Annotated in this window: 57 protein-coding genes, 3 tRNA genes and 1 other RNA gene (1 of these 61 cut by a window edge); 30 read left to right on the top strand and 31 right to left on the bottom strand. The window is 63.3% G+C overall.

Annotation, left to right across the window (positions count from 1 at the left end; all coding sequences use genetic code 11):
* The 7 genes from hemA to cydC all read left to right on the top strand — a co-directional run.
* Window positions 1-250, top strand: partial view of a glutamyl-tRNA reductase gene (gene hemA, locus G4Y73_RS06215; protein WP_164230513.1) — the 3' end only. The gene continues 1028 nt to the left of window position 1, outside the view; 250 of the gene's 1278 nt are visible here — the last part of the coding sequence; its start codon lies off the left edge, out of view; the stop codon is at window positions 248-250.
* Entirely contained in the window at window positions 247-1332 is a 1086-nt protein-coding gene (gene prfA / locus G4Y73_RS06210; RefSeq protein WP_164230511.1) for a peptide chain release factor 1, read from the top strand. The genes hemA and prfA overlap by 4 nt, the downstream gene beginning before the upstream one ends.
* Before the next feature lie 5 nt (window positions 1333-1337).
* Window positions 1338-1745 (top strand): secondary thiamine-phosphate synthase enzyme YjbQ, encoded by a 408-nt coding sequence (locus G4Y73_RS06205; RefSeq protein ID WP_164230509.1) that lies wholly within the window; start codon window positions 1338-1340, stop codon window positions 1743-1745.
* Window positions 1746-1852: 107 nt separating this feature from the next.
* Entirely contained in the window at window positions 1853-3262 is a 1410-nt protein-coding gene (locus G4Y73_RS06200; protein WP_164230507.1) for a cytochrome ubiquinol oxidase subunit I, read from the top strand.
* A 10-nt stretch (window positions 3263-3272) separates the two neighbouring features.
* Complete coding sequence (gene cydB, locus G4Y73_RS06195; RefSeq protein ID WP_240451225.1) at window positions 3273-4271, top strand: cytochrome d ubiquinol oxidase subunit II; 999 nt, start codon at window positions 3273-3275, stop codon at window positions 4269-4271.
* Window positions 4272-4337: 66 nt separating this feature from the next.
* Window positions 4338-5981, top strand: a complete 1644-nt coding sequence (gene cydD, locus G4Y73_RS06190) for a thiol reductant ABC exporter subunit CydD (RefSeq protein ID WP_164230503.1) — start codon at window positions 4338-4340, stop codon at window positions 5979-5981.
* The gene (cydC, locus tag G4Y73_RS06185; RefSeq protein ID WP_164230501.1) at window positions 5978-7621 is read left to right on the top strand and encodes a thiol reductant ABC exporter subunit CydC; all 1644 of its coding nucleotides are present in this window, start codon (window positions 5978-5980) and stop codon (window positions 7619-7621) included. The genes cydD and cydC overlap by 4 nt, the downstream gene beginning before the upstream one ends.
* Window positions 7622-7649: 28 nt before the next feature.
* Here the strand turns inward: cydC and G4Y73_RS06180 are convergent, their stop codons facing one another.
* From G4Y73_RS06180 to rpsF, 11 genes are all read right to left on the bottom strand, one after another.
* Window positions 7650-8039 (bottom strand): hypothetical protein, encoded by a 390-nt coding sequence (locus tag G4Y73_RS06180; protein WP_164230499.1) that lies wholly within the window; start codon window positions 8037-8039, stop codon window positions 7650-7652.
* A 77-nt stretch (window positions 8040-8116) separates the two neighbouring features.
* Window positions 8117-9328 (bottom strand): DUF4105 domain-containing protein, encoded by a 1212-nt coding sequence (locus tag G4Y73_RS06175; protein WP_164230497.1) that lies wholly within the window; start codon window positions 9326-9328, stop codon window positions 8117-8119.
* A gap of 63 nt (window positions 9329-9391) precedes the next feature.
* Window positions 9392-10240 (bottom strand): transporter associated domain-containing protein, encoded by an 849-nt coding sequence (locus G4Y73_RS06170; protein ID WP_164230495.1) that lies wholly within the window; start codon window positions 10238-10240, stop codon window positions 9392-9394.
* Window positions 10241-10288: 48 nt separating this feature from the next.
* Window positions 10289-10771: an rRNA maturation RNase YbeY gene (gene ybeY / locus G4Y73_RS06165; RefSeq protein ID WP_164230493.1), complete on the bottom strand. Its 483-nt coding sequence runs from the start codon at window positions 10769-10771 to the stop codon at window positions 10289-10291.
* Entirely contained in the window at window positions 10755-11720 is a 966-nt protein-coding gene (locus G4Y73_RS06160) for a PhoH family protein (protein WP_164230491.1), read from the bottom strand. The genes ybeY and G4Y73_RS06160 overlap by 17 nt, the downstream gene beginning before the upstream one ends.
* Window positions 11721-13061 carry a tRNA (N6-isopentenyl adenosine(37)-C2)-methylthiotransferase MiaB gene (gene miaB / locus G4Y73_RS06155; RefSeq protein ID WP_164230489.1) on the bottom strand — a complete coding sequence of 447 codons (1341 nt, stop codon included), beginning with the start codon at window positions 13059-13061 and terminating at the stop codon, window positions 11721-11723.
* Between the two features lie 27 nt (window positions 13062-13088).
* Window positions 13089-14198: an alanine racemase gene (alr, locus tag G4Y73_RS06150; protein ID WP_164230487.1), complete on the bottom strand. Its 1110-nt coding sequence runs from the start codon at window positions 14196-14198 to the stop codon at window positions 13089-13091.
* Window positions 14199-14213: 15 nt separating this feature from the next.
* Window positions 14214-15587, bottom strand: a complete 1374-nt coding sequence (gene dnaB, locus G4Y73_RS06145) for a replicative DNA helicase (protein WP_346426829.1) — start codon at window positions 15585-15587, stop codon at window positions 14214-14216.
* A 175-nt stretch (window positions 15588-15762) separates the two neighbouring features.
* Window positions 15763-16218: a 50S ribosomal protein L9 gene (gene rplI / locus G4Y73_RS06140; protein ID WP_164230485.1), complete on the bottom strand. Its 456-nt coding sequence runs from the start codon at window positions 16216-16218 to the stop codon at window positions 15763-15765.
* Window positions 16219-16235: 17 nt separating this feature from the next.
* Window positions 16236-16460 carry a 30S ribosomal protein S18 gene (gene rpsR, locus G4Y73_RS06135; RefSeq protein ID WP_164230483.1) on the bottom strand — a complete coding sequence of 75 codons (225 nt, stop codon included), beginning with the start codon at window positions 16458-16460 and terminating at the stop codon, window positions 16236-16238.
* Window positions 16461-16463: 3 nt separating this feature from the next.
* Entirely contained in the window at window positions 16464-16964 is a 501-nt protein-coding gene (gene rpsF, locus G4Y73_RS06130; RefSeq protein WP_164230481.1) for a 30S ribosomal protein S6, read from the bottom strand.
* Window positions 16965-17336: 372 nt separating this feature from the next.
* Here rpsF and G4Y73_RS06125 point away from each other — a divergent pair, with 372 nt between their 5' ends.
* Window positions 17337-18110, top strand: a complete 774-nt coding sequence (locus G4Y73_RS06125; protein WP_205596498.1) for a MauE/DoxX family redox-associated membrane protein — start codon at window positions 17337-17339, stop codon at window positions 18108-18110.
* 48 nt (window positions 18111-18158) lie between these two features.
* On the opposite strand, the gene G4Y73_RS06120 is transcribed toward G4Y73_RS06125, so the two are convergent.
* On the bottom strand, window positions 18159-18758 hold the full coding sequence (locus tag G4Y73_RS06120) for a methyltransferase type 12 (protein ID WP_164230479.1): 600 nt from the start codon (window positions 18756-18758) through the stop codon (window positions 18159-18161).
* 528 nt (window positions 18759-19286) lie between these two features.
* On the opposite strand from G4Y73_RS06120, the gene G4Y73_RS06115 reads away from it, so the two are divergent.
* Window positions 19287-19379, top strand: a tRNA-Ser gene (locus G4Y73_RS06115).
* 169 nt (window positions 19380-19548) lie between these two features.
* Here the strand turns inward: G4Y73_RS06115 and G4Y73_RS06110 are convergent.
* The 4 genes from G4Y73_RS06110 to G4Y73_RS06095 form a co-directional block, all read right to left on the bottom strand.
* A complete protein-coding gene (locus tag G4Y73_RS06110; protein ID WP_164230477.1) occupies window positions 19549-20754 on the bottom strand; it encodes an EAL domain-containing protein in 1206 nt (401 codons plus the stop codon).
* 241 nt (window positions 20755-20995) lie between these two features.
* Window positions 20996-22000, bottom strand: a complete 1005-nt coding sequence (lipA, locus tag G4Y73_RS06105; protein WP_346426828.1) for a lipoyl synthase — start codon at window positions 21998-22000, stop codon at window positions 20996-20998.
* A 286-nt stretch (window positions 22001-22286) separates the two neighbouring features.
* On the bottom strand, window positions 22287-22859 hold the full coding sequence (locus G4Y73_RS06100) for a sortase (protein ID WP_164230473.1): 573 nt from the start codon (window positions 22857-22859) through the stop codon (window positions 22287-22289).
* On the bottom strand, window positions 22859-24802 hold the full coding sequence (locus tag G4Y73_RS06095; protein WP_164230471.1) for a marine proteobacterial sortase target protein: 1944 nt from the start codon (window positions 24800-24802) through the stop codon (window positions 22859-22861). Before G4Y73_RS06095 ends, G4Y73_RS06100 begins: the two co-directional genes overlap by 1 nt.
* Before the next feature lie 149 nt (window positions 24803-24951).
* Here G4Y73_RS06095 and pdsR point away from each other — a divergent pair, with 149 nt between their 5' ends.
* Window positions 24952-25653 carry a proteobacterial dedicated sortase system response regulator gene (gene pdsR / locus G4Y73_RS06090; protein WP_164230469.1) on the top strand — a complete coding sequence of 234 codons (702 nt, stop codon included), beginning with the start codon at window positions 24952-24954 and terminating at the stop codon, window positions 25651-25653.
* Entirely contained in the window at window positions 25650-27656 is a 2007-nt protein-coding gene (locus G4Y73_RS06085; RefSeq protein WP_164230467.1) for an ATP-binding protein, read from the top strand. The genes pdsR and G4Y73_RS06085 overlap by 4 nt, the downstream gene beginning before the upstream one ends.
* Here G4Y73_RS06085 and G4Y73_RS06080 read toward each other — a convergent pair.
* From G4Y73_RS06080 to msrA, 4 genes are read right to left on the bottom strand one after another with little or no spacing between them, the layout of a single operon-like run.
* Window positions 27641-28240, bottom strand: coding sequence for a lytic transglycosylase domain-containing protein (locus G4Y73_RS06080; protein ID WP_164230465.1), 600 nt, complete (start codon window positions 28238-28240; stop codon window positions 27641-27643). The two genes, G4Y73_RS06085 and G4Y73_RS06080, sit on opposite strands and share 16 nt — an antisense overlap.
* Before the next feature lie 8 nt (window positions 28241-28248).
* Window positions 28249-29007 (bottom strand): SDR family oxidoreductase, encoded by a 759-nt coding sequence (locus G4Y73_RS06075; RefSeq protein WP_164230463.1) that lies wholly within the window; start codon window positions 29005-29007, stop codon window positions 28249-28251.
* 21 nt (window positions 29008-29028) lie between these two features.
* Window positions 29029-29787 (bottom strand): histidine phosphatase family protein, encoded by a 759-nt coding sequence (locus G4Y73_RS06070; protein WP_164230461.1) that lies wholly within the window; start codon window positions 29785-29787, stop codon window positions 29029-29031.
* On the bottom strand, window positions 29784-30290 hold the full coding sequence (gene msrA, locus G4Y73_RS06065; protein WP_205596497.1) for a peptide-methionine (S)-S-oxide reductase MsrA: 507 nt from the start codon (window positions 30288-30290) through the stop codon (window positions 29784-29786). Before msrA ends, G4Y73_RS06070 begins: the two co-directional genes overlap by 4 nt.
* A 93-nt stretch (window positions 30291-30383) precedes the next feature.
* On the opposite strand from msrA, the gene sbcB reads away from it, so the two are divergent.
* The gene (gene sbcB, locus G4Y73_RS06060) at window positions 30384-31811 is read left to right on the top strand and encodes an exodeoxyribonuclease I (protein WP_205596496.1); all 1428 of its coding nucleotides are present in this window, start codon (window positions 30384-30386) and stop codon (window positions 31809-31811) included.
* Between the two features lie 316 nt (window positions 31812-32127).
* Here the strand turns inward: sbcB and G4Y73_RS06055 are convergent, their stop codons facing one another.
* Window positions 32128-32373 carry a hypothetical protein gene (locus tag G4Y73_RS06055; RefSeq protein ID WP_164230456.1) on the bottom strand — a complete coding sequence of 82 codons (246 nt, stop codon included), beginning with the start codon at window positions 32371-32373 and terminating at the stop codon, window positions 32128-32130.
* Window positions 32374-32604: 231 nt separating this feature from the next.
* Between G4Y73_RS06055 and G4Y73_RS06050 the strand changes: the two genes are divergently transcribed.
* On the top strand, window positions 32605-32892 hold the full coding sequence (locus tag G4Y73_RS06050; RefSeq protein ID WP_164230455.1) for a ComEA family DNA-binding protein: 288 nt from the start codon (window positions 32605-32607) through the stop codon (window positions 32890-32892).
* Between the two features lie 64 nt (window positions 32893-32956).
* Here G4Y73_RS06050 and recR read toward each other — a convergent pair whose 3' ends face one another.
* From recR to dnaX, 3 genes are read right to left on the bottom strand one after another with little or no spacing between them, the layout of a single operon-like run.
* The gene (recR, locus tag G4Y73_RS06045) at window positions 32957-33553 is read right to left on the bottom strand and encodes a recombination mediator RecR (RefSeq protein WP_164230453.1); all 597 of its coding nucleotides are present in this window, start codon (window positions 33551-33553) and stop codon (window positions 32957-32959) included.
* Window positions 33554-33566: 13 nt separating this feature from the next.
* A complete protein-coding gene (locus G4Y73_RS06040) occupies window positions 33567-33884 on the bottom strand; it encodes a YbaB/EbfC family nucleoid-associated protein (RefSeq protein WP_164231224.1) in 318 nt (105 codons plus the stop codon).
* Window positions 33884-35524, bottom strand: a complete 1641-nt coding sequence (gene dnaX / locus G4Y73_RS06035; protein WP_164230451.1) for a DNA polymerase III subunit gamma/tau — start codon at window positions 35522-35524, stop codon at window positions 33884-33886. The genes G4Y73_RS06040 and dnaX overlap by 1 nt, the downstream gene beginning before the upstream one ends.
* Before the next feature lie 182 nt (window positions 35525-35706).
* Here dnaX and ffs point away from each other — a divergent pair.
* Together ffs and G4Y73_RS06025 are read left to right on the top strand one after the other, a co-directional pair.
* Window positions 35707-35804: signal recognition particle sRNA small type (gene ffs / locus G4Y73_RS06030), an RNA gene on the top strand.
* A gap of 92 nt (window positions 35805-35896) precedes the next feature.
* Window positions 35897-35986 (top strand) — tRNA-Ser (locus tag G4Y73_RS06025).
* A gap of 67 nt (window positions 35987-36053) precedes the next feature.
* Here the strand turns inward: G4Y73_RS06025 and G4Y73_RS06020 are convergent.
* Window positions 36054-36144, bottom strand: a tRNA-Ser gene (locus G4Y73_RS06020).
* Between the two features lie 1047 nt (window positions 36145-37191).
* On the opposite strand from G4Y73_RS06020, the gene pilM reads away from it, so the two are divergent.
* The 13 genes from pilM (at window position 37192) to G4Y73_RS05955 (ending at window position 49419) form a co-directional block, all read left to right on the top strand.
* Entirely contained in the window at window positions 37192-38115 is a 924-nt protein-coding gene (pilM, locus tag G4Y73_RS06015; RefSeq protein WP_164230449.1) for a pilus assembly protein PilM, read from the top strand.
* Window positions 38112-38714: a PilN domain-containing protein gene (locus G4Y73_RS14175; RefSeq protein WP_164230447.1), complete on the top strand. Its 603-nt coding sequence runs from the start codon at window positions 38112-38114 to the stop codon at window positions 38712-38714. The genes pilM and G4Y73_RS14175 overlap by 4 nt, the downstream gene beginning before the upstream one ends.
* Window positions 38711-39364 carry a type II secretion system protein M gene (locus G4Y73_RS06005; RefSeq protein WP_164230445.1) on the top strand — a complete coding sequence of 218 codons (654 nt, stop codon included), beginning with the start codon at window positions 38711-38713 and terminating at the stop codon, window positions 39362-39364. Before G4Y73_RS14175 ends, G4Y73_RS06005 begins: the two co-directional genes overlap by 4 nt.
* Before the next feature lies 1 nt (window position 39365).
* The gene (locus G4Y73_RS06000; RefSeq protein ID WP_164230443.1) at window positions 39366-39701 is read left to right on the top strand and encodes a hypothetical protein; all 336 of its coding nucleotides are present in this window, start codon (window positions 39366-39368) and stop codon (window positions 39699-39701) included.
* Between the two features lie 10 nt (window positions 39702-39711).
* Entirely contained in the window at window positions 39712-41469 is a 1758-nt protein-coding gene (gene mshL / locus G4Y73_RS05995) for a pilus (MSHA type) biogenesis protein MshL (protein WP_164230441.1), read from the top strand.
* 21 nt (window positions 41470-41490) lie between these two features.
* A complete protein-coding gene (locus G4Y73_RS05990) occupies window positions 41491-42405 on the top strand; it encodes an AAA family ATPase (RefSeq protein WP_164230439.1) in 915 nt (304 codons plus the stop codon).
* Window positions 42402-43514, top strand: coding sequence for a tetratricopeptide repeat protein (locus tag G4Y73_RS05985; protein ID WP_164230437.1), 1113 nt, complete (start codon window positions 42402-42404; stop codon window positions 43512-43514). Before G4Y73_RS05990 ends, G4Y73_RS05985 begins: the two co-directional genes overlap by 4 nt.
* A 20-nt stretch (window positions 43515-43534) precedes the next feature.
* Complete coding sequence (locus G4Y73_RS05980) at window positions 43535-45301, top strand: GspE/PulE family protein (RefSeq protein ID WP_164230434.1); 1767 nt, start codon at window positions 43535-43537, stop codon at window positions 45299-45301.
* Complete coding sequence (locus G4Y73_RS05975) at window positions 45301-46524, top strand: type II secretion system F family protein (RefSeq protein ID WP_164230432.1); 1224 nt, start codon at window positions 45301-45303, stop codon at window positions 46522-46524. Before G4Y73_RS05980 ends, G4Y73_RS05975 begins: the two co-directional genes overlap by 1 nt.
* Window positions 46499-47104: a prepilin-type N-terminal cleavage/methylation domain-containing protein gene (locus tag G4Y73_RS05970; protein WP_276207522.1), complete on the top strand. Its 606-nt coding sequence runs from the start codon at window positions 46499-46501 to the stop codon at window positions 47102-47104. Before G4Y73_RS05975 ends, G4Y73_RS05970 begins: the two co-directional genes overlap by 26 nt.
* A gap of 53 nt (window positions 47105-47157) precedes the next feature.
* Window positions 47158-48234: a GGDEF domain-containing protein gene (locus tag G4Y73_RS05965; protein WP_164230428.1), complete on the top strand. Its 1077-nt coding sequence runs from the start codon at window positions 47158-47160 to the stop codon at window positions 48232-48234.
* Window positions 48231-48767 carry a hypothetical protein gene (locus G4Y73_RS05960; protein WP_164230426.1) on the top strand — a complete coding sequence of 179 codons (537 nt, stop codon included), beginning with the start codon at window positions 48231-48233 and terminating at the stop codon, window positions 48765-48767. Before G4Y73_RS05965 ends, G4Y73_RS05960 begins: the two co-directional genes overlap by 4 nt.
* A gap of 277 nt (window positions 48768-49044) precedes the next feature.
* Window positions 49045-49419 (top strand): type II secretion system protein, encoded by a 375-nt coding sequence (locus G4Y73_RS05955; protein WP_205596493.1) that lies wholly within the window; start codon window positions 49045-49047, stop codon window positions 49417-49419.
* A gap of 85 nt (window positions 49420-49504) precedes the next feature.
* Here G4Y73_RS05955 and G4Y73_RS05950 read toward each other — a convergent pair whose 3' ends face one another.
* The 4 genes from G4Y73_RS05950 to G4Y73_RS05935 are packed head-to-tail and all read right to left on the bottom strand — an operon-like array spanning window position 49505 to window position 51759.
* Entirely contained in the window at window positions 49505-50416 is a 912-nt protein-coding gene (locus tag G4Y73_RS05950; protein WP_164230424.1) for a hypothetical protein, read from the bottom strand.
* Between the two features lie 29 nt (window positions 50417-50445).
* Window positions 50446-50895, bottom strand: coding sequence for a type II secretion system protein (locus G4Y73_RS05945; protein ID WP_164230422.1), 450 nt, complete (start codon window positions 50893-50895; stop codon window positions 50446-50448).
* A gap of 2 nt (window positions 50896-50897) precedes the next feature.
* Window positions 50898-51332 carry a type II secretion system protein gene (locus tag G4Y73_RS05940; RefSeq protein ID WP_164230420.1) on the bottom strand — a complete coding sequence of 145 codons (435 nt, stop codon included), beginning with the start codon at window positions 51330-51332 and terminating at the stop codon, window positions 50898-50900.
* A complete protein-coding gene (locus G4Y73_RS05935; RefSeq protein ID WP_164230418.1) occupies window positions 51313-51759 on the bottom strand; it encodes a prepilin-type N-terminal cleavage/methylation domain-containing protein in 447 nt (148 codons plus the stop codon). The genes G4Y73_RS05940 and G4Y73_RS05935 overlap by 20 nt, the downstream gene beginning before the upstream one ends.
* A gap of 261 nt (window positions 51760-52020) precedes the next feature.
* Here G4Y73_RS05935 and G4Y73_RS05930 point away from each other — a divergent pair, with 261 nt between their 5' ends.
* The gene (locus tag G4Y73_RS05930) at window positions 52021-52962 is read left to right on the top strand and encodes an FHA domain-containing protein (protein WP_164230416.1); all 942 of its coding nucleotides are present in this window, start codon (window positions 52021-52023) and stop codon (window positions 52960-52962) included.
* A 7-nt stretch (window positions 52963-52969) separates the two neighbouring features.
* Here the strand turns inward: G4Y73_RS05930 and G4Y73_RS05925 are convergent, their stop codons facing one another.
* Both G4Y73_RS05925 and G4Y73_RS05920 read right to left on the bottom strand, forming a co-directional pair.
* A complete protein-coding gene (locus tag G4Y73_RS05925; RefSeq protein WP_164230414.1) occupies window positions 52970-53689 on the bottom strand; it encodes a hypothetical protein in 720 nt (239 codons plus the stop codon).
* Window positions 53686-54135 (bottom strand): peroxiredoxin, encoded by a 450-nt coding sequence (locus G4Y73_RS05920; protein WP_164230412.1) that lies wholly within the window; start codon window positions 54133-54135, stop codon window positions 53686-53688. Before G4Y73_RS05920 ends, G4Y73_RS05925 begins: the two co-directional genes overlap by 4 nt.
* Before the next feature lie 22 nt (window positions 54136-54157).
* Here G4Y73_RS05920 and G4Y73_RS05915 point away from each other — a divergent pair, with 22 nt between their 5' ends.
* Window positions 54158-55381: a patatin-like phospholipase family protein gene (locus tag G4Y73_RS05915; RefSeq protein ID WP_164230409.1), complete on the top strand. Its 1224-nt coding sequence runs from the start codon at window positions 54158-54160 to the stop codon at window positions 55379-55381.
* The last annotated feature ends 37 nt before the right edge of the window (window positions 55382-55418 follow it).

Genomic DNA, 55418 nt, shown 5'->3' with positions numbered 1-55418 from the left:
GCAAGCCACCTCCGGCACGCTCAAGTTGCTGCGCCAGCGCGCCCAGGCCGAACGCGATGAGTTGCTCGCACAGGCGCGGCAGGAATTGTCGCGCGGCGCCGACCCGGAGGAGGTCATGAAACGATTCAGCCATCGCCTGGTCAACCGCCTGCTGCACGGTCCCAGCATTCGCCTTCGCCAGGCCGCTGAAAGCGGCGACGAAGAACTGTTGGCCGCTGCCCGCTTCTACTTCCTGGATGACCAGTCATGAATGAAGGCATGCGGCAACGCCTGGCCGAAGCCGACGAGCGATTCGAGGAGCTCGAACACCTGCTCTCCAGCCCCGACATCATCGCCGATCGTCAACAGTTCGAGCGGCTCTCGCGCGAGTACGCTGAACTCGAACCCGTCGTCCAGGTCTGGCAGAAATTTCGCGACAACGAGACGGCCACGGGCGAGGCACGTGAAATGTTCGAGGGGAGCGACGGCGAGATGCGTCAGCTGGCGCGTGACGAGCTCGAAGCGCTGGAGGCCGAAACCGAAACGCTGGAGGAACGGCTGCAGAAGCTGTTGCTGCCGCGCGACCCCAACGACGAGCGCAACATCTTTCTCGAGATTCGCGCCGGCACGGGTGGACAGGAAGCCGGCCTGTTCGCCGGCGACCTGTTGCGGATGTACACCCGCTATGCCGAGCGACGCAACTGGAAGGTGGAAATCATGTCGGCCCAGGAAAACGAGGCCGGCGGCTATCGGGAAGTCATCGCACGCGTCATCGGCAAGGGCGCGTGGTCACGGCTGAAATTCGAGTCGGGCGTACACCGCGTCCAGCGAGTACCCGAAACCGAATCCCAGGGCCGCATCCACACCTCGGCGTGCACCGTGGCGATCCTGCCCGAGGCCGATGATGTCGAAGCGGTCGACGTGGATGCCAACGACCTGCGCGTCGACACCTATCGCTCGTCCGGCGCCGGTGGTCAGCACGTCAACACGACCGACTCGGCCATCCGTATCACCCACCTGCCCACCGGCATCGTGGTCGAGTGCCAGGACGAGCGCTCGCAGCACAAAAACCGAGCCCGCGCCATGAGCCTGCTCAGCGCCCGGCTGCTGGAAGCTCAGGTACGGCAGCAAAAGGACGAGCGCGCGGCCGAGCGCAAGCTCCAGGTGGGCTCGGGCGACCGCTCCGAACGTATCCGCACCTACAACTTTCCGCAGGGCCGGGTCACGGACCACCGAATCAACCTGACCTTGTATGATCTGGACAAAATCATCGACGGGGAGATCGACGCGATCGTCGACCCGCTGATAGAAACCCACCAGGCTGAACTTCTGGCCGAACTGACGGCACACTGAAACGGATGCACCAGACCGAACTGACGATCGAAACGGCCGGGCGCGACACCCTCGACATCACTGAGCAGATCGCCCGAGAAGTCGTCGCCAGCGGCATCGAAACCGGCCTGTGCCATGTCTTCCTAAAGCACACTTCGGCCTCGCTTCTGATCAACGAGAACGCCGACCCGGACGTGCAGCGCGACCTGGAAACCTTCTTCGCCGACCTGGTGCCCGACGGCGACCCGCGCTTTCGGCACGATGCTGAAGGGGCCGACGACATGGCCGCGCACGTGCGCCTGGCGCTGACGCACTCGGACCTGACCATCCCGGTCACGGCCGGCCGGCTGGCCCTCGGTACCTGGCAGGGCATTTTCCTTTGGGAGCACCGCTACCGGCCCCACAGCCGCCACATCGTGGTCACGATCCGATGAAGGTGATCAATCCAGCCTGGCGACGCCGACCGACGCCGGCACGCCACCCCCCTCGCTACATTAGCTATTTATAATGCGCAGGCACCCTTAACGAGGAGCGAACGATCATGGAACTTGACCCCCTGCTGCTGTCGAGAATCCAGTTCGCCTTCGTGGTGTCCTTCCACGCCATCTTTCCGGTTTTCACGATCGGTCTGGCCACCTACATCGCGGTTCTCGAAAGCCTTCACTACCGCACCGGTCACCCGGACTACCTGCGCCTATCAATATTCTGGACAAGGGTGTTCGCCCTGGTGTTCGGCATGGGCGTGGTCTCGGGGATCGTCATGTCGTTCCAGTTCGGCACCAACTGGAGCACCTTCTCCTACCAGGCCGCAAATTTCATCGGCCCGGTACTCAGTTACGAGGTCGTCACCGCTTTTTTCCTGGAAGCCACCTTCCTCGGAGTGCTGCTCTTTGGCCGCAACAAGGTGCCACCGGGAGTCCACCTATTCGCGGCCTGCATGGTTGCGATCGGCACCTTCATCTCGAGTTTCTGGATCCTGGCGGCCAACAGCTGGATGCAAACGCCGGCTGGCGTCGAACTCGTCGACGGCACCGTAAAGATCACTTCCTGGGGTGAGGCCATTTTCAACGCCTCTCTCCCTTACCGGTTCGCCCATATGGGTCTGGCTTCGTTCATTACCGGCGGTTTCGTGGTCGCCGGCGTCAGCGCCTGGTACCTGCTTCGGAATCGCCACCGTAGTACCGCCATGACGGCGTTGAAGATGAGCCTGCCGATGCTGGCCGTGATTACTCCCCTGCAACTTCTGGTCGGCGACCTGCATGGACTCAATACCCTGGAAAACCAGCCCGTGAAGGTTGCCGCCATGGAAGGCCACTGGGAAACCCAACAGGGCGCGCCGCTGATTCTTTTCGCCATTCCCGATTCATCGGCCGAGGAGAACCACCTTGAGGTTGCCATTCCCTACCTGGGCAGCCTGATCCTGACCCACAGTCTCGACGGCGAGGTCCTGGGCCTCAAGTCGGTGCCAGCCGAAGATCGACCCCCGGTGGGCATCGTCTTCTGGAGCTTCCGGGTCATGGTCGGCCTGGGTATGATCTTCATCGGCGTCTCGCTACTTGGCGCCATGCAACTCCTGCGCGGGAGGCTGGAGCACTCGCCGCGCCTGCTCAGGGTCATCTCCTGGATGATCCCCCTCCCCTTCATGGCTGTTCTGGCTGGCTGGTTCGTGACCGAGGTCGGCCGTCAACCCTGGATCATCCACGGTCTCATGCGCACCAGCGAGGGCATCACGCCTTCGTTGAGCGGCTGGATGGTGCTGGCGACCCTGATCGGCTACATCACCGTCTATACGATCGTCTTCGCCGCCGGACTCACCTACCTGCGCCGGGTGATCCTGGCCGGCCCGGAACCCGGGCCGGGTGAGCACGAGAACCGCTCGGCCCATGCCAAGCGACCCTGGTCGGCCGTGGGCGGGACCTCGGACGAGCGCCCGGCACAAGAGAGGAGCTGACACCATGGAAATGTTCGACCTGACCCTGATCTGGATCGTCATCATCGGTATCAGCGTGTTCATGTACGTCCTCATGGACGGCTTCGACCTCGGTGTCGGCATTCTCTTCCCCTTCGCGCCCGACGACTCGGCGCGCGACGACCTGATGAATTCTGTCGCCCCGGTTTGGGATGGCAACGAGACCTGGCTGGTTCTCGGCGGCACCGGACTGCTGGCTGCCTTTCCGATGATCTACGGGGTGTTCCTGCCGGCGCTCTACATCGGCGTATTCCTGTTGCTGGCCGGCCTGATCTTTCGCGGCATTGCCTTCGAGTTCCGTTTCAAGTCCGGCAGCAACCGGCACTGGTGGGATCGCTCCTTTTCGATCGGCTCGACCGTCGCCGCCTTCGCCCAGGGCGCGGTGGTCGGGGCCTATATCCAGGGCTTCGAGGTTGAAGGTTTTTCCTATGTCGGCGGCGCCTTCGACTGGCTGACCCCGTTTACGGTCATGACCGGAATCGGGGTAGTCGCCGGCTATGCCCTGCTGGGCGCGACCTGGGCCATTCTCAAGACCCAGGGCGAAACCCGCGACTGGGCCTACCGCATCGCGCCAACGCTGCTGGCCGTGGTGATGGGCTTCTTCCTCCTGGTCAGCATCTGGACACCACTGGCGAGCGAACACGTGCGGGCGCGCTGGTTCGACCAGGTTTCGCTGTTATGGGCATTCCCCGCATTGACCGTCGCCATGGCCGCCTGGACCCTGCACAAGCTCCGGCAGCGCTCGGACGCTGCGCCCTTCATTGGTTCGATGATCCTTTTTGCCCTGTTCTACTTCGGTCTGCTGGCTTCCATGTGGCCCTACGCCGTTCCGCCGGAGCACACGTTCTGGGACGCCGCCTCCGATCCGGGCAGCCAGCTCTTTCTCCTGCTGGGCATGCTGTTCCTGTTGCCCATCATTCTCGGCTATACCGCCTGGTCCTACTGGGTGTTCCGCGGCAAGGTCCGTCCGGGTGAGGGCTACGGGCACTGACTTCCCCGCCAAGATCGCGACGTGCAAACCGTAAGCCAATGGCTGGCAGCGCAAGAGCCCAGGGGCTTGCGCACAAGACTGATTGCGGTGGCGCTGATCCAGTCCGGGCTGATCGTGGCCCAGGCCTGGTTGCTGGCCGGAATCGTCCACGCCGTCGTGATCGACGGGCGTGAGCTCGGCCAGATGGCATTCCCGCTCACGCTGCTGCTGGCCACCGCTGCCGCCCGGGCGGGCACGGAAACCCTGCGCGGCTGGATCGCCTCCGGTTCTGCCGCCCGGGTGCAACGCAAGCTGCGGCCGCGGCTGTTCGAGCACATCGCCGAAGCCGGCCCGGCATTTGCAGCACACACTGGCGTCGGAGCCCTGTCGACCACGCTCATCGAGCAGGTCGACCTGCTCGAGCGCTGGTACGGTCGCTTTCTGCCGCAGGCGATCGCCGCAGTTGTAAGCGTGCCGGTGTTGTTGATTGCCGTCGGATCGCGCGACTGGCTGGCCGGGCTGTTCCTTGCCCTGGCAACCCCACTGATTCCGCTGTTCATGATCCTGATCGGCTGGGGAGCCGAGCAGGCCAGTCGTAATCAGCAGCGCGAACTCACCCGGCTCGGCGGGGTTTTTCTCGACCGCCTGAGAGGGCTCGATACCATCCGTCGCTTCGGCAGCGAACAGTACCAACTCGAGCGGCTTGGTGAACTGGTCGAGAACTTCCGTCAACGCACGCTCGCGGTCCTGCGCCTGGCCTTCCTGTCGACGGCGGCAATTGAATTCTTCAGTGCCGTGGCCATCGCCGCCGTGGCCATCTATGTGGGTCTCGGCCTGCTCGGATACATCCAGTTCGGCCCCGCTCCGGCACTGACCCTGCACGGCGGCTTGTTCGTGCTGCTCCTCGCGGCAGAATTCTTTCAGCCCCTGAGGCAGCTCTCGCAGGCCTGGCACGATCGCGCCGACGGACTGGCTGCGGCCGGCTCTATCCGGACTGTCATGGAAACACCCCCGGCCCGGCGGGAACCGCTTCATCCAGCTACGATTTCCCCGGGCGCCGCCTGCCGGGTCGAAGCCGTGGGCTTGTGCCTGCAACGTCCCGGGCGCGGCGTCATCCTCGAAGACGCCGGCTTCACCGCCGAACCGGGTCAGTGCGTGCTGATCCGCGGGGCCAGCGGCAGCGGCAAGTCGACCCTGCTCGACCTGGTCGGTGGCTTTCTGGTACCGGACTCCGGCACCATTCACCTCGACGGCGTCGAGCTGCAGCAGCTCGACGCGCAAGCCCTGTCGAATATGCGCGCCTGGATGGGTCAGAACGGCGGCTTGTTCGACACCAGCCTGGCCGACAACATCCGACTGTCGATGCCGCAAGCAGACGAAACCGCACTCGACCGGGCCGTCTCGGCCGCCGGCCTGTCCGACTGGATCACGCAACTGCCTGAGGGTATGGCCACGCCAATCCGCTCCTCCGGCGAAGGCCTGTCGGGCGGCCAGGCCCGCCGTGTGCTGCTGGCCCGCGCCCTGCTGCGGCCACGTCCGCTGCTGTTGCTCGATGAGCCCACCGCCAGCCTGGATATCGATACGGCCGAATCGCTCTGGAAGACGCTTGGCAAACTGTCGCGGGGAGACGGCCCGACCGTAATCTGTGCCAGCCACGATGTGCTGGCCGAAGCCTGGGCCGATCGGATCTTCCAGCTCGAAAACGGCCGTCTCGAGGAGCTTCGGCCATGAGGCTCGGCAGGTTGATCGCCACGACCTGGCGGCGCCAGTGGCGCTGGCTGGCCCTGGGCGTTGTCCTGATGCTGGTTTCGAGCACGGCCGCACTGGTACTGCTCGGACTCTCGGGCTGGCTGATTACCGCCAGCGCAATGGCGGGTGTGGGGCTGATTGCCGCCGTCGAGATCTTCGCGCCAGGCGCAGGGATACGGCTGGCAGCCCTGACCAGAACCGTGGCCCGCTACGGTGAGCGCATGGCCACACACCGTGCCACGCTCGGCCTGCTCGCCGCGCTTCGCATCAGCCTGCTGCAACGCCTGCTGCAGCTCGACGAACTGCAGTTGCGACGCCTGCAACGCGGTGAGACCCTCGACCGCTTCACCGGTGATGTCGAGTCACTCGACCACCTCTACGCGGGCGTGGCTGGTCCCGTCGTGACCGCCGCGCTGACCACGCTGGGAGTAGCCATCGCGCTGCTGATGCTTGGCTTTCCGCAAGCCGCGCTGGTCATTGCGGGCGTGGGTCTGGCCGGAACGAGTATTGCCACGCTTGCCAGCCGGGCAGGCCGCAGCCCTGGCCGAGCGCGCGCGCTGGCCGAACCTGCACTGCAACACCAGTGCACCGAAAGCCTGGAAGGCCTGAAGTCGCTGGTGGCCGAGCAACGCATCACGGATCATCTTCAGGCGCTGGAAAGCCTTTCGACGCAGCAGGTCGGCCACCAGCTCAAGCTCGACCGTATCGATGCGCTCGGACGCGGCCAGGTGCAGATGGCCGGTTACCTCGGCATGTGGCTGGTCCTGCTGCTCGCGCTGGCCGGCTACTCAGGTGGACAGTCCTCCGGCCCGGCCGCGGTGATGGCCGTGATCGTCACGTTCGGTCTGATCGAGGTCTGGCAGGTTGTGCCGGCGGCGTGGCGCCGAATGACGCACACCCGTCTGGCCGCCGAGCGAGTGGCGGAACTGGCAGATCGAAAGCCCTTGCTGGAGACCTCCGGCACTGCCTTGCCCCAGTCCGGCGGCGGCGCACTATCACTGCGGGATGTTTGCTTCACCTGGCCGGGCTCTCGGCAGCCGGTCATCGACGGTGTGAATCTCGATCTGGGCCGGGGTGAGCGCCTGCTGATCACCGGACCGAGCGGCAGCGGCAAAACCACCCTGGCGCTGCTACTGATGCGCCAGATCGATCCCGAATCGGGCATTATCCGACTCGACGGCCTTGATCTGAGGGACATCCGGGAAGACGCACTGAGGGGCCACTTCGGTTACCTGCCGCAGCGGCCGAACCTGTTCGGCGACACCCTGGCTGCCAACCTGCGCGTCGCCGCTCCCGCGGCCACCGAGGCCGAGTTGGCGAAAGCGCTTGACGAGGCCGGGCTTGGCGAGTGGCTCGCAAGCCTGGAAAACGGTCTCGAGACCTGGCTGGACGAGGCCGGCGCCAGCCTCTCCGGCGGCGAGTTGCGGCGGGTCGGACTGGCTCGCTTGATGCTTGTCGATCCGCCCGCGGTGATCCTCGACGAGCCCACCACCGGCCTGGACAAGGCCACGGCAATCGGTCTGGCCTCGAGCATCGAACGATGGCTGGAAGGTCGGACGGTGGTGATGATCAGCCACGAGCCCGAATGGCTACCGCGCTACGACCGGGTGATTCGCTTGTAGGGCAAACGCGCCCGGTCTTTGCAGCAGTTCAGTGCAAGGTGATGTCGGTGGTAGCCGACTTGACCACAAAGATGCGATCGTTATTACTCTCCGGATCCGCCGGCGCCACGAAAAAGCCCCGACGATCCGGAGAGTAGCCCTGTGTATGCCCGACAATCGTTTCGTTATCGACGAAGCTAACGGAGATACGGCGCCCATAGCCCCGGCGCTCTATGTCCTGCCGCTCGCTGTAGTCAGGGCGGCCTTCAAAATCCTTCACGAAGAACACACCCTTGAGCTCGTCAACGTCGATCCGAACTCTTTCGCCGGAATCGGCCAGCCGCATGTGAAACGCGGGCCGGTTGGGGAAGAAATCGCTGGTTACGCCCTTGAGAATGCGCCCATCCATAAAGTGGGAAACGACCCGCTGTTCGATCATCGAGGCTCTCCGCTTGCGCCATTCACGTGAAATCTATCACATTTCGCATCATAAATCCCAATTTATAACACCATATGTCACGATTTCGCCGCCGGTACCGAGCCGTTCGATGGCCATTCTCGACGATTCCAGGACCGCACTCGCCCGACCCACAGCAGAACTGCCAGCAGCGGCACCAATCCCAGCACGATCTCCGGCCGGTACTGCAGACTACCCGGCCAGGCAAGCAGAACTGCGCCTGCAGCTGCCGCCGCGGCCAGCAACCACCACACGCCGATTGCGGCCGGGCGCGGCAACGGCAGCAGCATCAGCAGCCAGAAGGGATTGAGCATGAGTACGACCCAGTTGCCGTCGACCACCTCGTGGCCGGTCGCGAACCACATCAGCAACACCACGACGCCGCCCATTCCCGTAATCAGCGCCGATACGCGCCAGGGCAGGAGTGCCCAGAAACCGGGTTCACGACGCAGGGCCAGGGCGACCAGCATAGCCACCAGCAGCGACACCATCACATAGAACCCACCCTTGAAGGATGGCTCGTGAGGCGCTGAATGCCGTTGGGAGCGATAGAGCGTTTCGGTCTCGCCCACCAGCGGATTTCCGTCGACGGTCGCGCTCGCCATCCATGCCGCCAGCCCCTCGGGAACGAACGCCTCCTCCCAGGCCGTGCGCGGCTGGTCGATCATGGGACCGAGCAGCAGCAGCAAGCCGGCGTGCAACTCCAGGCGGCTCTCGTTGTAGCGCCGGATATGGTCGCGGAAGTTGAGCCGGGCAGGTGTGGCCTGCAGCTGCTCCCGCAGCTGCCCGTCGACAACCCGGTCGATCAGGTCGCGCAGCCAGGTCGAGCAATTGGCAAAAAAGTAGTCGTAGTCGTAGTACTGCGGTATCGGAAAAACGTTCTCGTGCAGCAGCTCGTGCAGTTCGCGGATCTGCCCGGCATCGAGCTCGAGTCGCTGAATGCGGATGGATCGATCGCGCATGCGGTAGAACGCGAATTCGTTTTCAGGGGCGGCGGCCGAACCGTAGTACTTCATGATGCCGCGGGCAAAATCCAGATGAAACCCGGGCCGGTCCATCTCGAAGTAGCCGAAGCTGTAGACGTGATCGAGGCCGAGCTCGGCGTTCCGGAGCCAGATTGCGTTATGACCAAAGCGTTCCCACACCTCCTGGCCGGGACCATAGGTCACAAGCCAGGCCTCCTGTGCCTGTGCGGTGGCCGCCGCGCCCTGCAGCAAGGCGAGCGTCAGAAGGATACGAGCCAGAACGCGAGGAATGCGCCTTTCAGACACGGCAGGAGTTGAAACTGGCGGAACAGGCATGACTGTACCCTATTCCGCTGCCCGGATGAGTATTCAGGCCTGAGAGACTTCCATTGCATGCAGGCGGCGATCGTCGGCACCGGTCACGGCGAAGTTCCAGCCGCCGATCTCGACCGATTCCCCCTCCTCGGGCAAGCGCCCGAATTCGGCCACCACCAGGCCGCCGATGGTGTCGTACTCGTTGTCACTGAAATCGGTCTCGAAGGCTTCGTTAAAGTCGTCGATGGCGGTCAGGGCCTGGACCAGGTACTTGCCTTCGTCCAGTCGTTGAATGTCCTGCACGGCTTCGGCATCGTGCTCGTCGTCGATGTCGCCGACGATTTCCTCGAGCACATCCTCGATCGTGATCAGACCCGAAACGCCACCGTATTCATCGACCACGATGGCCATATGATTCTTGCTGATACGGAACTCACGCAGCAGCACGTTCAGTCGCTTGGACTCGGGAATGATCACCGCCTGGCGCAGCAGGTCCGAAAGTGTGACATCGTCGCCGTTGGAAACCAGCTTGAGCAGATCCTTGGCCAGCAGAATGCCCTTGATCTGATCGCGGTCCTCGCCGACCACGGGGAAGCGGGAATGACCCGATTCGATGATGATGGGCAGGACTTCATCCAGCGCCGTGCCATCCGGAATGACGACCATGTGAGAACGCGGAATCATGACGTCGCGCACCTGCAGTTCGTCGACCTCCAGCGCGCCTTCGAGCATGGCCAGGGTATCGGCCTCGATCAGGCCCTGCTCGCTGACACCGCGCAGGAGCTCCACGAGGTCCTCGCGGCTGCGAGGGTCGCTGCCCAGGGCGCGCCCGATTCGTTCAAGCCAGCCACGGGAGCTGGCGCTGGTACTTCCGTTTGGACTGTCGGTAGATTCTTCGTTCATATGGGGGTGGATACCGGCCGAATGCCTGGAGCGACAGCGGGTATCGGATTAGTGGTCATAGGTCACGTACGGGTTGCCAATGCCCAGATCGGCCAGGAGCCGGATTTCCCGGGATTCCATGGCCTCGGCCTGTTCGGCAGAGATATGGTCGAAGCCGCGCAGATGCAAGATGCCGTGGATCAGAAGATGCGCGAAATGGGCATGCAGCGATTTGCCCTGCCCGGCCGCCTCGCGCTCGATGAGCGGGGCACAGAGTACGATATCGCCGAGCAGATTGATGCCGGCGCCATCGGGCAGTTCGGCGGGAAAACTGAGCACGTTGGTGGCGTTATCGCGCCCACGCCAGCGGCGATTGAGTTCCCGCCCTTCGGCTTCGTCGACGATGCGCAGGTTCAACACGGGGTCGTCGAGATCGGCCAGCGCCACGGCGGCGAAGCGACGTATGTCCTCGTCGTCGGGCAGCGAGCCTGATTCACATTCGCGCTGGATGGACAACTCGGTGACAGCCGGCCGTTCAATCGTTTTGCTCATCAGCACTCTCGTAGGCCTCGACGATTCGGCGAACAATCGGGTGGCGCACCACGTCGCGGGCGTCGAAAAATGTCGTACTCACACCCTCGACCTCCTTGAGCAGGGCCACCGCCTGACGCAGGCCGGAGTGAATCTTGGGCGGCAGGTCGATCTGGGTCAGGTCGCCGGTGATGACCGCCTTGGAGCCGAAACCGATGCGCGTGAGAAACATCTTCATCTGCTCGGAAGTCGTATTCTGCGCTTCGTCGAGGATGATGAAGGCGTCGTTGAGAGTGCGGCCGCGCATGTACGCCAGCGGGGCGACCTCGATGACGTTGCGCTCGGTCAGCCGCGCCGCTTTTTCGAAACCGAGCATCTCGTAGAGCGCGTCGTGAAGCGGCCTGAGGTAGGGATCGACCTTCTGAGCCAGGTCCCCGGGCAGGAAGCCCAGGCGCTCGCCGGCCTCGACGGCCGGCCGCACCAGCACGATGCGCTGCACGCGGTCGGACTCCAGCGCGTCGACGGCGCAGGCCACGGCCAGGAAAGTCTTGCCGGTGCCGGCCGGCCCGACGCCGAAGTTGACGTCAGATTCTCCGATGCGCTTGATGTAGCGCTTTTGGTTGGGACCGCGTCCGCGGATCATGCCCCGGCGGGTACGGATACCGACTTCGATGTCCTCGTTCTCGGGTTCGTCCAGGCCTGACTGCTGAAGCTGCAGGTTGACCGTCGACGGACTCAACACCTCGCCTTCGGAGTGACGGTAGAGCTGGCGCAGCACACGCCGGGCGGCGCCAACCGCATCCGGCTCGCCCTCGATGCTGAACAGGTTGCCACGCGCGGAAATCGACACACCCAGGCGCTTCTCGATCAGACTGATATGTTCGTCGAGATGGCCGCAGAGATTGGCCAGGCGTTCGTTATCGACCGGCTCGAGCTCGAGCGTGACGGCCGTTTCGGAGACCGTAGTCATTCAGGCTGCCGCGGACTGGCTGTCGAGACGGCCGCGAAGCGAATTGGCCATGGCCTCCGTCACGACGACATCGACCATGCGGCCGACCAGTTCGGGCGGCCCCGGAAAATTGACCACTCGATTGTTTTCGGTGCGCCCGGCCAGTTCCCTGGCCTCCTTACGGCTGCTGCCCTCGACCAGAACGCGCTGACGCGTACCGACCATGGCCTCGGCATAGCCGCGCGCCTGCCGATTGAGCTGGTCTTGCAGGCGATTGAGCCGGTCCTTCTTCTCGGCGAGCGTGACGTTGTCGGGGAAAGAGGCCGCCGGCGTACCCGGGCGGGCCGAGTAGATGAAGCTGAAGCTCTGGTCGAACTCGAGCGTCTTGACCAGGTCGAGCGTCTGCTGGAAGTCGTGCTCGGTCTCGCCGGGAAAACCGACGATGAAGTCGGAACTCAGAGTGATGTCGGGTCGGACTTCGCGCAGGCGGCGGATCTTCTGCTTGTACTCGAGAATGGTGTGTCCTCGCTTCATCAGCGACAGGACACGATCCGAACCCGACTGCACCGGCAAGTGCAGGTAGTTGGCCAGTTTCGAAACCGCGCCGAAGGCCTCGACCAGGCTGTCGGAGAACTCGACCGGATGCGAGGTGGTGAAGCGGATTCGCTCGATTCCCTCGATATGGTCGATATAACGGATCAGCAGCGCCAGGTCGGCCGTACCCCCGTCGTGCATCGGGCCGCGATAGGCGTTGACGTTCTGCCCCAGCAGGTTGATTTCTCGCACGCCCTGCCCCGCCAGTTCAGCCACCTCGGCGATCACATCGTCGAGCGGACGGCTGACTTCCTCGCCGCGGGTGTAGGGCACCACGCAGAAGGAACAGTACTTGGAGCAGCCTTCCATGATCGACACGAAGGCGCTGCCGCCTTGCTTGCCCGGGCTGGGCAGGTGGTCGAACTTCTCGATTTCGGGAAAAGAGATGTCGATGGCCGGTTGGCTGCTTTCGCGCACGCTGTCGAGCATTTTCGGCAGCCGGTGGATGGTCTGCGGGCCGAACACCATGTCGACAAAGGGCGAGCGCTTGACGATGTTCTCGCCTTCCTGGCTGGCGACGCAACCGGCCACGCCGATGACCAGATCGGGCCGCGCTTCCTTCAGCGGCCGCCAACGCCCGAGCTGCGAGAACACCTTTTCCTGCGCCTTCTCGCGAATCGAGCAGGTATTGATCAGGATGACGTCGGCCTCCTCGGCCCGCTCGGTCAACTCCAGGCCGTGCGAGGCGGCGAGTACGTCGGCCATCTTGCCCGAGTCGTACTCGTTCATCTGGCAACCGTGAGTCTGAATGTAGAGCTTGCCGGCCATTAATCGCTCATGTCTCTGAATGACCGGTCATTTTACCGCACGCAGGCCGCCGCTGCCGACCAGGGCCTGGTCGCGAAAACGGACCCGCCGGGTAATGCGGCAGACCAGCTCGTAGGGGATGGTGTCGGCGCAAGCGGCGATGCCTTCGATCGGCAGGCCGCGCCCCCACAGGATGACCTCATCGCCGATTTGGGCCTCGGGACCGTCGGTCAGGTCAATGGTGATCATGTCCATGGAGACGCGACCACACAGTCGGCAGCTGCGGCCATCGACCAGCACCGGCGTTCCGTCGGCCATGCCGCGCGGATAACCATCGCCGTAGCCAATGCCGGCCACGCCGACGAGCATGTCGCGTTCGGCCGTGAATCGCGCGCCGTAGCCGATCTGCTCACCGCGAGCCACCCGATTGATCGCCAGCAACTCGGCACTGAGCGTCATCACGGGCTCGAGCCCCAGATCAGGGCCGGATCGGTCAGGCAGCGGCGAAATACCGTACAGCACCAGGCCGGCCCGCACCCACTCATAGCGTGCGGCGGGGAAGTTGATCAGACCGGCCGAGTTACTCATGCAGCGCTCGCCTTCCAGACCGGCGGTTGCGCGCTCGAAGCGCTCGAGCTGAAGCGCATTGAGCGGATGTTCCGGTTCCTCGGCACAGGCGAAATGGCTGATCAGGTTGACCTGCTCGACACCGGGCAAGGCCAAAAGCCGGGCATGCATCTCGCCAGCAGATTCAGCCGGCACACCGAGCCGGTGCATGCCGGTGTCGATCTTGAGCCACAGTCTTTCTGTGGGTGAACGGCCGAAGCGCTCGAGCGCCTCGATCTGCTGCACATGGTGAAGGGTCAGTTCCAGACCGAGGTCAGCCGCCACGGCCAGGTCACCGTAGTCGACAACGCCCTCCAGCAGCAGGACCGGCAGGCCATTACCCAGACGCCGGATGGCGCGTGCTTCCTCGATGGTGGCCACGGCCAGCAGGTCGGCACCCTCCAGCGCCGGCAGGCACAGGTCGATGCGGTGACCGTAGGCATCGGCCTTGACCACGGCCATGACGCGGCTGTCGGGCGCCCATTCTCGCACCCGGCCCAGGTTGTGGGCGAGCGCGGCGGCGTCAATGCGGGCGATGGTGTTGCGGGCCATGAATCAGGCGCCCGCTCAGCTGTCCTGGCCGTAGTGGTCGGGCGTGAAATCGCGGAAGCGCACATACTCGCCCTGGAAGGCCAGCTTGAAACTGCCGGTGGCACCGTTGCGGTGCTTGCCGATGATGATCTCGGCCGTGCCCTTGTCCGGCGAGTCCTCGTTGTAGACCTCATCGCGGTAGATGAACAGGATCAGGTCGGCATCCTGCTCGATCGCGCCGGATTCACGCAGATCGGCCATCTTCGGCCGCTTGTCCGGGCGCTGTTCGAGCGAGCGGTTGAGCTGCGACAGCGCGATCACCGGGACATCCAGTTCCTTGGCAAGGGCCTTGAGGCTGCGCGAGATCTCGCTGATTTCATTGGTGCGGTTTTCCGAGTGACCGGCCACCTTCATCAGCTGAAGGTAGTCGACCATGATCAGGCCGATGCCGTGCTCGCGCTTCATGCGCCGGGCCCGGGCGCGCAGGTCGGTCGGCGACAGCGACGGCGTCTGATCGATGAAGATGTTGGCCCCCTTGAGCAGGGTCATGCCCGAGCGCAGGTTGACCCAGTCCTGTCCTTCGAGCTTGCCGGTGCGCAGTCGCTCCTGGTTGATCTGGCCAAGCGAGGAAAACAGACGCATGACCAACTGGATGTCCGACATTTCCATCGAGAAAACCGCCACCGGCACCTTGTGGCGGATGGCTGCCCGCTCGGCGATATTCATGGCGAAACTGGTCTTGCCCATCGATGGTCTGCCGGCGACGATGATCAGGTCGGTCTTCTGCAAGCCCGATGTCCGCTGATCCAGCGCGGTGAAGCCGGTCGGCACGCCGGTCAGATCACCCTCGTTTTCCTGCAGCTCGTTGAGCAGGTCCATGGCGCTGGCCATGACCTCCTTGACGCTGACATAGCCGCTGGCGCGCCGTGCCCCCTGGTCTGCAATGGCGTAGATGCGCTGTTCGGCCTCCTCGAGCACATCGCGCGAGCTGCGTCCGGCCGTACTCAATGCGGTATCGGCGATATTCGTGCCGATTTCGACGAGCTGACGCAGAATCGACTTCTCGCGCACGATCTGCGCATAGCCGACGGCATTGGCCGGACCCGGTGTTTCATTGGCCAGCATGGTCAGGTAGGCGCCGGAATCGACCTTGTCAAGCTTGCCATGGCGGGCAAACCATTCATTGACGGTGATCGCGTCGCAGGGCTGGCCTTCCTGGCACAGCTCCGCGATGGCGCGGAAAATCAGGCGGTGGTTCTCGCGGTAGAAATCGACTTCGTCGATCTGGTCCGCCACCCGGTCCCAGACGTCGGCGCCGAGCATCAGCGCGCCCAGCAGCGACTGCTCCGCCTCGTTGGAGTGTGGCGGGGCCTTGAGATTGCTCAGGGTGGAAATTCGGGGTTCAGCCACGGTTTTCGTCAGTCGGACGCGGCCGATCAGTATAGTCCCGATCCGGGCCGAATGGCCAACGGAAAACCACCGTTTGCGTCCGGATTGGCGGCACAGTGCACGCGCCAACGGCGGAATGGGCAGGGACGGTGGTTCTCGCAGCCTGCTCGGCGGCGCCGAACAGGAATCGGATCGATCAGCCTTCGGCGGCGACCACGGTCAGCTTGATCTCGGTCTGCACATCGGCGTGCAGGATCAGTCCGATGGTGAACTCGCCCGGCTCGCGGATCGGACCTTCGGGCATGTCAACCTCGGACTTCTCGACCGGGTAACCCATTTCAGTCAGCTTGCCGGCGATCTCGTGCGGGTTGATCGAGCCGTACAGGCGGCCTTCCGGGCTGACCGGCACCTCGAAGCGCAGCTCGTCGAGCTCGTCGATGGCTTCGCGACGGGCCTCGGAGGCACTCAGGCGTTCGTTGGCCTGGCGCTCGAGTTCCTCACGGCGGGACTCGAACTTGTCGACGTTTTCCTTGGTCGCCGGAACGGCCAGGCCGCGCGGCAGCAGGAAGTTGCGCCCATAGCCCGGTCGCACGGTCACGGTATCGCCCAGGTCACCGAGGTTGTAGATGTTTTCGAGCAGAATCAGCTTCATGACATCACCTCAAGCGATCAGTGGTTGTCGGTATACGGCAGCAGCGCCAGGTAGCGAGCACGCTTGATCGCGGTGCTCAGCTGACGCTGGAATCGTGCCTTGGTGCCGGTAATGCGGCTGGGAACGATCTTGCCGGTTTCACCGACGAAATCCTTCAACAGGTCCACGTCCTTGTAATCGACTTCCTCGATACCCTCGACCGTGAACCGGCAAAACTTTCTACGTCGCATGAATCGTGCCATGGGTCAGCCCTCCACCTTTTCTTTGTCCTGATCGGTGTCCTGATCGGTGTCCTGATCAGTATCCTGATCGTCGTCGGAATCATCCGAATCATCGTCATCGGAATCATCATCGTCGTCGTCGTCACTGTCGCCGCGCTCGTCAGAGGCACGTTCGCGGCGCGGGCCCTCACGCTCGTCCTTGTTTTCCTTGCGCTTGAGCATGACCGACGGTTCGGTCTCGGCCTTGTCCTTGCGGACGATCAGGTGGCGCAGGATGGCATCGTTGAACTTGAAGATGCTCTCGAGCTCGGCCAGGGTTTCGGCGTCGCATTCGACGTTGAGCATCAGGTAGTGCGCCTTGTGCAGCTTGGCAATGGTGAAGGCCAACTGCAGTCGGCCCCAGTCCTCGCTGCGGTGAACGGTGCCGCCCTTTTCCTCAACCATGCTCCGGTAGCGATCGAGCATGCTGGGCACCTGTTCGCTCTGGTCCGGGTGGACCAGAAGAACGATTTCATAGTGTCGCATTGTCAATTCCTCGTGGTTTTCCAAGCCCGGGCCCATTCGGCACCCGGCCTGCAAAGCCCCCGGCCAAACCGCCATTGCGGCCACCGTGGAGCAAGGGTCTTGCCCGCCCAGCGGACAAGCCGGCTATTATATAACGCCAATCGAACTCCAGGCAACTCCCGTATCTCGCTCTCCCTGTTTCGGCCGGCTTGCCCGAGCGGAGCCCATATCGCACCCTGCCGAACCACCCAACTGCCCCGGAGTCAGCCATGCTGGCCGGCAGCCTCGAGCGTGGGTATCCTGAACGCTGCAGGCCGTTTCGCCGCCCCGGCAGGCTGTACACCGCTTGGGCACGGCATAGGTACTGACCTTGATCTACGGGAGTAGTACGTCATGACGAAGTCCGAAACCCGCCACAAGCCGCGCCGGGCGGAAATCTACCGCATGGTCATGGACAAGCATATCTGCCCGTACGGCATCAAAAGCAAGTACCTGCTCGAGCGACAGGGCTACGAGGTGGATGATCACTGGCTGACCACGCGGCAGGAAACCGACGATTTCAAAAAGAAGCACTCGGTCGAGACAACTCCGCAGACCTTCATTGATGGTGAGCGGATCGGCGGTTATGACGAGTTGCGCCAGCATTTCGACCAGCCCATGCCGGACCAGGCCGACACCAGCTACCGCCCGGTCATCGCAATTTTCGTGACCGCTTTTCTCATGGGCCTGGCCGTGAGCTGGGCGGCTTTCGGGACCGTCTGGACGCTGCGCATGCCCGAAATGTTTATCGCCACGGCCATGTGCCTGCTGGGCGTCCAGAAGTTACAGGACGTCGAAAGCTTCAGCACGATGTTTCTCAATTACGATTTGCTGGGAAGACGCTGGGTCCCGTATGGGTATTTCTATCCCTTCGGGGAAACGCTGGCCGGCGTGCTGATGTTGGCAGGCGCCCTGATTTGGCTGGCCGCGCCGATCGCGCTGTTCATTGGTCTCATCGGGGCCGTCTCTGTCTTCCGGGCCGTGTATGTGCAGAAACGCGAGCTCAAGTGCGCCTGCGTGGGCGGCAACAGCAACGTACCACTCGGCTTCGTCTCGCTGACGGAGAACCTCATAATGATCATGATGGGCATCTGGATGCCGATCAGGATGTATCTGCTCGACGGCTGATCAGCAGGGCAACTGCAGACCACCCAACAGCAGGGGCAACATCCTGACCTACTTCTCCATCACCGCCGCAGTCTCCGGCTTGATCTGCCACGTATAGAAGCGCATCGGCGGGATGTTGAAAACTTCCAGCTCGACATCGGGCTCACCCATCACTTCCTTGCCGAGCCTCCCCACAGCACCTCGGAACTGGTAGGCCACAAACCGGCCTCCCGGTGCGAGGTTGTCGCGGATGGCTGCGATGATGGCCAGCCCGATCTCGCGCGGCATGGTGGAAAAGGGAATTCCCGAAATCACTACATCTGGCGCACCCAGACCGTGCTCAGCCAGGATCTCGGCCAGATCTACGGCGCTGCCGGTATGCGGAATCAGACGTGCATCACCGAAATCTTCGAGAATGGACGAGAAATCCGGATCGAGTTCAATGGTCAGCAGGCGCGCGTCAGCCGGCATGGCAGCCAGGATTGCGCGCGTGGTTCCGCCGGTTCCGGGACCCAGTTCGACCACTGTGCGTGCCGATTCGACCCCGGAAACGTTAATGATGCGCCGCTCCAGAAAGCGCGAACTGGGAATGATGGAGCCGACCTGCTCCGGACTACGCAAGAAACCACGAAAGAAATCGATGCCGCGCGTCGAGCGCCGCGATTGCACCTTCTCGCTCCCTTCCACATGCACTCCTTGGACGCCGGACCGGCTAAATCACCACAACAACGGCTGATTCTACCAGTCCCGGCGCTTTACCCGAAACACGGTGAGCGGTATCCTTTCGCGCCCGGACGTGCAGCATCCAGGCAATCCTTGCGGTACAATGCGCCCCTCGCCGGCCCGGACCGGTCGAACAGCAAGTTTACGGAGAGGTGGCCGAGTGGCTGAAGGCGCTCCCCTGCTAAGGGAGTATACGGCTTATACCCGTATCGAGGGTTCGAACCGAGCGCCAGCGAGCTCACGAGCCGGCCGAAGGCCGGCGAGCCCGTAGGGCAAGCGACCGCAGGTCGCGCAGTAACCGAGCGAAGCGAGCTCGATGCGTAGCCGACGCAGTCGGCGTAGCTACCCGGAGCGAAGCGGAGGGCAAGCGCCGAAGGCGCGCAGTCAATCCCGACCTCTCGCGGTCCGACAGGACCGCCCGGGTCGACAGCCCGAGAATGGCCGTATGCATACGGCGGTTACAATAAGTTTTACGGAGAGGTGGCCGAGTGGCTGAAGGCGCTCCCCTGCTAAGGGAGTATACGGCTTATACCCGTATCGAGGGTTCGAATCCCTCCCTCTCCGCCAGTAATGAAGAACCCCGCCTTGTGCGGGGTTTTTTATTGCTGGCCGAGAGGGGGACTACGGATGAGAACCCCGGTTCGAACCGAGCCGAAGGCGAGCTCGCTGGAGCGAAGCGACAGCCCGAAGGGCAAGCGGCCGATAGGCCGCGCAGCAATCCCTCCATCTCCGCCACCTAAATCGCAATCGTATCCTCCGGCGCCTGAATCAGATTGCCCTGCATGTAATCGGCACCGGTACGCCACATGCTGGCCGCTGTTTTCGAATCCTCGATCATCGGCATGATGATGCGAGTGCCCTGCTCCCTGACCTGCTTTGAAAGCTCGAAGAAACGCTCCTCCAGATCCGGGTCCTGGGTCAGGCGCTTGACGAAGCCCGGCGACATCCGCAGAAAATCGGATTTGAGCTTTTCTGTGAGCAGTTGCCAGCGGCTCTGCTCGTTGACGTGCGAGAGACAGAATCCGACGTCGTGGTCCCGGCAGATACTGATCAGCCCGACAGTGCCACTGAGGTGCGCCATGGCGTCTTCCAGCGGGATTTCCAGGACAAGTCGACCGGCCAGCATCGGCTCGGATTCCAGATGACGGGCAAGCCAGTCCTGACGTTCGGCCTCCACCAGAAGCGCTTCGGACTGATTAATGAACAACCGCACACGTTTCTCTCGCAGCGGGCCACGCAACAATCGGGAGGCATGCACGATCATCCAGCGATCAAGCACGGGCAACAGGGCAGCCTCGCGGGCCTGGGGCAGGAAATCCGCGGCGGGGAGCAAGCGGCCGTCACCAGCGACCAGTCGCGGGAACATCTGGTAGCTTTCGGATGTGGCCTCTGGACTGGTCGCGAGCAAGGGCTGGAAAACAACCTTCAGCGAATCGGTTCGCAGGGACTCCATCAATAGGCCCAGCATGTGATCGGCCGAGGAAATGGCTTTATCGGCCGAGATGCCGGGCCGCGCCTCACCCATGTGGTTGCCGCCGGCCATTCCAATGGCTTCCGCGCGGTGAATGAGCGCCAACAACAGTTCATCCTCGTGCCTGAAGCGGTGATCGAAGTGCGCAAAGGACAGGCTGACGCTCACGGCCACCGCGTCGTCGCCGACGTCATAGATACGATCACTCAAAGAACTGAAAAGATTTTCAGCGGCCTCCTTTACCAGCGAGGCGGAGGCATCCCTGAGAACAAGCAACAGGCACTCCCAGTCGAAGCGAACCAGGTCGTAATCTTTGCCTACCAGTTCACTGGCGAGTTCATTGGTCTGGGCAACGACGCCGTCGATGAGTGTACTCAGGCCGGTGAACCCGAGTTGATCGCGCAGCAACGTGCCGCGATCGAAGCGGATCAAAATCACGCCGCCGCGACCCGCCTCCGCACCAGCAGCCATGATTTTCGGCATTTGCCGAAGCAATTTCTTTGAAATCATAACGCCCCTACGGCTGCAACATCGAAAACCTGCGCCCAGTTGAGCGACGCTGACTCCAGCGCTTCAAAAGGGTGACACAAACTGCGTGAAATGCAAAGTCACCCGCGTGCAGAACCCAAGGGAGAATGCCCTGGCCATGGCGCCGGGCGGCTCAGGCTTCCTGATCTAGGTCCCGGCCATCGGACCAGCTCCAGGAGGAACCTCAGGCGACGTCGGTATCGATTCCGCAGTTGTTTTTCTCGAACACCCGGTCGGCACGATAGCTGGATCGGACCAGTGGGCCCGAGACGACCTCCATGAAGCCCTTCTCAAGGCCGATCCGGCGGAGCGCCTGAAATTCCTCGGGTGTGACGAAGCGCTCGACCGGCAAGTGATTGACCGTCGGGCGCAGGTACTGGCCGAAAGTGACGATATCGACACCGATGGCGCGTAGGTCGTCCATCGTCTCGAGGACTTCTTCGGTGGTTTCGCCCAGGCCCAGCATCAGGCTGGTCTTGGTCAGCACCTTCGGATTGTGCCGCTTGGCGTGCTCGAGCACCTTGAGCGTCTGTTCGTAGCCGGCACGCGGATCGCGCACGGGATGGGTCAGGCGCCGCACCGTTTCGACATTCTGGGCGAACACTTCCAGACCCGAATCGACCACGGTCTCCACATCATGCAGGCGGCCCTGGAAATCAGGCGTCAGCGCCTCGACTGCGGTTTCTGGATTGGCTCGCTTGATCTCGCGGACGCATGCCGCGTAATGCGCCGCCCCGCCGTCATCGAGGTCATCGCGATCGACCGAGGTGAGAACGACGTACTTGAGATCCATGATGCGCACCGACTCGGCGGCATTGAGCGGCTCTTCGAGGTCGAGCCAACCGCGCGGATTGCCGGTATCGACCGAGCAGAAGCGGCAGGCGCGAGTGCAGACATCACCCATCAGCATGATGGTGGCCACACCCGCCGACCAGCATTCGCCGATATTCGGGCACTTGGATTCCTGACAGACGGTGGCCAGTCGGTGTTCGTTGACGTTCCGGCGCACCTGCTCGTACTTGCCGCCCTGTGGCAACTTTGCCCGCAGCCAGGAGGGCTTGCGGCCGATCGGCGCAGGTTCGGACCCGGCACGGGCCTTGATGCCGTCACGAATGGCGGTAAAGCCCTGCGGCTTGCGGATCTTCTGACCGCTCTTGACGGCGATCGGAATTCGTATGTCGTCAGTCACGCTCGGCGGACTCCTGTCATTCCGATGGGCTGGATGCGGCATTATCCCATTGATGGCGACCCCTTGCCATGAAGACCGGCGATTCCGGGCGGGCGTTCGAATCCACGCCTGGGCTGAAGCCATTGCGGAACGACTGCGCAAACGGGTTCGTCCTGACCCACAGACCGGCCCCGTCCGGAATCCACCAATAGCGGGCAGTCGGCATCGGCCGGCACATGCGTCGCCAAACTTGTCCACCCCCAGCGACGCTTGAGCGAGCGAGACAACTCATCGATGCACAGCGTGGTCATATCGACACCTCCCCCGCCGGCGCAAGCGGCCGAAGCCGCACCACCAGGCGCTCCGGACCGCCCGCCACCGGCGCGTCGAACGGATAACAGGTAATCAGGGTCATCGCGGTTTCCGGCCAGTCGAGATCGATTCCGGTGGTACGGGAATCGACCACCCGGATGGTCTCGACCTGCCACCACTGCCGGCGCCCCCCGGCATCGATGAGTTCGAAGCGATCACCGGGCTCGACGGCACGCAGGAAAGAGAAATGCGTATCCCGGTGGGCGGCGAGCACGCGATGCCCGCCCTCGCCCACGGCCATGCCCGGCCCCCAGCCCATTACCGGCGTGTCCAGGCCCTCAAGCACCAGGTGGTCGATCGACAGGCGCGGCATGCGCAGTCGTGCGACCGGGTGACTGACCGCGCCGGGCCAGGGCTCGGCCGCGTCCGCGTCCTCGTCCTCGAGCGCCCGTTGCCAGGCCCGCTCGAGCAGCCACTGGCCGAGTCCGGCCTTGGCCTGAATCCAGCCGGCCGAGCCCAGCTGCCAGGTGGCCACCAGTACCAATGTCAGGATCAGGAAGCGCCGCATCAGGACTCCTCCTCGCTGCGGTTGATGCGGCGCTGGAACAGCAGCAGCAAGACCAGCAGAAGGGCCACGGCACCACGCAGCGCGGCCGACACGCTGCCGCCGTCGGTGGCCGGCATAGCCTGCAGGCTGCCGGCGCGCCCATGGGCCGGGCTGGTAGCGAGGCCGAAGCGTCGCAGGGCCTCTGCACGGCTGCGCTCAGGCGTGCGATCAACAGCCACCAGGCTGGTCTGCGAGCTGACCAGCGAATAGGCCAGTGCGGTATTGAGCACCTCCGATTCGATCAGAAGCTCGTCGCCGGGCGGACCGGCCCGGTTTTCCAGCGCTTCGATCTTCGCGCGGCCCCACTGACCGGCCACGCCGGGCGCGGGCTGGAAATCCTCCAGCGGCAGGACGCGCTCGAAGAATTGTCCGTTGCTGGTGCCGCGAACGATCAAGTCGCCGCTGAGCCGATCCGTTCGGGCGATGACACTCAAGGGCTGGCCGACGTAGAGATCGGGCATCGATTCAGGGTAGAACTCGACCGGGTGCGGCCAGACCAGTTCGATGTCGTGGATAACCGGGCTTTCGAGCTGCAAGACCAGCTCGCTCATGCGCTCGGCAATCAGGGATGTTTCGGCAATGGCCGTGTAGCTGCCTCGGCCGGCCGAGGACAGACGACGCAAAAAGCTGCCGTTGACGCCATGGCCGATGCCGACGGTGAACAGGCGACTTTCATCCAGGTCCAGCCGGGTGCGCTCGAGCAACTGCTGCTCGTTGCCCACCATGCCGTCGGTGATAAAGACCACCTGGCGCAAGTAGCCGTCGACGGGTGGCGCCCCAAGGGCCAGGGCCAGCGGCGGGCCCATATCCGTGCCTCCGCCGGCACCCAGGCCGTCAACCCACTGCGCCGCTTCAAGATGACGATCCTCGCTGTAGTCCAGCGGCTGTGGATGGAGCGAACGCGCCTGGTGATTGAAAGCAATGACGTTGAAGCGGTCGCCCGGCTTTAGACTGGCCAGGGCGTAATGCAGAGACTCGCGCGCCTGCACGATCGGCTCGTTCGACATCGACCCGGACGTGTCGATGACCAGGATCAACTCGCGCGGTGTGTCGTCGGCCTCGAAAGCCTGCGGCGGCACCAGTGTAAGCATGATGTGCTCGCGGCCATTGAAGCGCTCGGCAAAGGCCGCGGTCGCGGCTGCGCCACTGTCCTCCGGTTGCCAGGTCAGTTCGAAATCGCGGCCCGACCAGTCAGCACCGTCGGCCAGGGTGACCAGCCAGTCGGTCCCGAGCCGTTCGACATCGATGGCGTGGTGAGTCGAGCTGATGTCACCCAGGCGCAAACCGGGTCGCAGATCAACGGTGAGCGTTACCGGACGTTGCGGCAAGCGGCCGCCGGCAGCGGCCTCCAATCGCTCGCGTACGGTCCGTTCGAGTTCGCCGCCAGGACGAAACTGCGGTGCCGCGGTAGTCGGAAAATCAAGCCGGAAGCGCCCATGCTCGTAGACCACGGCCTGCGTGTAGCCGATGCGAATCTCGACCATCTCTCCCGGTGGGATATTGGCCACCCGGGTCGAAAACAGCTTGCCCGGTTCGCGCTCGACCAGACCGGCAATCTGGCCCCGGTCGCGGGCCGCCTCATAAGTGGCGCGGGCGGTTTCTTTCTCCTGGATCTCACCCTCGATCAGTCGCTGCCCGATCCGGATCTGTAATTGCTCGACGGCGGCGCCGTCGGGCAGCGGGAAACGATAGACACCCTCGGCCCAGTCTCCGGTCTGGTTGAAGAACTGCTGGCGGACCTCGACCAGCGACAGCATGCCCGTCACCTGAATATCGACCTCGGTCGCCAGGGACAGCGCCGCCTCGCGGCCGCCGGCTTCCTGGCGTTCGAGCCACATGCCGGACTCCGCAGACATGGCCGGCCCGAGAACCAGCATCAAGACAAGTATCCAAAGACGCGACATGAACCGAACTCCTGCTGTGATCGACGCATGCCATTTGAGCGCAGCGAAATGGCAGCCAGGCTGCCCGGCGCTGACGAAGTCCTGATCGAATGTGGCAAACTTGTGGCAGACGCTCCTCGAGGGCGGCCTGCTTCCACGAAGTGTTTCCAATGAGCCAGCGCCTGATCGCCATCGTCGAAGACGAAGCCACTCTGCGCGAGAACTACCGCGACGCGCTGGAACGCTATGGCTTTGCGACCCGGGGTTATGCCTCACGTTCGGATGCCGAGTCGGCCATGACCGCCCGCCTGCCCGATCTGGTGATCATCGACGTCGGACTGGGTGATGAGCCCGAAGGCGGCTTCGATTTGTGCCGCACGCTTCGCCAGCGCTCGGCCGAGCTACCGATCATCTTCCTGACCGCCCGCGACAGCGACCTGGACGCCGTGTCCGGACTGCGCCTGGGCGCCGACGATTACCTCACCAAGGACATTTCCAGCCAGCACCTGCTGGCTCGTATTCTTGCCCTGTTCCGACGTGTCGAGGCCGTGCGCCTCCAGCCGACGGCATCTCGCCCGATACGGGTCGGCGGCGTCGAGCTTGAACCCGAGACCCTGCAGGTTCGTTGGCAAGACCGGCCGGTGGCGCTGACCGTGACCGAATTCTGGATGGTGCACTGCCTGATCGAGCGACCCGGACACGTCAAGACACGAGGCCAGCTGATGGAAGCCGCCAACCTGGTCGTCGACGAAGCGACCATCACCTCCCACGTCAAGCGCATTCGCCGCAAGTTCGAAACGCTCGACCCGGACTTCCGCGCCCTGGAAACCGTGCACGGCGCCGGCTATCGCTGGAACGGTCGGCCCGCGTGAACCTGCGTGCCCGGCTGACGCTCATTTCACTGCTACTGCTGTCCCTGCCGCTGGCTGGTTGGCAACTGGTGCGCAGCCTCGAGCATTCTCTGCGCGACAGCTATCAGCAAGCGCTGATCGACACCACCGTCGCCGCCGCTCGTGAACTGGCATCGTTTGAAGTGGGCTGGCCATCGGATTCAGGCCTGTACGTGCATCGCGCCGACCGTGAACCCGTGATCGATGGCTATGACAGCGAGTGGCTCGACTGGCGCGCCCCGAGTGCCTGGACCGACATCGATGGCGCTCCGGGGGCTCGTCTGCTGGCCGCCGAGTACCGTGGTCGCCTGAACCTGCTGGTCGAGATTCCGGACGACGCGTTCGCACTGAACGGCAACACTGACAAGGACGCACTGTCACTCGAACTGTGGATCGAAACAGGCCAGGAATCGGGCCGGGTGATGATCCAACCGGCCGCGCCGGGCTGGCTGGAATCAGGCGGCCAGGACGGCCGGCTGCGTGTTCAGGCCGCCCTGCAACCCGGCGACCGTTTCTGGCGCATGGAAATCGCGCTGCTCGAGCCGCTCCAGGTCGAGCGCCTGGCCGTGAGAGTCGGGCCTGCGAACAATGAGCAGGTCGCATTCCGGCCGCTGATCCGGCCGATTGCCGCCCTTTCCGGGCAGTTGCGCGCCCGGCTTCCCGAGCGTACCCGGGGCTGGCTGCTGCATCCCGAAGGCTGGGTTCTCGCCCGGGCCGGTCAGTCCGCCGAAATGCCATCACCGCAAGACGATGGCGGCGACGTCAGCAAGCTGCTCGCAACCCTGGCCGCACGACTGTTGGGCGTGCTGCCCAATTCATCCGGCACGGATACGCCGGATGCGGGGCGATTCCCGCCGCAGGCGATGTCCCGCCAACCGTCCGCCGACTGGTACCCCTTACCCGACGGTGCCGGTTTCGTGGTCCGTGCCACCGCCCCGATCATGCGCGACGGCAACGCCGTGGCGCATCTCCTGCTCGAACGGCCGGCCGACCGCTTCATGAACGCCGCCTATGAGGCCTTGCTGCAGTTGTTCGTGCTCGGCCTGGCCGCGATGCTGTTGATCGCTGCGATCCTGATCGGCTTTGCCGGGCGCCTGTCCGGGCGCATCCGGCGCCTGCGCGATGCCCTCGACCACGCGGTCGGTGCCGACGGTCGCGTTCGTGCAGCAATGCCCGGGCCGGAGGGCCACGACGAAATTGCCGATCTCGGTCGCAGCCTGTCGGACATGGTCGAACGCCAGCACCGGCACCAGGACTACCTGCAGAGCCTTGCGAGCAAGCTCTCGCACGAGCTGCGCACGCCGTTGGCCATGATCCGGTCATCGCTCGAAAACCTGGCCGACAGCGAAACGCCCGAGCAGCAAGAGAAATACCGCCAACGCGCGGAGGAAGGCACCCAACGGCTCCAGTCGATGTTCCGCGCCATGAGCCAGGCCGCGCGCATCGAACAGAGCCTGTCGGAAGAACCATTGCGGCCGATCGACCTGGCCGAACTGGTCACGGCCTATGTCGAAGGCTGCCGCCAGACGTTCCGCCGGCACCGTTTTGCGGCGGTGGTGCCGAGCGGCTCACCGGTCGAAGTCGATGCCAGCGCCGAGCAACTCGGCCAGCTGCTCGACAAGCTGGTCGAGAATGCCGTCGATTTCACGCCGCCGGGCGAACGCATCACCCTGCGCGTCGTACCACGCGGAACGCAGGTCTGCCTGCAGGTCGACAACCCCGGTCCGCCGCTGCCGCCCGGCCTGGCCGAACAGGCGTTCGAGTCCATGGTTTCGAACCGAAGTCATGACGATTGTCATGACAATCGCGGGCCACACCTGGGTCTCGGCCTGTACATCGCAAGGTTGATCGCCGAGCGTCACGGCGGATCGATTCGTGCCGTCGATCGGCCGGAGGGTTGTCGATTCGAAGTGGAACTGCCGCGGCGCAATCGGCGCCGGTCATCAGAAGCCTCCAGATCAAGGCTTGATCAGGAGCCGCTGTAGCGGCGAAAGAGAATGTTGACCCGGCGGACGTACTCGCGGGTTTCGGGGAACGGCGGAATACCGTTGTGGCGGCGTACGGCATTCTCGCCAGCGTTATAGGCGGCTATCGCCCGGTCACGATCACCGCCGAACTCCTCGAGCAACCAGGCCAGGTAGGCTGCACCCGCCGTGATGTTGTCGAGCGGGTCGAAGGGATTGGCCACGCCGAAACGTTGCTGGGTGGCCGGCATCAGTTGCATGAGACCCTGCGCACCGGCGTGCGAGACCGCCTGCGGCTCGAACCAGGATTCGGCATGGACAATCGCGCGGACGAGCGCCGCATCGATTTCGAAGACTTCGCTGGCAGCCCGGATTTCGACGTCGAAGTGACGCGGCAGCAACGGCGTGCTCTGCCAGTCCACACCCTTGCGACAGGTACCGTAGCAACCGAGGTTGCGGACGTCATAGCGATCGCTGTCAGGCTTTCGATCGGTGTAGACGGTCAGGCCGTTCTCGTCGGTATAGGTATAGACCTGCGCCCAGGCCGTGCAGGCAAGGAATAGCGATCCCAGCACCAGGAAAAGTCGGATAGCAGTGCGCATCATGCCCTCGTTCAAAAGCCTCCGGTCACCGACAGACCGCCATCGGCGGTGATGATCTGCCCGGACAGCCAGCCGGAGTCCTCTCCGACCAGAAAAGCGATCACCCGGCCGATATCTTCCGACTCGGCCAGCCGCCTGAGCGGAGTTGTCTCTTCAAAATACTTCACCATGCGTTCGTTTTCCAGCAGAGCCTGCGCGAAGTCGGTCTTGACCAGGCCGGGCGCGACGGCATTGACACGGATGCCGTCGGGGCCGAACTCCAGTGCCAGGTTGCGCACCAGCTGGTTCTCGGCCGCTTTCGACAGTCCGTAGGTACCGATCAGTGTATTGCCGAGTTGGCCGGCGATCGACGAGACCAGCGCGATTGCGCCGGCGCCACTTTCGGCCAGATGGGGCCGGGCCAGGTGCGCCAGGCGCAGGGCACCGTAGACATTGTTGTGCATGATCACGTCGAAGGCCTTGCGGTCGACCTGGTCGGACGGGCCGTAAACCGGATTGCTGGCCGCGTTCATCACCAGCGCGTCGATGCGACCGTAGTGATCCACGGTCTGCTCAACCAGTGCCGCGAGTTGCTCCTCGCGGCCGATATGGCAGGCCAGTGCCAGGGCATCGCCGCCGTTGTCGCGGATCGCGCCGGCCACGGCCTCGCAGCTTTCCTGGTTGCGGCTCGAGATGACCACCGACCAGCCCCGGCTGGCCAGCAGCTCGGCGGCGGCGCGGCCAATTCCTCGGCTTGATCCGGTGATGATGACAACGCGCTGTTCGTTCATTCAGAGCTTCCTTGCAAGTTCTCAGGCGAGGGTGTGCTGAGCCCGGTCTTCCAGATGCGCAATGCAGTTGCAGCAGGCCAGGCGCCAACCGTCCCCGTCGCTGCGCAATTCAGTGACCGATGCATTGTACAGTCCGACCGCCAGCGAGCGCTGCCACGCCCGATCATGGCCGGCCAGTTCGGATGCCAGGGTCGCAACCACCCCGGCCGAGGTCACGACGATCACCGAGCGGCCGCTGCTCAGTGCCGTTCGCCAGTGCGCCAGTGGCCGCAGTACGCGCTGCCGGAAATCCGACCAGGTGCCGATGCGGGACTCGTCGAGTTCGCCGTTCTGCCAGGCCGCCAGCACGGCCGGAAACCAGTCCAGCAGTTCGGGCAGGTAGCGAACCGGGTCCAGCAGCTGGTGGCGCGGCGGCTGTGGCAGCGCGCCGGATTCCGCCCGCGCCAGGGCCGCCCTTATCAGGCCGTCGGTCGAGAACTCATCGAGATCGGGTGAGAACTGGACCTCGCCTGCACCCAGGGCCGACAGCGTCTGCCGATGCCGACGCAGCGTACCCGCGAAGATCAACGGCTGATCTTCGAGCAGCGGGTCGAGGCGACGAGCCAGCTCGCGGGCCTGCATTCGCCCCCTCGGAGACAGCCGGTCGTAGTCGGAACTGCCCAGGCTTGCCTGGGCATGGCGAACCAGCACCAGGCGAGGCGGCCCGGCCCTCAAGTTCGACCCGTCGGAATGCGTGAGGACATGTTGCTGGCCCGACGCCTGCGCGGGATACGGCGTCAACCCGAAATGCTGCAGCTCGCGCCGTTCTTCTCAAGGTAGCGCTGGTGATAATCCTCGGCCGGCCAGAACCGGGTGACCGGCTCGACCGAAGTGGCAAGCGGCGCACGATATCGATCACTGGACGATTCCTCATCCCGAACCCGCTCGGCCGTTACGCGCTGCTGCTCGTCATGGACGAAGATGACCGACCGATACTGGGTGCCGACGTCCGGCCCCTGACGATTGACCTGCGTCGGATCGTGCATCCGGAAGAATTCGCGCACCAGGTCGGCATAGTCGATTTTTGCCGGATCGAAGCTGACCTGGCAGACTTCGGCGTGCCCGGTGCGATCGGTGCAGACCTGCTGGTAGGTCGGATTGTCCACGTGTCCGCCCATGTAGCCGACCGTGGCATCGATCACGCCCTCCATGGCCCTGAAACACTGCTCCACGCCCCAGAAACATCCGGCCCCAAATGTCGCCTTTTCCATACTATCTGACTCCTGACCGTTCGAACGGATCATGCCTGAATCCCGAATCATATCCGACCACGAAGGCGGCAGAAAATTCGTCATCGAATCTGGCAACGCGGCCGGGCCTGTGCAAGGATGCCGGCCATGAACGACGAGACCTTTCTGTGGCACGACTTCGAGACCTTCGGCGCCGACCCGCGTCGCGACCGGCCGGCCCAGTTCGCCGCCATCCGCACCGACAGCGCGCTGCAAGCCCTGGGCGAACCCGAAGTGTTCTATTGCCGCCCGAGCGACGACGTGCTGCCCCAACCGGTGGCCTGCCTGATTACCGGCATCACGCCCCAGCTGGCGCGCGAAAAGGGCCTGCCCGAAAACGAATTTGCCGCGCGTATCGAACGGCTCATGAGCGAACCCAATACCTGCGTGGTCGGCTACAACAATTTCCGCTTCGACGACGAGGTCACCCGGCACCTGTTCTGGCGCAACTTCATCGACCCCTACCGCCGCGAGTACGCCAACGGCAACAGTCGTTTCGATCTGATCGACTTGCTGCGCCTGGCGCGGGCTACACGACCCGATGGCATCACCTGGCCCGACCATGAAGACGGCCGCCCCAGTTTCCGGCTCGAGGACCTGGCAGCAGCCAACGGCATGGACGTGTCCAACGCCCATGATGCTCTGGCCGACGTCCGGGCCACGATCGCCATGGCCCGGCTGCTGCGGGACGGCCAACCGCGACTGTGGCAGTGGGCCCTGTCCCTGCGTAAACGCAACCAGGTCGACCGTCTGCTCGAGCAGGGCGAGCCCCTGTTACATGCCTCGTCGCGCTTTCCCGCCCATCCCGGCTGTGGTGTCGCACCCGTGCTTCCGATCGCACGGCATCCGCATATCGGCAGTCAATGGCTGGTCTGGAACCTGGCCGTGGATCCGGAACCCTTCCTCTCGTTGACGTCCGAGGAGCTGGCCGATCGCTACTGGATTGCCGCCCGGGATCTGCCGGAAGGACTCGAACGCGTACCCGTCAAGCTGGTGCGCAACAATCGCTGCCCCATGCTCTCGCCTATGAACGTGCTCGAGTCCGCGCGCGCAGACGCCCTCGGCATCGATCTGGAGCGTGTCCGGGAGCATGCCCGCCGCCTCGGCGATCAGCCGGCCCTGGCCGAACGGCTTGCTTCGATGTTTGCCCGACGCGGCGATTCACCCGCCCCGGACCCCGAACTGGATCTCTACGGCGGCTTTCCCCCCGACAGCGACCGACCGGTCATCGAACGCGTGCGCCAGCTCGACGGGGACGCCCTGGCCGAAATCGGCACACCCTTCAGCGACGAACGCCTCAACCAATTGCTGTTTCGCTACCGCGCCCGTCTGTGGCCGCATACGCTCACAGCTGAAGAACGAACTGAGTGGGACCGCTTCCGCCAGCGTCGGTTGGTCGATGATCCCGAGCTGGCCAGCATTCGCATTGAGGCCTACAGACAACAGCTCCAGAACCTGATGCAGGAGCAACCGGATCAGGCCGAAATCCTGCGCCAACTCGCCGAATGGCCCGCTGAAATCGGGATGGCATCTTGACTCGAGCGAGCGCGACGGCTCTGGAACGAAAAATCAGATACTTGTGGCCGATTCATCAAGCAGTATCTTCGAATGTTATGCACAACTGCTTGATTCATTCCTTGACAGAAAATTGACGCCATTATGACCGGGCGTCGAGCCTAAATCCGACTGCAACCCATTGGTTTTTAAGCTTTTTATTGATCTGGTCATTTTTTGTTCAAAAAGCTTGAATGCCGATGGCTGGCTCCCCGGCGCCCATCTACCCACAAGGTTATCCACAGGTTTTGTGGATAAACACCGCAATTTCCGCCAGAACACTGATTTGTGACGGCTTTCACGCCGCTAGCCCGGCCAGCTGAAGCTGCGATTGGGGTTGAACCGGGTGGTTCGCTTGTTCGACGGCACGGCGCAACAGGCGATCGCTGCGGGGCGAAACGAACTCGACCACACTGCCATCGTCGAAGCGCAACATCATCACGACCGGCGGCTCGCCCTCGCGTCCCGGCCGGGCGATCACAGCGCTGATGCGTTTGCCCACGATCTGGTCCCTGAGCTGACGACTACTCACTGGCTTGCTCATATGACGCCTCCTTGTTTTCGTGTGTTCCTGCTTTTCAGCGCCATGGAAACACGCGGTTTTCTCAAAACCTGAGAAGGCACTTTCCGAATGATCCGAGGGAAAATTCCCTACAAGAGCGGGTGGCAATCTGCCGATGCCGGAAATCCGTGGGCTTTCTAGACTGTTACCCAACGTCGGGCGATCGCCCGGCGGGTTTGGCAAAACAAACTTGAAAGCTAGAGGAGAAACATCATGATCCGTAATCTTTTGATCGCACTTTTCCTGTCCCTGGCCGTGGCCCAGACTGGTCTGGCCGAAGAGATGACGGTCGACGTCAACACCGCCAGCGCCGAACAGCTGGCGGAGGCGCTGACCGGTGTCGGACCGGCCAAGGCCGAGGCCATCATCGATTACCGCCAGGCGAACGGTGACTTCGAGCACATCGATGAACTGGTCAACGTCAAGGGCATCGGCCTGCGTACGGTCGACCGCAACCGCGACCGCATCGAGCTCGACGGCGAACCGGCATCCGAGGGCTGAAGCCCGAACCAGCCGCGATCGATCCGGGGCCCCTCGCTGCAGGGGCCCCGATTCTTTATAGTCATCACCCCATCGGCAAGCGCGAGCTGAACGCATGTGCCAATGTCGAGCGGTCAGTGTGTTCGAGCTCGCCGCCCAGGGGCACGCCCTGGGCCAGGCGCGAGGTGCGGATGCCGCGCGACTCGGCCATCTCCCGCAGGTACTGCGCGGTCGCCTCGCCCTCGACCGTGGTGTTGGTGGCGATGATGATCTCCGATACACCTTCCCCGTCGAGCCGCTCGGCAAGAAGATCCAGCCCCAGATCCTCCGGTCCGATGCCGTCCAGCGGCGAGAGCCGCCCGAGCAGCACGAAATAGCGCCCGTCGAAACCGGTGGCGGCCTCGATGGCCAGGACATCCCCCGGACTTTCGACGATGCACAGGACCTTGCTGGATCGACGATCGCTGGCGCAGATACGACACTCCTCGGCACAGGTGAAGTTGCGGCAGCGGCGACAGCGCCGGATATCACGCATGGCGGTTTCGAGAGCACGGGCCAGGCGCCGCCCGCCCTCGCGATCGCGCTCAAGCAGCTGCAGCGCCATACGCTGGGCCGAGCGCGCTCCGACACCAGGCAGACACTGCAGGGCTTCGAGCAGTTCGTCGAAGGGTTCGGCGCTCATTCGCCAGGCAGTCTCAGAGATTGAATCCCGGCGGCATCGGCAGACCCCCGGTGAGACCCGCCATGCGTTCTCGAGTCTGCTCCTGGATGCGAGCGACCGCATCGTTAACGGCGGCCACGACCAGATCTTCGATCATCTCGCGATCGTCGGCGATTTCCGGATCGATGGTGACCCGGCGCAGCTCGTGACGGCCATTCATCTGCACCTTCACAAGGCCGCCGCCGGCCTCCCCCGTGACCTCGAGTTGCGCCAACTCTTCCTGTGCCTTCTTGAGGTTCTCCTGAACCTTCTGGGCCTGCTGCATCAGCTGCCCGATATTGCCTTTCATGATCAGTGGCTCCGTGTCTGTATGGGACGAATCGACTCGCGCACGACCTCGGCGTCGAACTGTTCGACCAGGCGCTGCACGAACGGATCCTGGTCGATGGCGACTTCCGCATCGGCCTGGGTTTCGGCAATCTGGCGCTCTTCGAGCGCCGCCGGCGTGGCCAGGGCGGTGTCGTCGACCGGCTGAATGCTGATTTTCAGCGCTTCACCGGCCCACTCGCTCATGGCCGACTCCAGCGCCTTGCGGAAACGTTCGCTGATCAGGACCATGTCGTCGCGCTCGGCCGTAAACACAACCTGGGGACGTTCGAACTTCGCCACAACAAGTAGCCCGGCCACGGTGCGGAAGGAATCGCTCAGCGACAGATCGGCGAGTACTTCGGGCCAGTTGGCAGCCGATAATTCAGCCGGCGGCGGTGCGGGACGATCGGCCACCGACGCTGCTGGCGTCGGATTGCCGGCACTAGCCCCTGGTACGCCGGGTGCCGATCCGCCCGCGGCAGCGACCTCACCACTCACCCGAGTCTGGCTGCCGCCGCCATCGGTACCACCGGCGGGCGCCTCGGCGGGCTGGAACGCGAACATCCTGAGGATCGTCATTTCGCAGCCACTGCGCTCGGTCGGGGCCAGGGACAGATCGCGTCGGCCTGTGACCGCGATCTGATACCACAGCTGCAGATCCTCGGGATCGAGACGTCCGGCCAGCGCGACCAGTTCGTCCCAGTCGGCCCGGCTGTCGTCGCGATAGTCCGGCAGTTGCTGGATCAGCGCGATGCGATGCAGGGCCTCGGCCAGGTCGGTCAGCAGCTGGCCCATGCCCCGAGCCTGGGCAAAGACCTCGCCGACCGCGGCGATTGCGGCCGCCGCATCGCGTTCGGCCAGCGCCTCCAGGATGGCGTGCACATGGCGCTGCTCGACACTGCCGAGCATGTCGCGCACGTCCGGTTCGACCAGCTTGCCGCTGCCGGCCAGAGCCTGGTCGAGCAGGCTCAGGCCGTCGCGCATGCTGCCGTCGGCCGCCCGCGCGAGCAAGTCCACGGCCGTCTGCTCGAATTCGACCTGTTCGGACTCGAGTATCCGCTCGAGCTGCCCGCCGATCTCCTCGGTCGACAAGCGGCGCAGGTTGAACTGCAGGCAACGCGACAGGATGGTGACCGGAATCTGCTGTGGATCGGTGGTGGCCAACACGAACTTGACGTGGTCCGGCGGTTCCTCGAGCGTCTTGAGCAGCGCATTGAAGCTGTGACGCGAGAGCATGTGCACTTCGTCAATCAGGTAAACCTTGAAGCGCCCGCTGGTCGGCGCGTACTGGACGTTGTCGAGAATCTCGCGCGTGTCGTCGACCTTGGTGCGCGAGGCCGCGTCGATCTCGAGCAGGTCGACGAAGCGGCCTTCGTCGATGGCCACGCAGTTCTCGCACTCGCCGCAGGGCGTGGCCGTTACCCCCTGCGCACAGTTGAGCGACTTGGCCAGGATGCGGGCGATTGTGGTCTTGCCCACTCCGCGCGTGCCGGTAAACAGAAAGGCGTGGTGCACACGGCCTTCGGCGAGTCCGTTTCCGAGCACCTTCACGACATGTGACTGGCCGACCAGCTCGGAGAAATTCCGCGGTCGCCATTTTCGGGCAAGAACCTGATAACTCACTGATTCAAATTCACTTAAAAAGGTTTCAGGGGTGGTTTCCGGCATCTGGGACCGGCATCCGGCTTACCTGCACGAGTTTACACGATCGTTCCACCCTCTCGCGCCGCAAGCATGCGAGCGGATTCATGCATCATTGAGGTTGTCAGGCCTTCGCCCCGGATGGGATAATGGGGATTGGCTCCCACCGGTCTTCCCACACTGATCTTCCCGTCAACCCCGTCAGGCCCGGAAGGGAGCAGCGGCAGCGGGATGAACAGGTGCTGGGGTCGGGCTGGTGGGGGCCTTCTTAATGGGGGCCGCTAGAAGGCAATCGCCCGAGCTTGCTTTGAAGCATCTCGTCGCGGGAGCGTTTACAATTTGGAGTTCAAGCACGGAGAGGTGGCAGAGCGGTTGAATGCACCGGTCTTGAAAACCGGCAAGGGTTTGCGCCCTTCGAGGGTTCGAATCCCTCCCTCTCCGCCAACGATTAGCCCGCCTACAGTTCCACCTGCAAATAAAAAACCCCGCTCGAGGCGGGGTTTTTTAATGGTGGCGGAGAGGGAGGGATTCGAACCCTCGGTACGGGATAACCGTACACTCGCTTTCCAGGCGAGCCCATTCGACCGCTCTGGCACCTCTCCGTAAACTTCAATTGTCCAGTCAATTCAGCCGCCTTGCGGCGGGCGGCCTTTCGGGCCGCGAGAGGGAGGGATTGACTGCGCGCCTGTCGGCGCTTGCCCTCCGCTTCGCTCCGGGTAGCTCCGTCCGCTTCGCGGACTCCGCATCGAGCTCGCTGCCGCTCGGTTCGAACCCTCGGTACGGGATAACCGTACACTCGCTTTCCAGGCGAGCCCATTCGACCGCTCTGGCACCTCTCCAAAACTGCTCCAAATTGTACCTACTGACTCCACCCCTTGAAGCGACTCAAGGGCGAACCTCATTAACCCGATCATGCGACCGGAGCGGTTTTCAGGCCGCGCGAGCGGGCTGAAAGAAGTGCCGGTCGCATTCCATAGCAGGAGCCCATTCGACCGCTCTGGCACCTCTCCTAAACTTTTGCAAATTGTAACTATCAGCTCCTGTCATGAAGCGCCCAAATGGGCGAGCCTCATGAACCGATCATGCGACCGGAGCGGTTTTCAGACCGCGTGAGCGGGCTGAAAGAAATGCCGGTCGCATTCCGAAGCGGGAGCCCATTCGACCGCTCTGGCACCTCTTCGTACACAATCGAGGGCCGCAAGCCGCCAAACCGCGTATTGTACCCAATTGGGTCCCACTGAGCCAGGCGGCTTTGCGTCATACCGCTCGGCCAGGTCCGTCCGCCGGCCATAATCGACAAGGGCCGCGTCGACCTGCGACGAGGCGCGCGCTTGCCGCGCGCGGGCTCGACCACCGGAGCGTGCCGGATATCTGCAAAAGCCCCGGGATCAGTGAACTGGTAAGCAAATATTGCGCCCTCGGCCCATTTCTTGCACTGTTACGAGACTGTAATGGACAACGCACCAGCGCCGTACAATTGACCGGGCCATGTCATTGATATACCTTTCACAATCTGATCAATTAGTTGCAACTTTCTTTTCAGGCTTGCCCTCAGGCCAGGGGGCCAGCGGTGGGAATCCATCGGACTGGCAAATTGGGGCCTGGGTGTGCGCGGCCAGTCGGGAAGTCGATAAAAAGGGGTCCAGATCTTGAAGCTGTTCCGAAAGCGTGTTCGGCACCACGCCGTCACCGGATTGCATCTCACGCGCCAGTCGCTGTCCGCCGTCTCGCTGGACCAACAGCGCGGCCGAAAGCCTCGTCTGACCAGAGCCGAGTGCCGAGACCTTGCCGGTGACAGCCAGCTCGAAAAGCTGCTGCACGAAGTGGCCCCGGGCGGCAAGTCTCCGGTCACCCTGGTCATGCCTGAGGACCAGTACGAACTCTTGCTGGTGGATGCGCCGCGGGTCGAACCATCGGAGCTTCGCGCAGCCGTTCGCTGGAAGGTGCGAAACCTGATCGATTTCCACATCGATGACGCCGTCATCGACGTGTTCGAGATCCCGGGCCAGCAGAACCGGCCGCAGGGCCAGGCGATGATGTACGCCGTCGCCGCCCGGGCGCGCGAAGTGCGTGAATATATCGACCTGATCGAAGGTGCCGACCTCAATTTGCAGGTCATCGACGTCACCGAAATGGCCATGCGCAACCTGGCTGCCCGCCTCGATGACGACGTGCGCGGCATGGCCATGCTCTATCTCGACGATCAGCACGGCATCATCACCATCACCCGCCAGGGCAGTCTCTACCTGAGCCGTCGGGTCGAGACCGGCATTGAGCAGTTGCTGCGGGAAGGTCGGTCGGCAGAGCAGCAGATCGCACTGGAAATCCAGCGTTCGCTCGATTACTACGACAGTCATTTCGGCCAGCCGCCGGTGGCTTCGCTGCGTGTACTGCCCGGCCTTGATGCGCAAGAGACACTGCTCGCAACCCTGCGTGAGAGTTTCGCCTTCGAGGTTGAGACCTATCTTGCCGAAGACGTCGTGACGCTCGACTTCACCCTGCCCGAGAGCCATCAAGCGGAACTTCTGATCGCCCTGGGTGGCGCCCTGCGACAGGAGGAAATCAGCCTGTGAGTCAGCAGATCAACCTCTATCAGCCGATCTTCCGCAAGGAACAGATTGTCTTCTCGGCCCGAACCATCGTCTGGCTGTCGGCCGGCTTGCTGGCGCTGCTGTTGCTCTGGTCCTTCCTCGTCAGCCAGCGGGTCAGTCGCCTCGAGGCAGAACACCAGCGCCAGTTGCAGGCCGAGGAACGCGCCGTCTCACAGTTGACGCGACTGCAGCGGGAGGCGGGACCGACCGAACCCAGTCCCGAGCTGGAGGCTCGTGTGGCACGCCTGGAACAGCGGCGCGAGACCCTTGAACAAAGTCTCCAGGCCCTGACCCGGCAAGTCCCGGCCTCCCAATCGCGGCTGGGCGAGCGCATCGACGCAATAGCGCGCCAACTGCCCGAGGGCATGTGGCTGTCGCGTATCGAGCTTGCCAGCGAAGGCCGGGAGGTCACGCTTCACGGCCGCGCACTGGCGCCCCGGCTGGTGCCGGACTACCTGCGGCGCCTGGGAGACGAGCAGCAATTTGCCGGCACCGGCTTCAGGCAGGTCCGTCTCGACGCCATGGACAACGGTCAGGCAGGTGTACGCTTCGTGGTATCGACCCGGGAGGACGACACATGAGTATGCAAGCCCGGCTGCGGCAAACTGGCGAGCGCATCAACGCGCTGAGCCTGCGTGAACGCGCCCTGCTGTTACTGGCCGTGCTGGCCGTCGTCTTCCTCTTGTGGGACCTGTTTGCCATGCAACCGGTGGCTGACCGGCAGAGCTCGGTGCAGGACCGACTCGAGCAGACCCGGGAACGCCTCGATGAACTCAATGCCAGCATTCAGAGGCTGGCCACTTCGCGCACTCGGCATCCGGACCGCGCCCTCGAACAGCGCGCCGTATCGCTCGAATCAGAAATTGCCGATCTCGAGCAAGGTCTGGGCGAGCGGTTTGGCGGTATCGCCACACCGCAGCAATCACTGCAGGTACTGGCCGGACTGCTCAGCGAACGGGCCGGCGTGACCATCGTCGAGCTCGAGAATCTCCCGCCGGCATCGCTCGAAAGCAGCGCCGGGGAAGCCGTTCCGGGTATCTTTATTCACCAGGTTCGCGTTGTGGTGGAGACCGACTTTGCCGGTGTGCGCGACTACCTCGACGGCATCACCGAACTACCCACCGGGGTATTCTGGAAGGCGCTGGAGCTGAGCGTACCCGGCTGGCCAGTCAACCGTGTCGAGCTGGTGCTCTACAGCCTGGCCCTCGACGATCACTGGCTTGGAGTCTGACATGATGCGTATGATCACCCTGCTCTCTGCCATGATTCTGAGCAGCACCGTGCTGGCCAACATCGACGACCCCACGCGCCCCATGAGTGAGGTGGAAATACGCGCCTGGCTGGACCAGTCCGCCGGGAAAGAGAGCGAACGCCCCGGCCTGCGACTGCAGTCCATTCTCCTGTCGGACTCGCGCCAGCTCGCCATCATCAACGGTCAGCGTGTGGCCGTGGGCGACCAGATCGAAAACGCCCGGGTCCAGGCCATCGAACCGGGACGGGTCCGGCTCGAGCGCGACGGCGAAACCATCCTGCTCGAACTGAATTCCAGCTACCGAACCGACAACTGACAGAGCACCCATGCAAAAACTTCACTACAGAACCCTGATCGCGAGCACGCTGGCCGCCAGCCTGGCCGCGTGTACCGCCACCAGCGAGCGGGCCGAACAGCTCGACCGCAGCATTCAGGACGAACTGGCGCAGGCCAGTCAGTCGAGCGAGCCGGATCCGGCGGCAACGCAGGACCTGCTGATGCCGCCGATGGAGCCGGAGATCGAGGCGCCGCCGGAAGAACGCTTTCACGTCACGGTCGAGGACGCGCCGGTGCGTGAGTTCCTGATGAGCCTGGTCGCCGACACCGACGTCAACATGGTGGTCCACCCGGAAGTCGAACAGAGAATCACGCTGGAACTGCGCAATGTCACGGTCGAGGAAGTCATGGAGATCGTGCGCGAGGTCTACGGACTGGAATACCGACGAACTGAATCCGGCTACATCGTCCGTCAACCAGAACTTCAGCAGCGGGTCTACGAGGTCAACTATCTCGACATGAATCGTCGCGGCTCTTCAAGAACCCGGGTGAGTTCGGGCCAGGCAACCGAAAACCCGGACGCGCTCGATGATGACACCGGCTCGGGACGAAGTCGCGGCCAGGACGCTTCTGAACCGCGAGTCCGCACCACCTGGGACGATGAAGGCCGGCTCGTCACCGAACAGGTTCAGGGTGGACGCAGCCAGAGCGATCAGGGCGCCGGAACGATCATCAACACCGATTCGGAAGCCAATTTCTGGAGCGGCCTGCAGGTCGCGATCGAGGGCATGCTCGACAGTCGCGAAGGGCGCAATGTCATGATCAATCCGTTGTCGGGCGTAATCTCGGTGCGTGCCATGCCGCACGAGCAACGCGCCATCGGCGAGCTGCTGGCTGCCATCGAGGGAAGCGTCCAGCGGCAGGTGATCCTCGAGGCCAAGATCGTCGAGGTTGAGCTGCGCGATGGTTTCCGCTCCGGCATCAACTGGACCGCACTGGCCAGTTACGGCAACCGCACGTTCGGCTTCGGACAGGTCGCCGGCCAGAACATCTTCGAGGATGGCGCCTCGGCGCTGGCGGAAAACCCGCTCAACGTTCGTCCCGGACAGGCGTTCGACGGATTTGATTCGGAGGCCTTCGGCGGCTCGACCGCTTTGACGGCCAATGCCGGTGATTTCAACGCCTTCATCGAACTGCTCGAAACCCAGGGCGTGGCGCGCGTGCTGTCGAGCCCGCGCGTTTCGACCATCAATAACCAGAAGGCCGTCATCAAGGTCGGCACGGATGAATTCTTCGTCACCGGCATTACCGGCCGCAGCGCCACGGGTGCGGCCAGCACCACCACATCCAATACCGTACAGCTGACGCCGTTCTTCTCCGGTATCGCGCTGGATGTCACGCCGCAGATCAGTCGCGACGGCAGTGTCATCCTGCACATTCACCCGACGGTCAGCGAGGTCCAGGATCAGATCAAGAGCTTCACCGTTTCCGGTGAGGAAGAATCCCTGCCGCTGGCCTTTTCCTCGGTCAGGCAGTCGGACAGCATCGTGCGGGCCCGCAATGGGCAGGTCGTCGTCATCGGGGGCCTGATGCGCGAGTCCTCGAATCAGCGCCGATTCGGTACGCCGGGACTGAGTCGCATCCCCCTGCTCGGCCAGGCCTTCGGCAGTCGCAACGAGGAGACGGTCAAGACCGAGCTGGTGATCCTGCTCAGGCCGATCGTCATCGACCACCAGACAGGCTGGGACGAAGCGGCCTCCGGCGCGCTGGAGCGAGTCCGCGGCATGTCCGGCGAGTGGCCGCGCTAGGACGCGTGCTCAAAGCGGACCATGTACCTTGAACACTTTCAACTCGATCAGCGCCCATTTCGGCTAACACCCGATCTGGGCTTCCGGTATCCGGAACCCTCCCAGGCGGATGCGCTAACGACGTTGAAGATTGCCCTCGAGCAGGGCGAAGGCTTCATCAAGGTCGTGGGCGAAGTGGGACTGGGAAAAACCCTTCTGTGCCGCACCCTGCTCGACGAACTTGAACTCCCATTCGTGACCGCCTGGCTGCCTGATCCGCACCTTTCACCGGGCACCATGCGCAGCGCGATCGCACGCGATTTCGGCATCGACCTGCCCGCCCGGCCAACCCAGCAGCAGGTCCACGAGCTGCTGCACAAGCACCTGACCGAAATGGTCGCCGCAGGCCGGCGACCAGTGCTGATCATCGACGAGGCACAGGCCTTGCCAGCCAGCACGCTGGAAACCGTGCGCCTGCTGACCAACCTGGAAACCGAACGCCGCAAGTTGCTGCAAGTGGTGCTGTTCGGCCAGCCGGAGCTCGACCGGCGACTGGCCATGCCGCAGTTCAGACAGCTGCGTCAGCGCATTACTTATTCGTGCCATCTCGAGCCACTCGATCGCGCAGGCGTAGCCGACTACGTCGAGCACCGGCTGGCACAGGCGGGCGCCGACCGGCCATTGTTCACCCGGGCCGCGATTGCGCGTCTGGCCCGAGCCAGCAGAGGGGTGCCGCGCCTGGTCAACGTGTTGGCCGACAAGACCCTGCTGGCAGCCTACGGCCGCGGCAAGACGCAGGCGGATTACTTCGATGTCCGCCGGGCCATCGCCGATACCGAGTCGACGCTCGACCATCTCTGGTGGCCGCGTCTGCAACCGGTCGCCCGTCTGGCCGCTGTTACCCTGGTCGCCTTCGGGGCGTTTCTGGCGATCGAGCTTCTGCGGGGTGGCGCATGAGTCTGATCAACGATGTGCTGCGCGATCTCGAACAGCGCAAGACCTCGAGCGGGCCATTCCGGAGCACCACATCCGTGCGCCCCGGCCGTTCGAAACGCTCGCACTGGCCGCTGTGGCTGCTCGCGGCGGTCATCGCCGGCGGAGCGCTCCACTGGGTTTTGAATGAATCGCCGCCGGGCAACGCGCGACAGCCCGTACTGCTTGCCTCGACCCAGAACGAGCGCGCCACCCCGGAACCGGAGCCGGCCCCAGTGCTGCTGGCCGATGCCGCAACTGCCGCCCTCGAACCGGCCCAAGCACCGACCACGGAATCCCCGCAGCCGTCGGCCGGCCAGGGCGAGCGTGCGATGGGTGAAGGATCGAGCGACGCTACAGCGCGGCCGGCCCCACCGAACGAAGCCCGTGGCGCAGCTGAGCCGAAAGAAACCGATCCGCCGGCCAGAGCCGACTCCGAACCGGTGATCGAATCCAGGCAAGCGGGCAAAGCCGAGCAGCCAGATCCATCGCCAGCAACATCGAGCATCCGCATCGAGCCGGCCGGTCCGGCACAAAAGCCGGGTGAGGACCGTCTCGATGACGCACGCCGCGCCTTCGCCCGCGGTCACTTCGAGCTGGCCGCCTCACAGGCGCGAGCTCTGGTGAGTGATCATCCGCAACTGACTGACGGCCATCTGTTGCTGGCACGCACCCTGCTGCGCCAGGGGCAGACCCGTTCCGCCATCAACACCCTTGATCGCGCACTGTCCATCGCCGATGCACCGGCTCGCCCGGCCGCCCTGCTCGGCCGCATACTGGTCGAACGCGGCGAAATCGCGCGTGCCCGAAGCATTCTTGAAGCACACCGGCCCGAACCCATGGCGGACCCCGACTACCACCTGTTGCTGGCAGCCACACAGCACCAGGCCGGCGACCACGCCGCTGCGGCCGCGACCTATCGCCAGCTGGGCGATGTCATTCCGGGCAACGCCAGGATCTGGATCGGTCTGGGCGCCTCGCTGGAGTCGCTGGAGCGATTTGACGAAGCCGTCGCCGCTTACCAGCGGGCAATCGAAAGCCGGGATCCGCGCGCTGCCCGCTACGCCCGGCAGCGCATCGAACAACTCAAGTGACCGACTCCGGGACTCAAGGCATGAACGAAGTTCGCAAGGCAAGACAGAAGATTCGTCTCGGCGACCTGCTGGTGCAGCACAAGATCATATCCGAGCGCCAGCTCGAAGACGCACTGGCCGAACAAAAGCGCTCCGGTCACAAGCTCGGTCGCGTGCTGGTCCAGCTCGGCCACGTCGCCGAAGATGACCTGCTGGATTTTCTCGGCCGGCAGCTCGACATTCCGGTGATCGATCTCAAGCATTTCAACTTCAAGCCGCAGACCGTGCGCCTGCTGCCCGAGACCCATGCCCGCCGCTACCGCGCCATCGTGCTGGCCGAAAAGGAAGACGAACTGACCGTCGGCATGGCCGATCCCACCGACATCTTCGGCTACGACGCACTCGGACGAATTCTCAAGAAACCAGTCAACATCGTGCTGGTACGCGAATCGGACCTGTTGCGCACCATCGACATCGTCTATCGCCGCACCGAGGAGATTTCCTCCCTGGCCGAGGAACTGGGCGAGGAATTGTCCGGCAGCGACTACGACATTGCCGACCTGGAAGACGACGAAGGCCAGGTCGATGCGCCGGTGATCAAGCTTCTGCAGTCCATGTTCGAGGATGCCGTGCAGATCGGCGCCTCCGACATTCACATCGAACCGGACGAATCGGTGCTGCGCATTCGTCAGCGCGTCGACGGTGAACTTCAGGAGCAGGTAATCGAAGGCCGACGCGTGGCCTCCGCGCTGGTTACCCGCCTGAAGCTGATGGCCTCGCTCAACATCAGCGAGAAGCGCCTGCCCCAGGACGGCCGCTTTTCGGTACGCGTCAAGGACCACAATGTCGACGTGCGCCTTTCGACCATGCCCATCCAGTACGGCGAATCGATGGTCATGCGCCTGCTCGACCAGTCCGCCGGCCTGCTCGAGCTCGACAAGCTCGGCATACCGGAGGCGATGGAAAAGCGAATCCGGCAGTTAATCAGCCGGCCTTCCGGCATGGTCCTGGCCACCGGACCGACCGGCTCGGGCAAGACCACCACCCTGTATGCCGCGCTCAATCACATCAACCGCGCGAAGTACAAGATCATCACGGTCGAGGATCCGGTCGAATACCGGCTGCCGCGCATCAACCAGGTGCAGGTCAATCCGAAGATCAACCTCGACTTCGCGCGCGTGCTGCGCACCGCCCTGCGGCAGGATCCGGACATCATCATGGTCGGCGAAATGCGCGACCGCGAAACCGCCGAGATCGGCCTGCGTGCCGCCATGACCGGTCATCTGGTGCTGTCGACCCTGCACACCAACTCCGCCCCCGCCACCGTCATGCGCCTGGTCGATATGGGTGCACAGGGCTTCATGGTGGCCGCCGCGCTCGACGGCGTCATTGCCCAGCGCCTGGTACGGCGCGTTTGCGATTCCTGCGGCGAAGATGTCAGACCTGACACAGGTCAGACCGCCTGGCTCAAGGCACGACTGGAGAATGACTTCGAGGAGGGCATGACCTTCCGCGCCGGGCGCGGCTGCGCGCACTGTTCCAACACTGGTTACCGCGGACGCATCGGCGTCTACGAACTGCTCGAGATGGACGAGGAACTCACAGACGCCCTGCGTCGCATGGACACCGCCGAATTTTCCAGCCTGGCACGTACCCGCAAGGGCTACCGCCCGCTGATCGACTGCGCGCTCGACTACGCCCGTGAAGGGGTCACCTCGATCGAGGAAGTGATCCGCCTGGCCGGCGGCCTGGACGAGCTGCGCGATACCGAGCTGGATCCCTTCCAGCTCGGTGACGAGGTGCACTGATGGGCGCTTATCAGTGGCGAGGTCGCAACGCACGCGGGCAACTGGTCGATGGCCAGGTCGAGGCCGACTCCAGCGATGCCGTGGCCCAGCAGCTCATGCGCCTGGACATCACGCCAATCGATATCCATGCCACCGAGGCGCGTGATGCCAACGCCCAAAGCTGGCGCCAGCGCCTGGGCCTGGACCAACCCGGCATCAACGACCTGATCCTGTTCACCCGCCAGATGTTCACCCTGACCAAGGCCGGGGTCCCCATCATTCATGGTTTGCGCAACGTCAGCGAGTCGACCCGCAATCCGGTGCTTCGCCGAGCCATCGAGGACGTGGTCGATGCACTCGAGTCCGGACGCGACATGGCCAGTGGCCTGGCCCAGAACCCGCAGGTCTTTCCGAGGATGTTCGTCAGCATCGTGCGGGTCGGTGAAAACTCCGGCAATCTCGAGCAGGCCTTTGACCAGCTAACCGACTACCTTGAGCTCGAGCGCGATTTCCGCGCCCGCCTCAAACAGGCCCTGCGCTATCCGATCATGGTCATCATCGCGATGTTCATCGCGGTCGCCATTCTGATGGTCTGGGTCATCCCGGTCTTCGCGAACTTTTTCTCCAGCCACGATGCCGAACTGCCGCTGCCGACGAAGATCATCATCGCAACGTCGAATTTCACGGCCGAATGGTGGTGGGTCATTCTGATTGCGATGGCGCTGGCCCTGGTCGGCTTTCGTTCCTGGATCCGCACTGAAACCGGCCGCTACCGCTGGGACCGCGCCAAGCTGAAGTTTCCGGTCATCGGCAAGATCCTGTTCGAAGGCACCATGGCGCGCTTCGCCCGAACCTTCTCCATGACCTATCGCTCGGGCGTACCGCTTGTTCAGGGCCTGACGCTGACCGCCCGTGCGGTCGAGAACGAATACATCGGCCAGGCCGTCAACGACATGCGCACGGGCATCGAACGCGGCGAATCGTTGTCACGCACGGCCGCTGCCGCCGGTCTGTTTTCGCCGCTGGTGCTGCAGATGCTCGGCATCGGCGAGGAAACCGGTGACGTCGACGCGATGCTCACTGAAACCGCCGAATACTACGAGCGCGAGGTCGACTATGATCTGCGCAACCTGAGCGCCTACATCGAACCCATCCTGCTGGTCTTCCTGGCCGTGCTGGTGCTGATCCTGGCGCTGGGCGTGTTTCTGCCAATGTGGGATGTCGGTCGTGCGGCACTGGGCTGAATGCCACGGTCGAGGTCAATCGCCAATCCAGCGGGGTTTTACCCTGTTGGAACTGATCATCGTCATCATCCTGGTAGTCCTGCTGTTCCTGGTCGCCTTCGACCGGCTGCTGCCGCTGCGCGGCCAGGCCGAGGCTGCCCACGTCGCTAGCACGGTCGGCACACTTCGTTCCGCGCTGGGCATGACGACCGCCCAGCGCGTCCTGGACAACGGCATTTCCGGATTGTCGGAACTGAACGGAATCAACCCCATGGCCCTGCTCGCCAAGACGCCGGACAACTACATTGGCGAGATCGAGTCGGCCGACAATGAAGAGGTTCAGCGCGGGCAGTGGTATTTCGAACGCGCGACCGACCGACTCGGCTATCGCGTGCGCTATCCCCAGTATCTGCAACAGCCGGGCGAAGAACCCGTTCACCTGACGTGGCGGGTGAAGCTGAGCTTCACCGACCAGGACGGCAACGGCGAGTACGATCCCGGCATCGATGCGGTCCACGGCCTCGACCTGCGTGCCCTGCATGATCGCACGTGGCAGACTATCGACATGCCGGAAGCCACCGCGACTGACAGCCCGCCGTGACTGGACGCCCCCGGACCGACGATACGGGGCCAACCGCCAAACTGGCCCTTCGCATGAGCCGATTGCGCATGGCCACTCTGGCCTGGGCGCTTTCAGGCGGCCTGACGGTTGCTGCCTGGGCGCTCGGTCTGCTCGAGGTGGGGCCGCTGGAAATGGCCGCGCTACTGCTGCTCGTGCTGGCCAGTCAGTTATTCTTTCACATGGCGCTGCGAACCGGTTGGTCGGAACGCTTCCGCGATCCCAGCATGACGCTGGCTCATATTCTGCTCGCAGTGCTGGTTGGCCTGTGGGTCATCAGCCGGGCTGGCGAGGCCCGCACGATCCTGCTGATGCTTTTCATTCTCTCGACCTTCTTTGGCGCCTTTCAGCTGCGCCAGCGCGAGTTCATGTTGGTCGCCCTGGTCTCCGTCAGCGGCTACACCGCCATCACTATCCGTGACCTGTTTATAGAGCGCATCGAGGCCTCCACCCAGGTGGTAGTACTCGAACTGGTGGGTTTTGCATTCATCATGCTGTGGCTTGCCTGGTTCGGAGCCCACATCGCACGTATGCGCCGAACGCTCAGTCGGCGCAATCGCGAACTGCGCGACCTGTCGGCCCGCCTGCAGCACCTGGCCGATCATGACGAACTCACCGGCCTGCCCAATCGCCGCCGATTGATCGCCCAGCTGGAGTCGGCGGCGAAACGCGCCCGCCAGTCCAATGTGACCTTCAGCGTAGCCGTGCTAGACCTCGATTTCTTCAAGCGCATCAACGACCGCTATGGCCACCAGGCCGGCGACGAGGTGCTGACCGAACTGGCGCGGCGGGCCTCCGATCTGCTGCGCGGTGCCGACGCGCTCGTGCGGGTCGACGAAACGATCGCCGATTTCGGCCGTTTCGGCGGTGAGGAATTCCTCGCCATTCTGCCCGGAACCGATCTCGCTGGCGCCAGCCGGGCGGCCGAACGTCTACGCCGGGAAATCTGCGAGAAGCCGTTCGAAACCAGCACCGGCCTGGTCGAATGCACGGCCTCGATCGGCGTGGCCGAGCACCAGTCCAGCGATTCGGTCAGCCACACCATTGCGCGGGCGGACGAAGCGCTCTACAACGCCAAGAACGACGGCAGAAACCGGGTCCGAACCGCATGACCTTCACCGGTATTCTCATGGTTACCCTGCTGGTCGTGGTGCTGGTGCTTGCGCTGGCCTTGCTGGCCGGCTCACTGGCACTGCTTGTCACTGCCGGAGATTCCAGGATCGGCAATCACAGCGGGCTACGGCAGTCGCTGCACGAACTCGATCGCCAATGGCGTGTCGAGCGCTGGGTCTACCGTCACCATCGCGTTTTCGGTCTGTTGGTCGTCATGATCGCGCTGAGCTGCATCTGGCAGCTCTCACACCTGCAATTCTTCACTGCTTCGGCGGTAACCGAACCCTGGGCGTTGCTCGCCTGGCTACTGGCGGGGGGCCAGGTCGTCAATCTCATCATCGGTGTTCTGATCATCACGCGCCCGAGCCTGCTCAAACCGCTTGAAGACCTCAGCAACCGCTGGCATCGCATCACCGCCTTCGATGCCGGCCGTCGCCTCCCGGCCCGACTCCGGGCCCTGCTGCTCTTTGTCGTGGCACTTGTCGTCGCCCTCACCAGCGGCTGGCTGCTCTTGCGCCAATTCGCCGTTTGAATCGACAGGATGTGCGGTCAGAAGCTGACAATCCTCGTCAGCACTGGTTTTTGAGCATTCACGTAAACGGCTGGGATATACCCTGCAACCCCGCAAAAAGGGGTACTACGCCGCACCAACACTTGCCTGGCACGCAAAATGCATATACTGGGGTGAGGTTGCATTCAACCAGTGTGGAATCGGTCCGGCTGCGGCCCAGCCGATTCCAACGCGACCAGCAAACCGGCACCCGGGCCGCGGTCCGAGCCGAAAACAGACCCCAAAAGGAGTTTCCCCAATGAAAAACATGAATATTCGTACCAGCCAGGGCGGTTTTACCCTGATCGAATTGGTCATCGTGATCGTTATTCTCGGAATACTGGCAGCCGTCGCTGTTCCCCGATATCTCGATCTAACCACTGAGGCCGAGAGAGCAACCTGTGACGGCATCTTCGGGGCATTAAATAGTACTGCGGCCATTGGCATCGCAGATCCCCTTGGCGGCGGTGGAGTTGGCAATCTCCCGGATCCTGCCTACATTGATACCAATACCATTAAAGATGGTTGGGCAATCACTTCGACTGGCACGTGCGATTTCGTCGTGGAAGTTGGTGGAGAAGCATGTCCTCAGAATCCCTTGACTGTGTCGGACAACCTCTGTGATGACGCCTAATTGCTGAGGAAATCAGTATGCTGTAAGACCCCGCCACCGTGCGGGGTCTTTTTTTTCTAGTTCGAACAAGCCACAGCGCGAACCCTCAAGGGTCCTCATTCCAGGTGCCATCGTCGATTGGATCATCACTACCCTCGCCGACACAGTGCCCGGCGCGGCCGATGCATCCCTCGCTTAGCGTAACCCAGTCGGATTGATTGTTGCCCCAATCGACCATGAGATCGACATGGTTGATAGAGCCAGCAGAAAAGTTATCACCCAGAATCAACACAACATCATAGAGGTCGTAAAGGGGATCATCAGCCGGCGCCGCACAAGGACTGCTCAAATCCGGCAGGAAAACATCGCAGTTCGCGATATTGTTGGTCAGTTCGATATTGAAACGATTGCCAGTAGGAACGTCCGTTGTGTCCCATTCAAAATTGGCCGTAAAATACACCGTGTCACCAGCTTCGAAGTCATCCGTAATCAGATCGCCCGCCTTGGCCTGCGTGTTGGTATTTCCCTGCCCGGCCGCACCGGACGGTCGCTCGAAAGTCATTGCGCCGTCCTGACATTCAAGATTCTGCTGGTTGCAGTTATTGAATTTTTCATCAGAATTCTCGAACAAGTCATCTCCCCCACCCTCGTCTCCATTAAGCACGCTTTCAGGAATATTGCCCTTCAGGACGCGCCGGGTCTGGTTGACCGTGCCGATACTGGTTAGCCCGCAGCTGCCGTCCATCGTGTCGTAGTTCGATTCGGTGATATCGAAGCTGCCGCCGCCATTCACATCGGTTGCGGGTGTAGTGCCCGCCAGTGCATTGCAGTCGGCTTGCGGATCAGGCGTATCGAACAGTCTGCGGGCAGCCCATTCAATGCCGGACTCGGCCATGAACAGGGCACCAGCGGCGTTGGCATGATCAGCACCGCCGCGGGCTCCGGATGTCGACATCGAGACGATCGCCGCGGCCATGGCCGTGAAGACCACGAGAAACACGACCAGGACGATCGCCATGAACCCGGCCTGCCTGGTGGGGGCTACATTCAACATGTGTCGTTCCTCGCGTAGGTCACCGAACGCCAGGGCTCGTTGATACCGGCCGTACTGAAAGAAGCCAGTATGTAGCAGACGTCATCGTGGAGTTCACCCGAGAAGGAGACATTCGAAACATTCGACGCCAGTATGCGGCTCGTGCCACCTTGTTCGAGCAGCAGATCGGCCCCATCGGCCCGAATGGTGATTGCGACCGCGGGATCGTCACGCTCGAAGCTGATCGAATCACCGTTGAAGACAAAATTCCGGCTCATACGAACCTCGCGGGAAATGCGATCGAGTGCCAGCATGGCTTCTCGCTCGATCGACGCGGTTTCCCGTTGCTGGCTGAACGCATTGAACCCCGCCATGAGCATCGGCAACGATACTGCGGCCAGCACACCCATCAGAACGATCACCAGGATCAGTTCGATCAATGTAAAGCCCTTGCTTCGAGTCATGATCAGTTTCCCAGCCGCGTGACCAGCGTTCGTATCGTGTAACTGCTGGCCGGCCCGTTTGCCGTGACGACGAACACCTGGAAGGCCGAGGTATCGCCATTGCCGGACCAGGCCTCGCAAGCGGTATCGACCGTCCAGCCTGCCGGCGTCGCGCAGGCAGCCGGGCCGGGGCAAGGATCCGGATCGGGTTCACACAGATTGTCGGATGGAAAGCCGTTCTTGCGCTTGTAGCCGAGCATCACTTCCATGCGTGCCTGGGCGACCTGGGCAGCGGTCACCACCTCCGTCTGTGTACCCGCCCCGCTCAGCGGTCCCGACAGGGCCGCCAGCATCGCAACAGCGGCCACGCCAAGCACGACGATGAACAAGATCATTTCCAGCAGGGTCAGGCCGGCCTGCGCCCGGAATCGGTTGCGATCACTCCACGATGTAGACATAGCCGGTTTCTCCTTCGACCACGATAGTGGCAACGCTCGAGCCCGCGGAAACGGCGATCGATGATCCGCCGTCGGGACGGCCGAAGCGGGGTGAGAATGTGACGGTTACCGCGTCGACTGTGACATCTTCGTAACTGCCGGCTCCCTCGCCGTTTGACAGCGGCACACCGCCGCCGGCGTTGCTGATCGAGTAGCTGCCGCCACCGACCGTGAAACTGTGGGCCGCACTGCGCGTCATGGCGAGGTTCTGTGCATAGCGAATTTCCGCGGCAATCTGTTCGGCCACGGGCGCCACTTTCAGAGATGGAATATCCAACCGGGGGATCGCGATGAACGCCAGCACACCGACAATGACCAATACGATCAGCAGTTCCGTGGTGGTGAATCCCCGCCAGTGAGCGGACGTAGCCCGCCCGTTACCGGACAAACCGGATCTGCGTTGTTGGGAAAGCTGTGGCGACTGACTTTTCATCTATCCATATTAATGCAACATTCACACCATCTCTGAAACAGCGTGCATCATCTCTCATTTAAGAAGGCAACATTTGAAGTATTTACCCCACCGAACGCTTGCAGGCCGGCAGACTCTGATACAGAATGACGCGCGAACGAAGCGTTTGTCTACACCGGGGCAGGGTTGGCCGGCCCATCGACGGCAACAAGTCGAAGACGGAGGGGAACGAAACGAATGACGACAACGTTCAGCCTGCAGCCGCTCGACGAGACCGCGCGCGAGACCGGTCCGCTGCGGATTGCCGAGTTTCCATGCGTGATCGGTCGCAGTCACGACTGCAGTCTTCGCCTCAACCTCGACCGCATATCCCGCCAACACCTGCGCCTGCAGCTTGAGGGCGAACAGATCCTGGTCGAGGATCTCGGCAGTACCAACGGCACCTTCCTCAACAACGAGCGCCTGTCGGCCCCTGCCCTGCTGAAGCCGGGCGACACCCTGCACGTGGCCGATTACGCCTTCCGGTTTGCACTCGGCGAGGGTGACCGGCCCGCACAGCAACGCGCTGGGCAGCCAGAAACGGTCTTCGGCCAGACCATCTCCGGTTTCACCGGGGATCCGACCGGTTTTCCAGTCCAGGCGCCGCAGTTCTACGAGTTGCTCAACGAGGCTCTGATTGAACCCCGGGCAATACTGGCGCGCACCCAGGACGGTGATGGCGAAGCCCTGTTGATCATGGCGGCCAGTCTCCACCCGACCCTGCAGGCAGACCACCACAAGTTGCGCGAAATGGCGGCCCAGCTCGGCGAGGAAGCACGATATCACAGCCTGCTTCGTTACCTGGCCGCGGCCGAATCGGACGAACTGGATCTCGACCACCTGCTGCTGCTGCCGGTCGATCCGATCGAGATCGAAGACGTAGACATTCTGTTGTCCGAACTCGAGCAACTGACAAACACACACCGGCGTCTTCACCTGGCCTGCCTGGTGAACGCAGCCAAACTCGATACAGCGGCTCTCCAGCAGTTGCACGAGTCACTCGATGGAATCGGCCTCGCTCTGGCGGTGCACGACCATGCGTTGGACGAGACCGACCCATCAGCGCTCGGCGGCCGGGAAATCATTCACGTCGAACTGCCGACGGGCCGGGAAGCTCTGCCGCTCAGTCAAATTCTGTAAGGATTCTTCAAGGGCCGCGACCAATCCACGCCTCGAACGGCCAGTCCGCGCCTCGCGTCATCGCTTCCAGCGCCGCTGATTCCCGCTCGTTGATGGTCGCCAGGAAATGGTCGGCGCCATTCATGCGGGCAAAGGCGTCGAGCCCGCGCTGAAGGAACTTCTGCAGCAGTCCAACCCCGCCCAGTTCGGCCGGCCGGCGCATGATGCGCACCAGGCGACGGACCGTCGGCCGCTGGACTGTCTGGTCGAGCAGTTCACCGAGCTGGCGGATCAGCTCGATCTGCTCGCCGCGCGCCCTCCAGGCGCCGTGGATTCGGTAGGCCCGGGCATAGTCAGGTTGGGTGATGAATTTGACGTCGACCAGTATTTCGGCCAGCTCGAAATCGAAGGCCAGGCTCACTGCCTGCAGCCGCATGGCCTCGCCAGTGGCGTGCAACAGGTGGTCGGGCAGGAAGCGGCGCATGACCGGCACCACGCGCCTGAGCTGGCGGTCGCGAGCATGCACATCGCGCCCGCCGTAGAGTTCGTCGAGGAAGAAGTCGCAGGCCGCACGATAACGATCCTCGGCGGCCAGGTCGGCATAGGTCGCCGCCAGCCGTGCCCGCTGCCAGCGCTGCAGGCGCTCGAGTGAGTCCCGCAGCGGCCCGTGCTCGGGAATCCGGGCCGCGAGCGCCAGGTTGCGATCGATCTGGGCCTGCAGGTGGCGAACAGTCGCCGAATCCTTCATTCCAGTTGCTCGATGACCTCAATGAGCTCTTCGCGACTGCGCCGGAATACGGCCACGGACTCGACGTGGGCGTAGCGCAGGATGCCGCCCTCGTCGACCAGGAACACCCCGCGCTTCATGCCGAGCATGCCGCGGCAACCGTATTGCCCGGCCACGCCCAGATCGGGGTCGCTGAGCAGGGTAAAAGGCAATTGGTGTCTTTCACGAAACTTGCGATGGGACGCCGCGTCGTCGCCGCTGATGCCGACCACTTCGACCCCCAGACCCTCAAACTGTTCGATGCCGTCGCGGTAGTCGCATAGCTGGCTGGTACATACCGGCGTGTCGTCGCCCGGGTAAAACACCAGCAGAATGCGATGCCCGGCATGCTTTGAAAGCGTGAAGGGCTCGCCGTGGTCGTCAACAAGCGTGAAATCAGGGGCGCGATCGCCGATACGAAGGCTCATGACCTTGCATTATAATGCCTGCATGTTGAAACTGACCCCCGCACGTTCACCCCGCGAAACCAGCCGACACCCCACCATTGCCCTGGCGATTGCCGGCGGCGGCCCGCTCGGCGCCATTTACGAACTCGGCGCGCTGCAAGCGCTCGACGAGTCCATCGACGGCGCCCACATGCACGATCTGGATATTTACGTCGGCGTCAGTTCCGGGGCGGTGCTGTCGGCCAACCTCGCCAATCGCATCACAACCTCGCAGATGGCGCGGGTGTTCATGGGCGCGCCCGACGCCGAGTTCGCTTTCCGGCCGGAGCAGTTTCTCAAGCCGGCGCTACGCGAGTATCTCGACCGCGCCACCAGCATTCCCACGGTGGTTTTCGACCTGCTGCGGGAAGCCATCCAACATCCCCAGCGCCTGACCAGCCTGGAAAGCCTGGAAGGCCTGAGCCGGCTGATTCCGACCGGCATCTTCGACAACACCAGCATCGAACGCTTCATCGCCCGAACCCTGGAGAAACCCGGCCGAACCAACGACTTCCGCAAGCTCGATGCCCGGCTGCGGGTGGTGGCCGTCGAACTCGAATCGGGCCAGGCGGTGCGATTCGGCGAACCGGGCAAGGACAACGTCTCCATTTCTCGGGCTGTGCAAGCCTCGGCTGCGCTACCGGGCCTGTACCCGCCGGTCGAAATCAACGGCCAGTACTATGTCGACGGGGCCCTGCGGCGCACCCTGCATGCATCGGCTGCGCTGGAGGAAGGTGCCGACCTGCTGTTCGCCATCAACCCGCTGGTGCCCTATGACGCTGACGGCCTGCCGCCCGATATGACCCGCTCTCGAGATCGCATGATCCGCGGCGGGTTGCCGGTGGTGCTCTCCCAGACCTTCCGCTCACTGATCCAGTCACGCATGCAGATCGGTATGCGCAAATACGAAACCTCCTATCCGGAATCGGCCATCATGCTGGTCGAGCCCAACCGTAACGACGAGAAGATGTTCTACACCAACGTGTTCAGCTACTCGTCGCGCAACGAACTGGCCGATCACGCCTACCGCATCACCCGCTCCGAACTACGCGCCCGGGCCGATGACCTGGAAGCCTTCCTCGAGCCTTTCGGTTTGGGTCTGAATCGTCAACTGCTGGATTCCGAACGCAGCTTTGTCGACAGCCTGAGCCGGGAAGCCCCGCATTTCGCACCGGTGGGAAACTCCCTCGACCGCACCCTCGACAGTCTGGAGCGACTGCTTCGCTGAAAGTTGCCATTAGGAGGGCGGTCCGTGCCGGCGTCGG

Source organism: Wenzhouxiangella sp. XN201, assembly GCF_011008905.1.
GTDB lineage: Bacteria > Pseudomonadota > Gammaproteobacteria > Xanthomonadales > Wenzhouxiangellaceae > Wenzhouxiangella.
This window is presented reverse-complemented; position numbering and strand designations above follow the sequence as displayed.

What these genes read in the sequence shown, in the direction of transcription:
- G4Y73_RS06000 (WP_164230443.1), top strand. Translation starts at nt 39,366, where the DNA reads ATGATGCGTATGATCACCCTGCTCTCTGCCATGATTCTGAGCAGCACC.
- G4Y73_RS05930 (WP_164230416.1), top strand. Translation starts at nt 52,021, where the DNA reads ATGACGACAACGTTCAGCCTGCAGCCGCTCGACGAGACCGCGCGCGAG.
- G4Y73_RS06095 (WP_164230471.1), bottom strand. Translation starts at nt 24,802, where the DNA reads ATGTCGCGTCTTTGGATACTTGTCTTGATGCTGGTTCTCGGGCCGGCC.
- G4Y73_RS06100 (WP_164230473.1), bottom strand. Translation starts at nt 22,859, where the DNA reads ATGCGGCGCTTCCTGATCCTGACATTGGTACTGGTGGCCACCTGGCAG.
- G4Y73_RS06180 (WP_164230499.1), bottom strand. Translation starts at nt 8,039, where the DNA reads ATGATCGAACAGCGGGTCGTTTCCCACTTTATGGATGGGCGCATTCTC.
- G4Y73_RS05980 (WP_164230434.1), top strand. Translation starts at nt 43,535, where the DNA reads ATGAACGAAGTTCGCAAGGCAAGACAGAAGATTCGTCTCGGCGACCTG.
- G4Y73_RS05915 (WP_164230409.1), top strand. Translation starts at nt 54,158, where the DNA reads ATGTTGAAACTGACCCCCGCACGTTCACCCCGCGAAACCAGCCGACAC.
- G4Y73_RS06200 (WP_164230507.1), top strand. Translation starts at nt 1,853, where the DNA reads ATGGAACTTGACCCCCTGCTGCTGTCGAGAATCCAGTTCGCCTTCGTG.
- G4Y73_RS06125 (WP_205596498.1), top strand. Translation starts at nt 17,337, where the DNA reads ATGACGAAGTCCGAAACCCGCCACAAGCCGCGCCGGGCGGAAATCTAC.
- mshL (WP_164230441.1), top strand. Translation starts at nt 39,712, where the DNA reads ATGCAAAAACTTCACTACAGAACCCTGATCGCGAGCACGCTGGCCGCC.
- miaB (WP_164230489.1), bottom strand. Translation starts at nt 13,061, where the DNA reads ATGGCCGGCAAGCTCTACATTCAGACTCACGGTTGCCAGATGAACGAG.
- G4Y73_RS05975 (WP_164230432.1), top strand. Translation starts at nt 45,301, where the DNA reads ATGGGCGCTTATCAGTGGCGAGGTCGCAACGCACGCGGGCAACTGGTC.
- G4Y73_RS06080 (WP_164230465.1), bottom strand. Translation starts at nt 28,240, where the DNA reads ATGATGCGCACTGCTATCCGACTTTTCCTGGTGCTGGGATCGCTATTC.
- G4Y73_RS05925 (WP_164230414.1), bottom strand. Translation starts at nt 53,689, where the DNA reads ATGAAGGATTCGGCGACTGTTCGCCACCTGCAGGCCCAGATCGATCGC.
- cydC (WP_164230501.1), top strand. Translation starts at nt 5,978, where the DNA reads ATGAGGCTCGGCAGGTTGATCGCCACGACCTGGCGGCGCCAGTGGCGC.
- G4Y73_RS06160 (WP_164230491.1), bottom strand. Translation starts at nt 11,720, where the DNA reads ATGACTACGGTCTCCGAAACGGCCGTCACGCTCGAGCTCGAGCCGGTC.
- rpsR (WP_164230483.1), bottom strand. Translation starts at nt 16,460, where the DNA reads ATGGCACGATTCATGCGACGTAGAAAGTTTTGCCGGTTCACGGTCGAG.
- G4Y73_RS06170 (WP_164230495.1), bottom strand. Translation starts at nt 10,240, where the DNA reads ATGAACGAAGAATCTACCGACAGTCCAAACGGAAGTACCAGCGCCAGC.
- G4Y73_RS05955 (WP_205596493.1), top strand. Translation starts at nt 49,045, where the DNA reads ATGAAAAACATGAATATTCGTACCAGCCAGGGCGGTTTTACCCTGATC.
- G4Y73_RS05945 (WP_164230422.1), bottom strand. Translation starts at nt 50,895, where the DNA reads ATGACTCGAAGCAAGGGCTTTACATTGATCGAACTGATCCTGGTGATC.
- recR (WP_164230453.1), bottom strand. Translation starts at nt 33,553, where the DNA reads ATGAGCGCCGAACCCTTCGACGAACTGCTCGAAGCCCTGCAGTGTCTG.
- G4Y73_RS06050 (WP_164230455.1), top strand. Translation starts at nt 32,605, where the DNA reads ATGATCCGTAATCTTTTGATCGCACTTTTCCTGTCCCTGGCCGTGGCC.
- G4Y73_RS05970 (WP_276207522.1), top strand. Translation starts at nt 46,499, where the DNA reads ATGTCGGTCGTGCGGCACTGGGCTGAATGCCACGGTCGAGGTCAATCG.
- G4Y73_RS05965 (WP_164230428.1), top strand. Translation starts at nt 47,158, where the DNA reads ATGAGCCGATTGCGCATGGCCACTCTGGCCTGGGCGCTTTCAGGCGGC.
- rplI (WP_164230485.1), bottom strand. Translation starts at nt 16,218, where the DNA reads ATGAAGCTGATTCTGCTCGAAAACATCTACAACCTCGGTGACCTGGGC.
- ybeY (WP_164230493.1), bottom strand. Translation starts at nt 10,771, where the DNA reads ATGAGCAAAACGATTGAACGGCCGGCTGTCACCGAGTTGTCCATCCAG.
- rpsF (WP_164230481.1), bottom strand. Translation starts at nt 16,964, where the DNA reads ATGCGACACTATGAAATCGTTCTTCTGGTCCACCCGGACCAGAGCGAA.
- cydB (WP_240451225.1), top strand. Translation starts at nt 3,273, where the DNA reads ATGTTCGACCTGACCCTGATCTGGATCGTCATCATCGGTATCAGCGTG.
- G4Y73_RS05960 (WP_164230426.1), top strand. Translation starts at nt 48,231, where the DNA reads ATGACCTTCACCGGTATTCTCATGGTTACCCTGCTGGTCGTGGTGCTG.
- G4Y73_RS06075 (WP_164230463.1), bottom strand. Translation starts at nt 29,007, where the DNA reads ATGAACGAACAGCGCGTTGTCATCATCACCGGATCAAGCCGAGGAATT.
- G4Y73_RS05950 (WP_164230424.1), bottom strand. Translation starts at nt 50,416, where the DNA reads ATGGCGATCGTCCTGGTCGTGTTTCTCGTGGTCTTCACGGCCATGGCC.
- G4Y73_RS05985 (WP_164230437.1), top strand. Translation starts at nt 42,402, where the DNA reads ATGAGTCTGATCAACGATGTGCTGCGCGATCTCGAACAGCGCAAGACC.
- pdsR (WP_164230469.1), top strand. Translation starts at nt 24,952, where the DNA reads ATGAGCCAGCGCCTGATCGCCATCGTCGAAGACGAAGCCACTCTGCGC.
- G4Y73_RS05990 (WP_164230439.1), top strand. Translation starts at nt 41,491, where the DNA reads ATGTACCTTGAACACTTTCAACTCGATCAGCGCCCATTTCGGCTAACA.
- alr (WP_164230487.1), bottom strand. Translation starts at nt 14,198, where the DNA reads ATGGCCCGCAACACCATCGCCCGCATTGACGCCGCCGCGCTCGCCCAC.
- G4Y73_RS06005 (WP_164230445.1), top strand. Translation starts at nt 38,711, where the DNA reads ATGAGTATGCAAGCCCGGCTGCGGCAAACTGGCGAGCGCATCAACGCG.
- msrA (WP_205596497.1), bottom strand. Translation starts at nt 30,290, where the DNA reads ATGATCCGTTCGAACGGTCAGGAGTCAGATAGTATGGAAAAGGCGACA.
- G4Y73_RS06205 (WP_164230509.1), top strand. Translation starts at nt 1,338, where the DNA reads ATGCACCAGACCGAACTGACGATCGAAACGGCCGGGCGCGACACCCTC.
- G4Y73_RS05940 (WP_164230420.1), bottom strand. Translation starts at nt 51,332, where the DNA reads ATGTCTACATCGTGGAGTGATCGCAACCGATTCCGGGCGCAGGCCGGC.
- G4Y73_RS06055 (WP_164230456.1), bottom strand. Translation starts at nt 32,373, where the DNA reads ATGAGCAAGCCAGTGAGTAGTCGTCAGCTCAGGGACCAGATCGTGGGC.
- G4Y73_RS06110 (WP_164230477.1), bottom strand. Translation starts at nt 20,754, where the DNA reads ATGGCTGCTGGTGCGGAGGCGGGTCGCGGCGGCGTGATTTTGATCCGC.
- sbcB (WP_205596496.1), top strand. Translation starts at nt 30,384, where the DNA reads ATGAACGACGAGACCTTTCTGTGGCACGACTTCGAGACCTTCGGCGCC.
- G4Y73_RS05920 (WP_164230412.1), bottom strand. Translation starts at nt 54,135, where the DNA reads ATGAGCCTTCGTATCGGCGATCGCGCCCCTGATTTCACGCTTGTTGAC.
- prfA (WP_164230511.1), top strand. Translation starts at nt 247, where the DNA reads ATGAATGAAGGCATGCGGCAACGCCTGGCCGAAGCCGACGAGCGATTC.